This is a genomic window from Alloalcanivorax marinus (genome assembly GCF_016785095.1).
In the GTDB taxonomy this organism is placed as follows: domain Bacteria; phylum Pseudomonadota; class Gammaproteobacteria; order Pseudomonadales; family Alcanivoracaceae; genus Alloalcanivorax; species Alloalcanivorax marinus_A.
Genome location: NZ_JAEKJB010000008.1, coordinates 225983 through 282706 on the forward strand (window position 1 = coordinate 225983; position 56724 = coordinate 282706).

Consider the following 56724-nt stretch of genomic DNA (forward strand, 5'->3'; position numbering starts at 1 on the left):
CGCCGATCAGGTGAACAGAATGGCAACCTGATTGTCATCGCCCGATCACACAGGGACGCGAAGTGTAGCAGAATCACCGGGACAAATAGACCTCCCGGCGATGAGGGATTGACAATGGCGACGACAGGCCCGGTCTATAAACCCGCTACAGGGTGATGTCCAGGTCGTCCTCGGGGCCGCCGACCAATTCCTGGAAACGGTCCATTTCACGCAACGGAACGAACATCTCCTCGGCGCGGGCGTGACGGCGCAACGCATCGGAAATGCTCACCGCCTGCTGAAGGTCGTTGAGGGCGTTGTCGGTTTCCCCCAGCCCGGCCCAGGCGCAGGCGCGCTGATAGAGCGCATGGGCGTTGTCCTCGTCCACCTCCAGCACCCGGTCGCACAGGCTCAGCGCCCAGCGCTGCTCGCCCAGCTCCAGGGCGGCGTCGGCTTTCCAGGCGAGCGCTTCCGGGTCGTCCGGGCGCAGCTCGAGGATGCGGTCGTAAAGCTCGATCTTCTCCTTGTAGCTGCCTTCCTTGGTGGCTTTCAGCCACAGGCTGTGGATCTCGTTGGTGCGCTCGATCTCTTCCTGGTTCTCGGCGATGGTGCGGGACTTCTGGCGCAACTCCTGCTCCAGGTCCGCCAGCCGCGACTCGTATTCCACCGTCAGCCGGGACATTTCCTTCTCGGCGTAGACACGGATGTTGTCCTTCAGGTCGCGGATCGTGGACCAGCCCACCAGGGCCAGGATCGAGGCGGCACCGGCGATCAGATAGAAGAAATAGGTAACCGTATTGGTGGCGTAGCCCATGGCCTTGTCCGCCACCTCCAGCTCGCGGTCGGTGACGATACGGTTCATGTCGTTGCGGTACTCCATCATGTCCTGCCGGATGGAGCGCAATTCACCGAGAATCCAGTTCTCCCGAAACTGGGAAATCACCGGCCCCTTCTCGATCTCGCTCTCCGCTTCAGGACGCGGTTCGGCGGGCTCCTGCTGGGCCGCGGCGCCCACACTCATGGTCAGCCACAATCCCCAGATCACCGCCTTCAGGCATCGCTTGAACAAGACCCTTTCCTCTTTACCAATAGGTTACCGATACGCCGGCGTATGGTGGCATTAAGCCCCGGTCGGCGCCAGCCTGAAAGCCGTGAACGCGAACCACCACGCCTTGACAGGCCTGGCCGTATGCAATGTAGTGAGTTGACCCCCGAATGCCACCATCAAGGAGTTTCATGAGAAAGCAACGACTCATGGGCGCCGTGGCCGCGCTCGGCTTACTGGCGTTCAGCGCCGGCGCCAGCGCGGAAACCTGGCGCATCGGCCTGGAAGAAATCGAAGGCAGCGTTCAGCACCGCTACGCGGAGCAGTTCAAGGAGCTGGTCGAGGAGAAAAGCGGCGGCGACATCACCGTGCAGCTGCTGCCCTATGGCACCTGGGGCTCCACCTATTCCGCCCTCTACGACGCGGTCCAGGGCGGCGCCATCCAGCTCGGCTTCGGCTCCGGCGCCCTCGGCGGCACCGTCCCCGAAAGCCAGCTCCTCAACCTCAACTTCATCATGCCCGCCGACCAGCTGGAAACCGCCAAGGTGCTCAACAGCGACGGCTTTCTGAAAAGCGAGGCCTGGCAGCAGTCGTTCCGCCAGCGCGACCTGGTGCCGCTGGCCGAGCTGCCCGAGGGCTATCAGGTCTGGACCGCCGACCAGGCGATCCAATCCCCCGCGGACATGAAAGGTCTGAAGATCCGGGTAATGGACAACAGCCTGCTGCGCACCACCTATCAGGCCTATGGCGCCTCCCCCACCACCATCGCCTACGGCGAACTGTACAGCGCGCTGCAACAAGGCCAGGCGGACGCCAACATTCAGCCGGTATTCGCCCATGAGGAAATGGGGTTCTACGAAGTGCAGAGCCATATGATCTTCGCCCGCCAGTCCCAGTTCGTGGCCACCCTGATGGGCAACGCCGACTGGTACGACGGTCTCTCCGACGAGCAGCGCGCCATGCTCGACCAGGTCACCACCCGCCTGGTTCAGGCCGGCCACGACATGCAGACCCGGTTCAACCAGGAGCGCCTGGAAACCATCAAGTCGAAGAGCGACATCACCATCATCGAGCTCGACGACGCCCAGCGGGACGCCTTTCGCAAGTTGGCCAAGCCGGTGCGCCAGACCTACATCGACGAGGTCGGCGAGCGCGGCGAGCAGTCCCTGAATATCCTGCTCAAGGCGTTCAAACAGGCCGGCGGCAAATAGTCCCCATTCCCACCACGCCCCCAAAGCCCGGCCCCGCGCCGGGCTTTGGAATTGCTGTAGGAACGACCGGGACGCTACCTCGAAGCGGCACAACGGATTTACCGAAAGGCGCGGCGCCCCGTCCGTCAGGAGCTGCCCAAAGACGGCAGCCAGAGGGAAATCTGCGGGTAGGCAATCAGGATTACCGTGGCCAGCATCAACATCAGGATGAACGGCGGCGTACCGCGAATCACGTCCATATAGGGCCGGCGGAACACCGCGATGGCGGTAAAGATGTCGCAACCGAACGGCGGCGTCGCGGAACCGATCGCCGCCTGCAGGGTAACGATCACCCCCACGTGCACCGGGTCCAGCCCGGCGGACTCCACCAGCGGCTTGAAGATCGGCACCAGGATCAGGATCACCACGATCGGGTCCACGAACATGCAGCCGATAAAGAAAGCCACCGCGATCAGCGCCAGGGCGGCGGTCTTGTTGTCGCCAATGGCCTCGATGGCCGGCCCCAGCAACTGCTCCGGCACGCCGGCGGTGCCCAGGGTATGCGAGAAAGCGGCACCGACCGCCACCAGAATGAACACCACGGCGGTGATCATCCCCGAGGACAACGCCAGACCACCCAGATCGCGAAGGCTCACCTTGCGGTAAATCACCACCTCCAGCAGCAGCGCATAGGCCACCGCCACGGCGGACGCCTCCACGGCGCTGAAAAAGCCCAGGTAGATGCCGCCCACCACCAGTACCGGGAAACCCAGCGGCAGAATCGCCCGGCGTATCGCCTTGAAACGCTCGTCCCAACTGGCCCGGGGCTCCGGCTCAATACCCTTGAGACGGGCCCCCACCCAGCAATAGGCGGCGAACATCAGCAAAACCAGAATGCCAGGCAGGATGCCGGCCAGAAACAGGTCACCAATGGAAGTGCCCATCACCACGCCATAGACGATGAAACCAATGCTCGGGGGAATCAGCAGGGCAATGTCGCTGGCATTGATGATCAACGCCAGCGCGAAGCTGTCGGGATAGCCCTTGGCCAGCAAGCGCGGACGCATCGGCCCCCCCATGGCCACCACGGTCGCCTGGGTGGAACCGGACACCGCGCCGAACACCGCGCAGCCCGCCGCCGTGGTGATCGGCAACCCGCCGCGCCAGTGGCGGCTGAACGCATCCACCAGATCCAGCAGGCGGTTGGCGGTATGCCCCTTGGTGAGAATATCAGCGGCGAAAATGAACATCGGCACCGCCGCCAGCACCCAGCTGCCGACCCCGGTGATCATCCAGGTTACCGCCTGCTCCGGGCCGAAGAAGGTCATGCCGGAGAACATCATGAACAGGGTGCCCACCGCCAGCGGCACCATCATCGGGTAGCCCAGCAACAGCAGCACGAGCATGATCAGGGCAAGAACGATCAGCATGCGGGACCTCCCCCCCGGCGATGATGGCGGTACAGTGGTTCAGGCGCGATCGTCATACTCGCCCCCCGCCTCCACCCCGTGCACTGGCACGTCGGAATAGGTTTCCCGTTCGTTGAACGAGCGCCAGATGCCCGGCGTCAAGGCATTGCGGGCCAGGGTCAGCAGATACTGGATACCGGCCAGGCCGAACCCGGCGGGCAGCGCCAGGTAGACGATCCACATGGGCATGCCCAGGGATGAACTGACCCGGCCACGGTCGTGGATGTCCACCACGTACTGGCCGGATTTCCAGGCGAAATAGAACATCAAGGCGGCGGTGCCGGCACAGATCAGCATCAGCAGGCCCTTGCGAGGGGCACCGTGCAGTTGCTCGTAGAGCGCGGACATGCGGATATGGCGGGCGTGACGGGCAGCGTAACTGACCCCCACGAAGGTCATCACCACGATCAGCATCTCGGTGACTTCGTAGGTGCCGGGAATCCCCTTGTCGAAGATCAACTGGCCCACCACATGGGCGCTCATCAACAGCGCCATGACCAGAACGGTGGCGCCGATCACCAGGCGCTCAAGCACGCCAATGGTCCGGTCGAGCACCGCGAGGACGGCAAGCAATCCTTTAAACGCGAACTTCATCGGCCCAATACAACCACACTGTTTACCTTTCATCAACGCAACGGCGGCATGTCGGCCTGTTGCGGAAGGACACCGCTCACCGCCAATAACTACTTTGACATCTAAATATTATACCTCTAAACTAGCCTACCACTGATCGCAAGGAATATCCCGGCCATGGCCGTTATTCATTCGACAAACGCTGCTTTCACATCAAAATGACCTTGTCTTCACACGGTCACATTGGTTTGTTAACCAGAGAATTAACGACCATGGCCAGACACGACGAAGTGCTGATTGCCCTACGCCAGATTATTCGCGCCACCGACCTCTACTCTCGCAAGCTGAGCAAGGTCGCCGGCCTCACCGCGCCGCAACTGCTGATCCTCCAGGCCATCGCGTCCCAGGGCGAGATGACCATGGGTGATATCGCCACCGAGGTATCGGTCAGCCAGGCCACCGTCACCACCATCCTCGACCGCCTGGAAAAGCGCGGGCTGATCGAGCGCAAGAGGGGTGAACGGGATAAACGGCGGGTTTATGCTTATTTGACCGACGCCGGACGCGACATCATGGAGCGCGCGCCGACGCCGCTGCAGGACGAATTCATGTCGCGCTTCTCGCACCTGGAGGACTGGGAACAATCCCTGATTCTCAGTTCACTGCAGCGGGTCGCGGCAATGATGAACGCCGGCGATATCGACGCCTCCCCGGTGCTGGATCTGGGCGCCATCGATCGCGTACAGCCCACTGCGGGTCGCCGGCGCGCCGACTCTTCCTTCGAAACCGACCAGAAGTGACATCATGCTCGCAGACGACAAAAAAGCGGCTTCATCTTCCGCTGACGACAAAGACGACATCATTCTCCGCAAGCCCGAAAGTCAGGACGGCGCGCGGGTGCACAAGCTGATCGCGGAGTGCAAGCCGCTGGACGAGAACTCGGTGTACTGCAATCTGCTGCAATGCACCCATTTCGCGGATACCTCCGTGGCCGCGGAAATGGACGGTGATCTGGTGGGTTTCATCTCCGGCTACATCCCGCCCAAACAGCAGAACACCCTGTTCGTATGGCAAGTGGCGGTGCACGAGAAGGCACGCGGGAAGGGTCTCGCCAAGCGCATGCTGGACCACCTCATCCATCGCGATGAAACGGAAAACGTGCAGTTCATCGAGACCACCATCACCCCGGACAATGAAGCGTCCTGGGGCATGTTCCGCAGCTTTGCCTATGAACGGCGGATGCCCACCGAGGAGTTCATCCTCTTCGATTCACGCATCCACTTCGCGGGTGAGCACAACGATGAACACCTGCTGCGCATCGGCCCGTTCAATCGGGACGACGCCTGAACCCGGAATTCGACCAGACAGTTAGCGAGGTAGACAGAGCCATGGATACGGAAATTTTCGAGAATATTGAGTCCGAAGTGCAGAGTTACGCACGCAGCTTCCCGGTGGTTTTTCAGAAAGCCCAGGGCAGCTACCTGTACGACGAGGAAGGCATCGCCTACCTGGACTTCCTGGCCGGCGCCGGCACCCTGAACTACGGCCACAACAACCCGGTCCTGAAGAAAGTGCTGCTCGACTACATCGAGAACGACTACATCGTGCACGGCCTGGACATGCACACCGTGGCCAAGCGCCAGTTCCTGGAAGCACTGGACGAATACGTTCTCAAGCCGCGCGAAATGGACCACGTGGTTCAGTTCCCCGGGCCCACCGGCACCAACGCGGTGGAAGCGGCGCTGAAGATCGCCCGTAACATCAAGGGCCGCGAGAATATCATCAGCTTCACCAACGGCTTCCACGGGGTGACACTGGGTGCGCTGTCCGCCACCGGCAACAGCCACCACCGGGGCGCCGCCGGCGTGACCATGGGCGGCGTTAGCGTGATGCCCTACGACGGTTACCTGGGCGATGCCTTCGACACCACCCAGTACCTGGACAAAGTGCTGTGCGACTCCTCCAGCGGCATCGACCACCCGGCCGCCGTGATCGTCGAGACCGTGCAGGGCGAAGGCGGCATCAACGCGGCCAGCTTCGAGTGGCTGCGTAACCTGGAGCACGTGTGCCGCAAGCACGACATGCTGATGATCCTGGACGACATCCAGGCCGGCTGCGGCCGCACCGGGACCTTCTTCAGCTTCGATGACGTGGGCATCAAGCCGGACATCATCACCCTGTCCAAGTCACTGAGTGGCTACGGCCTGCCACTGGCGGTGGTTCTGCTTAAGCCGGAACTGGACCAGTGGAAACCCGGCGAGCACAACGGCACCTTCCGTGGCCATAACCTGGCCTTCGCCACCGCCGCCAAGGCACTGGAGCATTTCTGGAGCGATGACAGCTTCGCCAAGGAAGTGCAGAAGAAGGGCGACATCATCACCGAGCGCTTCCGCGACATCGCCGGCGCTTATGATGATCACTGGTTCTACCTGAACGGTCGGGGCATGATGCAGGGCCTGGTATGCCGCGACGGCGAGCTGGCCGAGGAAATCACCAAGGCGGCGTTCAAGCGCAAGCTGGTGATCGAAACCTCCGGCGCCGACGACCAGGTAATCAAGACCCTGTGCCCGCTGACCGTGTCCGAGGAAGAGCTGCACCACGCCATGGACGTGATCAAGGAAAGCGTGGCCGAGGTCATGAAGGACCGCATCAAACGCGGCGACGCCCACTCCGTATCCAGCCTGGCGGGTTGAACCCCGTCCGAGCCGGCCACCCCGGGTGGCCGGCCCGTTTTCCCTATTTACCCTTTCAGCGTTTCAGAATGTTCAGGAGGTAGTCGATGATCGTTCGCACCTTGGCGGAAGCCGAAAAAACCGAGCGCCGCGTGGTGGCCGAGAATGGCAACTGGCAATCCGTGCGGTTGTCCCTGAAGGAAGACGGCATGGGCCACTCCTTCAACATCACCACCATCTTCAAGGGCACCAAGACCCACATCAAATACGCCAACCATTGGGAATCGGTGTACGTGATGTCCGGCAAGGGCAAGATCGAGATGGTCGATACCGGCGACGTGTACGAGCTGACCCCGGGCACCATCTACCTGCTCGACCAGCACGACGAGCACTACCTGTACGGTGGCGAGGACGAGGACATGGTGGTGGCCTGTGCCTTCACACCGCCGTTGAGCGGCAAGGAAGTACACGACGAAAACGGCGTCTATCCCGCTGACCTGGACTGATCGCCAGCGTTCGTCACGCCCCCGAAAGCGGAGCTCAAGGCTCCGCTTTTTTGTGTTCGGCACACGGTCGGTTTTCTGCGACCAAGGTCTAATTCAGGGGCGGCGGGCGTTCCTGGATAGTAACCGCACCAACGCGGCGGTCGGGGAACCCGCCGCGCACCGGGTGACAACCTTGCCTTGCTCCGACAATATGGCTCCGGAGAGTTTCCACGGTGCCCTCCCTGGTGGGGGGCCCTCTCTTTTTTTGCCCATCGGATCACTTTGCCGAAGGCCGGCGGCGGCAGGCCCGCTTCCGCCGTGTATACTGCCGGGACAACGAGTCACAGGCCCCAATAATGAAAATACTGATCGCCGACGACCATCCCCTTTTTCGTGCCGCGCTGCGCCAGGCCGTGGACGTGAGCTTCGAACACGCCGACATTTTCGAGGCGGATTCCCTGGCCTCCCTGGAACGCCTGGGCGAGGATCAGGTGCCCTTCGACCTGATCCTGCTGGACCTTCACATGCCCGGCACCCATGGCTTTTCCGGCCTGATCTATCTGCGTGAGCTGTACAACAAGGTGCCGCTGGTGGTGATCTCCGCCAACGAGGCCCTGGACGTGATCCAGCGCTCCATCCAGTTCGGCGCCGACGGGTTCATTCCCAAGTCCGCGTCCGTGGACGACATGACCCGGGCACTTTCCAGAATCATCGACGGCGAGCTCTGGGTACCGGACTATGCCCGTCGCCCCCTTCCTCCCGAGCCCGGCGATTTCGCCGGCATGCGCGAACGCATCACCAGCCTCACGCCGCAGCAGTTCCGGGTCATGGGCATGCTCATGGAAGGCATGCAGAACAAGGTCATCGCCTACGAGCTGGAGGTTTCCGAAGCCACCGTGAAAGCACACATGACGGCGATCTTCCGCAAGCTCGGCGTGCGCAACCGTACCCAGGCGGTGCTGGCACTCAAGGACCTCGCCATCGAACCGCCGGGCCTGGAATAACGCCGTTACGGTTACAGCCCGCGCAGGACATTGAGAATGGTCTCCTCGCTGACCGGCTTCTGTAGGAAACCAACGCCCTTTTCCCGCGCCCGGGCCTGAACCTCGGCGCGCCGATCCGCGGTGATCAGCATCGCCGGTACCACGTCCTCCCAATAACCATCCAGGGCTTCGATGACCTGGAAACCGGTCTCGCCACCATCCAGTTGGTAATCCACCAGCAGCAGGTCCGGTTCCGGTTGGCCATGGGCTTTGCGCAGGGCCTCCTCCCGGGAGCCGGCGGTGACCGGCTCGCAGCCCAAAGCGCGCAGCAAGGCTTCCAGGCTGGCCAGCAAGGCGGGATCATTGTCCACGCAGAACACGCGGGTGCCGGCCAGATCATGGCGATCTTCCAGTGCCGGGGCCGGGATCGGGGTGGTCTCTTCCACCGCCGCCGCCCCGGCCAGCGGCACGTACACCGAGAACACCGTGCCCTTGCCGGGCCAGGACTGCACCGTGATGCGGTGGCCCAGCAATCGGCAGATGCGGTCCGCAATCGCCAGCCCCAGCCCCAGCCCCTTGACCTGCCGGCGCCCCTGCTGGGGCAGCCGCATGAACTCGTGGAACACCTTGGTCTGCTGGTCCTCGGGGATACCCGGGCCGGTATCCCAGATCTCGATACGCAGGGTGTCGCCACGCCGCCGGCAGCCGAACAACACCCTGCCCCGTTCGGTATAGCGGACGGCGTTGGACAGCAGATTCTGCAGCACCCGGCGCAGCAGTGCCTCGTCGGTGCGCACGTAGAGATCGCTGTACACGGTGCGCAGGGAAAGCCCTTCGGCCCTGGCCAGCACGCTGAATTCCTGGCCAAGCTGCTGCATCAGGGGTCGCACCGCCACGGTAGCGGGGTTGGCCTGCATGGTGCCGGTGTCCAGGCGGCTGATTTCCAACAACGCCGAAATAATCTGCTCGGCGGCGCGCAAGGAACTGTCGATGTGCCCCAGCACCTGACGTTCGTAACCGAACTCACCATCGCGTTGCCCAAGCCGCTGGGACAACGACGAGGCGAACAACTGGGCAGCGTTGAGCGGCTGCATCAGATCATGGCCGGCGGCGGCCAGGAAACGGGTCTTGCCCTCGTTGGCCTGCTCGAGCTGGCTGTTCACCTCGGACAGTCGCCGGGTACGCTCGGAGACCATCTGCTCCAGGTTCTCGTTGATCTGACGCAGAGCGATCTCATCGCGCTTACGCTCGGTGATATCCATGTAGGTGCTGACAAAGCCACCACCTTCCATGGGATTGCCACGCACCTCCACGATCACGCCATTGGGCAGCTCCCGCTCGAAGCTGTGGGCACTGCCCTCGCGCAATAGCTGTACCCGCTTGCGCACATCCTGTTCCAGGTCCCGGCCATCGTAAAAGCCGCGTTCCGCGTTGTGACGGTAAACTTCCTCAATAGGCCGGCCCAGGCGAATAAACCCTTCCGGGTAGCCGAACAGATTCACGTAGGCCTGGTTCCAGGCGACGATGTTCAGGTCCCGGTCCACCACGCAAATACCCTGACTGATGGTCTCGATGGTGGTGCGCAACAACTGGTGGTTGAACTGAATCAGCTGCGACGCCTCATCCATGATGCGCACCATGTCATCGCGGCGCACGCTCTGCTTGCTGAGCAGAGAACCCATCACGATGCGCGCGGTGGAGGCACCCATGGCACCGGCCAGCAGCCGCTCCACGTAACGTACCAGGTGCAGAGGGGCCGGCAGGGACGGGTCCTCGGAAATCTGTCGGCGATGCAGGTAATCGAAGAACAGCGGCCGGGCACGGGGGTGCCCCAGCCCGCGCTCGCACACCTGCAGCAGCTCGCCGGTGGTGATCAACGGATGGCCCATGCCTTCCCGCCACCAGTCCGTGGGCGTGTCCACGAAGCGGGTGGCCTGAGTCTCGTCCAGTGGCGAATGCCGGGCGCGCCGGGAGAACGCCACATAGGCCACCAGGTTCAGGCTCAGGCTCCAGAACACGCCATGGGTAAGCGGTGCCAGGCCCTCGATACCGAACAGCGCATAGGGGCGCAGCAACCCGAGGCCGAACAGGCCATGGCTATTCAGGTAATCCACCCACTCCATGGGCAGCAGCAAAGGCAGCAACAGGCAATAGGCCCACACCAGAAAACCGACGATCAGCCCGACGAAGGCGCCACTCTGGTGGCCACGGTGCCAGTAGAGGCCGCCGATCAACGCCGGCGCCAGTTGCGCCACGGCGGCAAAGGACAGCAAACCAATGCGAGCCAGGCCCTCGAAACGGTCGATCATGATATGGAACACGAACGCCAGGGCCAGCAGCACCACGATGCTCAGCCGCCGCAGCAGGCGCACCTGGTTGCTCAGGTCGGACAATTCCTCATCGCCCTGGATGCGGTACTGCACCCAGGCCGGCATCAGCACCTCATTGGTGAGCATGATCGCCAGCGCCATGGTGGACATGATCACCATGCCGGTGGCGGCGGCGATACCACCGATAAACGCCAGCAGCATCATGGCGTTGTTGCCGGCCGCCATGGGCAACGACAGCATGTACATGTCCGCGGACCCGGAGTGAGGCTGGGTCAGCAGCCCGGCGGCCACGATCGGCAGCACGAACACGGCGAACAGCGCCAGGTACAACGGCATCAGCCAGCGCGCCTTGCGCAGGTGCTGGATGTCATTATTTTCCACCACCCCGGCATGAAACTGGCGCGGCAGGCACAGGATCGCCAGCATCGACAGCAACAGGGCGGTGACGAAGTTCTGCGAGAACAGCGCCGGCTCGAAGGTGGCGCGCAAATCCGGCGCCGCCATCACCCGCCGCCACAGGTCCGCCGGCCCCTCGAACACCACGAACAGGCAGAACAGCCCCATGATCACGAACGCCACCAGCTTGATGAAGGACTCGAAGCTGACCGCCAGCATCAGGCCGGACTGGTGTTCCGTCGCGTCGATATGGCGGGTGCCGAACAGCAGGGTGAATACCGCCATCAAGGCCGAAACCGCCAGGGCGATATCCAACGGTGGCGTGGCGCTGACTCCCACCACATGCTCGAAGGACAGGGTCACCGCCTTGAGCTGCAGGGCGATGTAAGGCAACACGCCGACGATGGCCACCACCGTGACCAGCACCGCCAGTTGCCGGGATTTACCATAGCGCGCCGCCAGGAAGTCGGCGATCGAGGTAATGTGGTGCTGCTTACCCACCGATACCAGCTTATAGATCAGCTCACCACCAAGCAGCATGGTAAGGATCGGGCCCAGATAGATGGGCAGGTAAGTCCAGCCACTGTGGGCCGCCTCGCCCACGGCGCCATAAAACGTCCAGGAGGTGCAGTACACTCCCAGCCCCAGGCTGTAGGTCCAGGCGTTGTTCACCACCGGCAGCCCGCGCCGCTCCGCCCGGTCGCCCCACCAGGCGATGATGAACAGCACCATCACGTACAACAGGGCCATCAGCCCCAGTTGCCATAGACTCAACAAGGCATCACCACTGAAACAAAACCTGGCAGAACCGTACCACCACCGCCAGCATCAGCACCATCAGCCCGGCACGCTGGATCTTGAATTCCACCACCGACAGAGCCATGCCCCTGGCCCAGAAACGCAGCACGCCGGACCAGTCACCGGTACGCCGGATGTAGCGGCCGTAGGCCAGCGCCACCAACAGCAGGCCGCCGAGCAACAAGGCGCCTTGCAGATATTGCATTGTTATTCTCCCCGGCGGACCGTCGCGGACCGCTACTTGAGTTTCAGGTACATCAGCGCCGCCGTGGTGGCGTCGCCGCGAGCGGTATGACGGCCGATCACCGGCACGCCCAGCTTACCGGCCACTTTCTCGAAACGCAGATCCGGCAGCGCCTCCGGGCTGCGATAGCGCTCACGCTTGCGATAAAGATCAGACAACTCCACCACTGGATTGGGCAGAGCGAACCCCAACCGGGGACGCAGGTAGCGATTGAGTACCGCCAGATCGAAATCCAGGCACCAGCCCACCAGGGGCCGGTTGCCGACGAACGCCAGCAACTGCTCCAGGGCCTCGTCCACCTCAAGGCCTCCGGCCAGATCCACTCCGCGCAAACGGTGAATACAAATCGACTCGCCATCCAGACTGGGCGGCGGCGCCATATGAAGGTCCAGGGCGGCGCCGGCGCACACCCGGCCACCCCGGATCGGCACCGCCGCCACCGACACCAGCTCCGCGCGGCGCGGGTCCAGGCCGGTGGTCTCGCAATCCAGCGCCATCAGCTCACTGCCATCCGGCGTCTCGAACAAATGACCGTGGGGGCCGTTACCATGCCGGCGCTTCTGTACCAGCCTTTTCAGCATCGCCACCTCAATATTCCAGATGGAAACGCCGGGACAGGCGTTTCTTGAATTCATTGACCACCTGCAGCGAATCCCGCAGCAGGTCCCGCTCCAGAGCGGTGAGCCGCTCCACCTGCAGTTGGTTGCCGGGCAAATCACCGGCCTCCCCCTCCAGGCGCATCAGTTGCTGTTTGAGGCGCAGCTCGGAAAACAGCGCCATGGCCTCGCCCAACTCCTCGGCGAAGGCCGCCTCCATCTGTCCGGCGTCGACCAGCCGTTCCAGCCGCGCCAGGGTGCCGGTCTCCTCGATCCGTTGCTCAAGGGTCATGGAGCGTACCCCGTGAACCACCGGAAACAGCCCGCCCTTCTTGATATCGATGCCCTGGTCCGGTTTCTTAAGCGCGCCGAACCAGTTCAGAGGCGTGGAGAATTTGAGCGATGGCCGCGCGAATCGCGACAGCAGGATCTGGTCGCCACTGCAGCGCTGGAACAAAGCCTCGCGCAGCCCAGCCACCAGTTCCGTCCGGCCCGCCACCGGATGGGCGTCGATCAGAATCGCCAGGTTCATCATCGCCGCGTCATCTCCCTGCCCGGCCCAGCGGGAAATCTGCTCGCGCCAGCGCGATACCGAACCCACCCAGTCCGGGTTGGACACCATGATATTGCCCGGGCAACGCGGATACCCCAGCGACAGCAGCGTCTCGGTGAAACGGCGCATGTATTCATCACGCTCCGGCCAGTCGGCGGCATCATCCAGAATCAATGCATTGTCCTGGTCGGTCTTGAGAATCTGTTCGCCGCGCCCCTCGCTGCCCAACACCAGCAGGCAGCCGTGTTCCTGGTCTGCCTCGGGCACCACGAACTGGAACGCCTTGCTGATGATGCGGCCATTGAGAGCGGCCAGAAGATCCATGGCGAAGCGCATTTTCACGCCCTGGGCCATCAAGGCCCGCACCAGTTCCGGCAACCGGGCGCTGGCCAGGGAGAGCGCCTCCAGGCTGTCCGCGCGCTCCACCTCCAGGCCCACCACGTAGGAGCGGCTGGAGAAAAAGCTGAGCACATCGGTAAGCTCCACCACGCCCACCGGTTTGCGGCCCTCCATCACCACCACCCGCTCCACGCGACTGCGCGTCATGCTTACCAGGGCAGCGAACAGGTACTCCTCCGGCGGCGCCTTGATCAACTCGAAGGTGGCCAGTGACAACGCCGGCGAGGCGGGGGTCAGCCCCTCGTTGACCAAGCCGCGCAGCAGGTCGGTCTTGGTGATCACGCCCACATGGCCGTCGCGCTCCACCAGCAGGCTGTCCACCTGGCGCTCATTAAGCGCCGCCACCGCCTGCTGGACGGTGCCTCCGCTGGGCAGGATCAGCGGCTCACGCATGCACTGGTTGACCCGCGCCAGCATGAAGCCGGCCATGGTGACGCCGCCTTCCCGGCGCTCGGCCAGCAGCCGGTTCTTGCTCGCCAGCCGCTGCCGGAAGTAATCCGCGAACGCCGGCTGTTCCTCGCAGAGGGTCCTGAACAGCTCGGCGGGGATCAGATAACAGAGGGTTTCTTCCTCGGTGACGAAACGGTAACGGCTGCGGCCATTGAGCACGCTCATGGCGCCGAACAGATCCCCGGCGGTATATACCCCAAGGCGACCCGCGTCCGCCGGCAGGGTCGGGTCCAGTTCCAGCACCGCGCCCTTGTGCACCAGATATACGGAGGGCGCCGGGTGGCGTGCCTCCAGCAAAACCTCGCCGGCCTCGAAGTAAGCCATTTCCATGGCCGCCTTAAGGCGCCCGCGCTGCCCTTCGTCCAGCAATGAGAACGGCGGTTGCTCGAAATCCACATCAATCATGGCGATTCACCCCGCCCGCGCGGGGGCCTCCATAACGGCAATCGGGGCGACGCCAGGCGCCGCCCCGATTTTCACTTTACTCCGTTTTGGGTCATCGCGCGTCAGTGGGCGTGGGCCTGGCCGGCGCCCCGCGGTACACGGATATCCTCGACGATGTGCTGGATTTCCTCCGGCGGCGCCGCGGTCACGCGGGACACCAGGAAAGCCACCAGGAAGTTGAGGATCATGCCCACGGTGCCAATGCCTTCCGGCGACACCCCGAACAGCCAGTGCTCGGCGCTGTTCAGCTCCGGCGACACGAACTTGAAGTACACGATGTAGGAGAAGGTGAAGATCAGGCCCACCGCCATGCCGGCGATCGCCCCTTCCTTGTTCATGCGACGGTAGAAGATGCCCATCAGAATCACCGGGAAGAAGCTGGCCGCGGCGAGCCCGAAGGCGAACGCCACCACCTGGGCCACGAACCCGGGTGGATTGATCCCGAAGTAGCCGGCGATACAGATCGCCACGATGGCGGCCAGCCGGGCGGCCATCAACTCCTGCTTCTCGGTGATATCCGGCTTCAGGGTCTTCTTGAGCAAATCATGGGATACCGCCGATGAGATCACCAACAACAAGCCGGCCGCCGTGGACAGCGCCGCCGCCACGCCACCGGCCGCCACCAGCGCGATCACCCAGGCCGGAAGATTGCCGATTTCCGGGTTGGCCAGCACGATGATGTCGCGGTCGATATAGACCTCGGATTTATTATCAGTGGGGGCATTGGTGACCACCCGCTGGCCGAAATCACCGGCCGTCTGATTGCGATCACCGGCGAAGTTGGGCTTGCCCTGGAAGGGGTCGCCGGCGGCCATCTGCACGCGGCCGTCGCCGTTCTTGTCGAGCCAGCCGATCAGCCCGGAGTTCTCCCAGTTGTAGAACCACTCCGGCAGTTGCTCGTATTCGGCGTTGTTGACGGTCTCGATCAGGTTGGTGCGCGCGAACGCGCCCACCGCCGGCGCGGTGGTGTACAGCAGGGCGATGAAGAACAGTGCCCAGCCAGCGCTGATACGAGCGTCACGTACCGTGGGCACGGTGAAGAAACGCACGATCACATGGGGCAGGCCGGCGGTGCCACACATCAGCGCCGCGGTGATGAAGAACACATCAATGGTGCTCTTGCTACCGTCGGTGTAGGCGCCGAAGCCAAGATCCTGGACGATCTGATCAAGCCGTTCGAGCAGATACACGCCGGTGTCATTCCCGGCGGCATCAAGCACCGTGGCACCAAACCCGGTTTGCGGCAGGACATGACCGGTCATCAGGATGGAAAGGAACACCGCCGGTACCAGGAAGGCGAAAATCAATACACAGTACTGCGCCACCTGGGTATAGGTAATGCCCTTCATGCCACCCAGCACCGCGTAGAAAAACACGATCGCCATGCCGATGATCACGCCCAGGTTCACATCCACTTCCAGGAAGCGGGCGAACACGATACCGACACCGCGCATCTGCCCGGCCACGTAGGTGAACGACACGAAAATAACGCAGACCACCGCCACCGTGCGGGCGACGTTGGAGTAATAACGGTCACCGATGAAATCCGGCACCGTGAACTTGCCGAACTTACGCAGGTAAGGGGCCAACAACATCGCCAGCAGCACATAGCCACCGGTCCAGCCCATCAGATACACCGAGGCATCGTAGCCGGCATAGGCGATGATGCCCGCCATGGAAATGAACGAGGCCGCCGACATCCAGTCCGCCGCGGTAGCGGCACCGTTGGCGATCGGCGACACGCCACCGCCGGCGACATAAAAGTCCTTCGTGGACGCGGCCCGCGACCAGATCGCGATGCCGATATAGAGCGCGAACGACGCGCCCACGAAGATATAGGTGAGCAGTTGAACATCCATTTTTCCGGTCCTCTTGTTATTACTCTTCGTGGACGTCGAATTTGCGATCCAGTTTGTTCATCGAGCGCGCATACATGATGATCAGCGCCAGGAACACATAGATCGAGCCTTGTTGTGCGAACCAGAAACCCAGCTTGAAACCGAAAAACTGAATGTTGTTGAGCACATCGGCGAGCAGAATGCCGCAGCCATAGGACACGACGAACCACACGACCAGATAACTCAGGATCAACTTCACGTTGGCGGCCCAGTAGGCGCGGGCGTTTTCTTCTCTCATTGGTTTACCCCTCTGCGTACTGACGGTAAAACTCTTGCTGCCAGGAAGACTAAACAAAGGGGTGGGTCGCCACAGTATGACTTTAGTCGAAGGCCCGGCTGACGCGGGCTCCAGCCCGGCGGAGGTTCGACGAAGGTCGAAGGCGGCAACGGCAGGAGCGGCTTCAGGCCGTGCGGTGAAGGGTCGCCACCAGGGGGCGAATGCGGGTTTCCCGCTTAACGCTCTGCAACAGCGCCGCCGCCTCCGGCCAGCGGCGGCGAGAATAACTGAGCCATTGTTTCACGCGGCCGCACAGCTGCGGCTCGGTGCCGGTATCGAAAATCGACTCGCCGAAATCCCCCAGCACCGCCAGCACCTCGGGCCAGCTCGCCGGGGCACCGCCGCGCACTGCTCGCACCAGCAAAGGATCGGCCACCGCGCCCCGGCCCAGCATCAGGTCCGGGCAACCACTTTCGCGCTGGCAGCGACGCGCATCCTCGACATTCCAGATTTCACCGTTGGCGATCACCGGCAGGGACACCGCCTCGCGGATCGCGCCGATGCGATCCCAATAAGCCGGCGGTCGGTATCCCTGACGCTTGGTGCGTCCGTGCACGGTGAGCCAGGCGGCGCCGGCGTCCTCCACGGCCCGCGCATTATCCAGGGCACGGGCATCATCGGCGTTGCCAAGACGCATCTTCACCGATACCGGAACGGGCTCCGGCACCGCCCGCCGCACCGCCGCCGTCACCGCGTGCACCAGCTCCGGCTCATCCAGCAGTACCGCGCCGCCGCGATGGCGGTTCACGGTCTTCGCCGGGCAACCGAAGTTCAGGTCAATGGCCGGCGCTCCCAGTTCCACGGCGCGCGTCGCATTGTCGGCCATACAGGCCGGGTCGGACCCCAACAGCTGCAGATGCACCGGCGTACCGGCCCGGGTACGCGCGCCATCGCGCAATTCCGGGCACCAGCGATAAAAGACCCGTGGCGGCAACAGCATGCCGCTGACGCGCACGAATTCGCTGACGCACCAGTCGTAATGGCCAACATCGGTGAGCGCCCGGCGTACCCAATAGTCCGCCAGGCCCTCCATGGGGGCGAGGATCAGTTTCATGGGCGCGGAGTATAACAGCGTGGCGGTGCCGGCGAGGGACCCCGCCCGTATCGCAAGCGAAACGCCATAGATTAAAGGAGATCAGAGGAAGAAGCCGCTTGCGACCACCGGGCGGGCATTTCACTATAGGAGCCGGCGCTCCCCGGCGGAAGGCCATGGTTAGACCCTTTTGGAATGAGGATTGTCCCCATGAGTACCCATGAAGGAGGCTGCTTGTGCGGCCAGGTGCGCTACCGCATCCAGGGCCCGTTTCATCAATTCCATCTGTGCCATTGCTCGCGCTGCCGCCGTTTCAGCGGCACCGCCCATGCCGCCAATCTGATGGCGCCGGCCAGCCACCTGGAGTGGCTCGCCGGCGAGGATTCGGTGCGCCGCTACGATCTGCCGGGAACCCGATTCTCCCGGGCCTTCTGCCAGCTATGTGGCGGCATGGTGCCCCACACCCGCGACGATCTGGCCATCGTCCCCGCCGGCGGCCTGGACCGGGACCCCGGCCAGGACCCGGACGACCACATCTTCTGGGACGATCGGGCCGGCTGGTATGAGCCGGGGCTTGGAGCTAAGAAGTACTCACAAACCCCCAACACCTGAAAACCAGGCCACCCCGGGTCGGGCGCTGGCCCGGATTGACCCCTCCGCGGCGCTACAGTAGTGTTGCGCCGCGTTCAGAGAGAGAGACTCATGGCCAACAAAGCCCCGCAATTGGAAGAAGCCCTGGACAGCCTGGAAGCCCTGGTGGAGCGGATGGAATCCGGTGAACTCACCCTGGAGGAATCCCTGCAAGCCTTCGAACAGGGCGTCAAGCTCACCCGGGAATGCCAGCAGGCCCTGACCCAGGCCGAGCAGAAGGTACGGATCCTGCTTGATCAGGACCCGGAAGGGGAACCCGCCCCGTTCGAAAACCGCGATGACGCCTGACTTGAACCATTTCGACGACTTTGCCGAGGACAGCCGCGCCCGGCTTGAAAACGCCCTGCGCCACCTCCTGCCCGACCCCGCCAACAGCGCCAGCCCGCGCCTCGCAGAGGCAATGCGCTACGCCGCCCTGGCCGGCGGCAAGCGAATCCGTCCGATGCTGGTGTACGCCGCCTGCCGCCTGGCCGGCGGCGACACGGACCAGGCCGACGTGGCGGCGGTGGCGGTGGAATCGATCCACGCCTATTCCCTGGTCCACGACGACCTGCCAGCCATGGACGACGACGACCTGCGCCGGGGCCAGCCCACCTGCCACCGGGCCTTCGACGAGGCCACCGCGATCCTGGCCGGCGACACCCTGCTCACCCTGGCCTTCGAGCTGCTCAGCGACGCCGGTGATTACTCCGACGCCGCCCGGGTCGCCATGTCACGGGTGCTGTGCCGCGCCGCCGGCGGCGCCGGCATGGCCGCCGGCCAGATGCTGGACATGGCCGCCCACGGCCAGCTGCAGGACGTGAGCGCCCTGGAGCGCATGCATTACCTGAAGACCGGTCGCCTGATCACCGCCAGTCTGCTGCTTGGCTACCACGCCGCGGAACGGCCGGACCCGGCTTTGGAAAGCGCGTTGGTCGCCTTTGGTGACGCCATCGGGCTGGCGTTCCAGATTCAGGACGACATTCTCGATGTCACCGCCGACACCGACCAGTTGGGCAAACCCAGCAAGTCGGATGAAAAACACGGTAAAAGCACTTTCCCGGCGCTGCTCGGCCTGGAGGCCAGCCGCCAGCGCGCCCAGACTCTGTGCGATCAGGCCCGGCGGGCGCTGGAGGGCTACGGCGAAGCCGCCCGCCCATTGCAACAATTGGCGCACTACATCGTGCAACGCACCCACTGACCCCGGCGCCCGGCAAAGGGGTCGGTCGGCACCCCTGACGGGGACCCGCTCCGACCGTTATAATCGATGCCTTCGCCGCCGACTGAATCAGGCTCGATATCCATGCCAAAAACGTTCACCGACATTCCGCTGACCCGCCCGCGCACGCCCCTTCTGGACGATGTCCTGGCGCCGGCGGACCTGCGCCGCCTTCCCGAGGCGGAGCTGGAACGGCTGGCCGACGAGCTGCGCGCCTACCTGCTCTACGCGGTGGGCCGCAGTGGCGGCCACTTCGGCGCCGGCCTGGGCGTGGTGGAACTGACGGTGGCGCTGCACTATCTGTTCGACACCCCCCACGACCGGCTGGTGTGGGACGTGGGCCACCAGTGCTACCCGCACAAGATCCTCACTGGCCGTCGCGACGACCTGCTCAAGGTGCGCCAGCAGGATGGCCCGTCCGGTTTCCCCAACCGCGCTGAATCCGAGTACGACACCTTTGGCGTGGGCCATTCCTCCACCTCCATCAGCGCCGCCCTGGGCATGGCCCTGGGCGCCGAGAACGCCGGCGAGAAACGCCGCACGGTGGCGGTGATCGGCGACGGCGCGATGACCGCCGGCCAGGCCTTCGAGGCGCTCAGCCACGCCGCCCACACCCGCGCCAACCTGCTGGTGGTGCTCAACGACAACACCATGTCCATCGGCCACAACGTGGGCGGGCTGGCCAACTACTTCGCCCGCATCTGGGCCTCCAAGACCTACATCGCCCTGCGCGAGGGCGGCAAGAAGGTGCTCTCGGCCATGCCGGCGGCCTGGGACTTCGTGCGCCGCACCGAGGAGAGCATGAAGAACATGGTGAGCCCGGACATGCTGTTCGAGGCCATCGGCTTCAATTACATCGGCCCCATCGACGGCCATGATCTCGATGAACTGACCGCCACCCTGGCCACCATGCGTGACCTGGAAGGTCCGCAGTTGCTGCATGTGTACACCACCAAGGGCAAGGGTTTCGGCCCCGCCGAGGCGGACCCGGTGGGCTACCACGCGATCAACAAGATCGAGCCCAAGCCCAAGGTGACGCCGGCCAAGCCGGCGGCCCCGGCCGCGGGCCCCAAGTACCAGCAGGTGTTCGGCGACTGGCTGTGCGATCTGGCCGAGCGCGACCAGCGCCTGATCGGCATCACCCCGGCCATGTGCGAGGGTTCGGGCATGGTCGATTTCGCGCGCCGCTTTCCGGACCGCTACCATGACGTGGCGATTTGCGAGCAGCACGCGGTGACCCTGGCCGGCGGCATGGCCTGCGAGGGCCGTAAGCCGGTGGTGGCGATCTATTCCACCTTCCTGCAGCGCGCCTACGATCAGTTGATCCACGACGTGGCGCTGCAGAACCTGGACGTGACCTTCGGCCTGGACCGGGCCGGCCTGGTGGGCGAGGACGGCGCCACCCACGGCGGCGTGTTCGATCTCGCCTACCTGCGCACCGTGCCCAACATGATCGTGGCGGCGCCTTCCGACGAGAACGAGTGCCGGCAACTGCTTTACACCGCCTGGCTGCACCAGGGTCCGGCGGCGGTGCGTTACCCCCGTGGCACCGGCCCTGGCGCCACCATCCAGCGAGAAATGACGCCACTGCCCATTGGCAAGAGCCGCACCCTGCGCCAGGGCAAGGGCCCGGTCGCCCTGCTTGCCTTCGGCGCCCTGGTGCCGGCGGCTCTGAAGGCGGCGGAAAAGCTGGACGCCACCGTTATCGATATGCGCTGGGTGAAACCCCTGGACCGGGAGGCGGTGCTGGACGCCGCCGGCCAGCACGGCCTGCTGGTCACCCTGGAAGATCACCAGCGCATGGGCGGCGCCGGCTCGGCGGTGAACGAGCTGGTGCTGGAAGAAGGCCTGGCGGTACCGGTGCTTAACCTGGGGCTGCCGGACCACTTCATCCACCACGGCAAGCGCGAGGATCTGTTGGCGCAGCACGGCCTGGACGCCGACGGCATCGAGGCCAGCGTACGCGAGCGTCTCAAGCGCCTGGACACCGCCCTGCCCCACCGGGCCTGAACCCGGCCCTGTCTGTAGGAGCGGCCGGGCGGCGTTCCGCTTCAGTCGCGATCAACCGGTGCGGCCATCGTGGCTAAAGCCGCTCCTACGGCGGAAAGCACCACCAGAGCCAGGGCGCCGGCCACCAGGTCGTCCAGCACGATCCCCAGGCCACCGTTCAGGTGCAGGTCCGCCCAGCCCACCGGCCCCGGCTTGAGCACATCGAAAAATCGGAACACGGCGAACCCCGCCAGCCCCCAGACCGGGCGCCGGGGCACCACCGCCAGGGCCAGCAACAATCCACCCAGTTCATCCCAGACCACCGAGCCCGCGTCATGGATGCCCAGCGCCTGGGAGGCCAGCCCGCAAAGCGGCACACCGGCCGCCGCCACCACCAGCACCACCAACAGATAGCGAGACCGAGGCAGCCGCGCCAGCGGCCACCAGAGCAGCAGAAACAGCAACGAGGCCAGCGTGCCCGGCGCCCAGGGGGAAAGACCGGCGCCCAGGCCCTGGGCCAGCAGGACGAGAAAGGATTCCGGATGCATAGGGCGTTTCCTTGGTTGGATTCCGTGCGGCTGTTGCAGGAGCGACTGGGCGGCAATCCGCTTTAGCCGCGATGGCCGCCGTAACGCTCCTCTCCTCTGTAGGAGCGGCTTTAGCCGCGATCAACCGGTGCGGCCATCGCGGCTAAAGCCGCTCCTACACAACAATGCCGCGGCGTTCCTACGGGAAATGGCGCCAGCCGGGGGCGTCGGCGGGGCGCTCGGCGCCGTCCGCGTCGCGCAGGCGCACCGGGCCGGGGCCGGTGACGCGGCCGATAGCATGGGTGCCCTCCGGCAAGGGCTCGTCGGCGGGCCAGGTGAACAGCAGACGGTAATCGTCGCCGCCGGACAACTGCAGCGCCAGGCGGTCGGCCAAATCCAGGGCGGCCAGCTCGTCGTTCACCGGCAGGGCCGCGGTGTCGATCACCGCGCCCAGGCCGCCGCTGGCCTTGAGCATATGACCCAGATCCTGGAGCAGGCCGTCGGAGATGTCGATGCAGGCCCCGGCCCGACCGGCCAGCCGCTGTCCCAAGGTGAGATCCAGATCCGGGGCGGCGAAATGGCGAGCGCTGGCGCTGTCCCGTTGGCCGGCTTGCCAGTGGCGCAGCCCCAGGCCTCCGAGGCCGGGCACGCCGCCCACCGCCAGAAGCTGGCCAGGCAGCGCGCCGTCGCGGCGCAACACCCGGTCGGCGCGCACCGCGCCGGTGGCCTGGATCGCCACGCTCAGCGGGCCGCGGGTCATGTCGCCACCGACCAGGTCGATGCCGGCCCGGTCCGCCAGGGCGAACATCCCCCGGCTGAACTCCGCCAGCCAGGCTTCGTCCACCTCGGGCAGGGTCAACGACAACAGGAACCAGAGCGGGCGGGCACCCATGGCGTACAGGTCGGAAAGATTCACCGCCAGGCAGCGGTGGCCGGTCTCGAAGGGGGGCAGGTCGTCGGGAAAATGGCGGCCGGCGATGCTGGTATCCAGGGTCATCACCAGCTGTTCGCCGGCGGGCGGAGCCAGCAGGGCGGCGTCGTCGCCGGGCCCCAGCAGCACGCCCTCGCCGCCCGGGCCGGGGCGGCGAAAGTATCGTTCGATCAGGGAGAATTCATCCATGGCCCGCCTCCCGGTCGGTTCAGGCGTCGCCGCCCTCTTGGCCGTCGTTGTCCGCCTGGCCATCGTTGCCCGGCTCGCGGCGACGGTGGGCGGTTTCCGCCGAGCGCAGCCGCCGCGCCAGCTTGTCGAGCACGCCATTGACGTATTTGAAGGAGTCCTCGGCACCGAACACCTTGGCCAGTTCGATGCCCTCGTTGATCACCACCCGGTAGGGTACGTCCAGACGCTCCTTGAGCTCGAAGGCACCGATCCGAAGCAACGCTTTCTCCACCTGGGACAACTCCTCCACCCGGCGGTCCAGGAAGGGCCGCAACGCCTCATCCAGCTCGCCGACCCGAGCCGGCACGCCGTGCAGCAGATCATGGAAATAGGTTCGATCCACCTTTTCCATGTCGTTGCTGGCCAGGAACTGCGCCTCGATGTCGCTCAGCGCGCTGCCGGCCAGTTGCCACTGGTAGAGCGCCTGCAGAGCGTAACGGCGAGCCTTGCGGCGCGCGCTGGGGGAAGACGGAACGGTCATCAAAGCGCCTTGAGCAGGGAAACCATTTCCAGAGCGGACAGGGCCGCCTCGGCGCCTTTGTTGCCGGCTTTGGTGCCGCTGCGCTCGATGGCTTGCTCGATGCTGTCCACGGTCAGTACACCGAACGCCACCGGCACGCCGGATTCGTTCTGCACCGCTGCCAGGCCCTTGGCCGCTTCACCGGCCACGTACTCGAAGTGAGCGGTGCCGCCACGGATCACCGCGCCCAGCGCCACCACCGCGTCATAGTCGCGTTTGGCGAGCAGGTTCTTGACCGCCACCGGCAGTTCCCAGGCGCCGGGTACGCGGATGATCTCGATGTCGTCGCGGCTCACGCCATGACGAACCAGGGCGTCCACCGCGCCGGCGAGCAGGGCTTCCACCACGAAGCTGTTGAAACGGGTCACCACCAGGGCGTAGCGGCCACCCACGTTGTTCAGAGTGCCTTCGAAGGTCTTGATGTCGTGCATGTTTCCGTCCTTCTGGCCGATCGCTATTGGCAGGGGCCAATGTTTACGGCGTTTTTAGAGGGAAGCCGGACGCTCGACGCTGGACGCCTGACGCTTTCCGGGAAGCAGCGTCTCGCGTCCGGCGTCAAGCGTCCAGCGTTTTAGCCGTCCGCTTCCACGTATTCGACGATCTCCAGACCGAAGCCGGAGAGCGCGTTGAAGCGCATCGGCGAGCTGAGCAGGCGCATCTTGCGCACGCCCAGCGCCTTGAGAATCTGTGAGCCGGTGCCAATGTTGCGATAGGCCCGGGACTCGCCCTTGGGTTGCGGGGTGGCGCCTTCAAAGAAGGCGCGCAGCCGGTTGAGGCTGGGCTCGGAATCCTCGTCCTGCCCGAGGATGATCACCACCCCGGCTTCCGCTTCCGACAGCGCTTCCAGCACCCGGTGCATGTTCCAGCCGGTGCGGCCATCCAGTTTGGCGCTCATCAGGTCGCGCAGCGGGTCCACCTGGTGCACGCGCACCACCACTTCCTTGTCCTCGTGGATCTCGCCCTTCACCAGGGCCACGTGCAGGTGGCCATCCACGGTATCGTTGAAGGCCACCAGCCGGAACTGGCCGTACCAGGTATCCAGCGGGTGCTCGGAAACCTGCTCGATGGTTTGCTCGTTGAGGGCCCGGTACTGAATCAGGTCGGCGATGGTGCCGATCTTGATGCCGTGCTCCTTGGCGAAGGTTTCCAGGTCCGGGCGACGGGCCATGGAGCCGTCCTGGTTCATCACCTCGCAAATCACCCCGGCGGGCTCGCAGCCGGCCATGGAAGCCAGGTCGCAGGCCGCCTCGGTATGACCGGCGCGGCGCAGCACGCCACCGGGTTCGGCCATCAGCGGAAAGATGTGGCCGGGCTGCACGATGTCGGAGGCCTTGGCGTCCGGCGCCACCGCGGCCTGCACGGTGCGCGCCCGGTCGGCGGCGGAAATGCCGGTGGAAACCCCTTCGCGGGCCTCGATGGAGACCGTGAACTTGGTGCCGAAGCCGCTGCCGTTGGCACTGACCATGAGCGGCAGGTCGAGCTGTTCGCAGCGTTCCTTGGACATCGGCATGCAGATCAGGCCACAGGCGTAACGGGCCATGAAATTGATGGCGTCCGGGGTGACGTGCTCGGCGGCCATCACCAGGTCGCCTTCGTTTTCCCGATCCTCGTCATCCATCAGGATCACCATCTTGCCCTGACGAATGTCCTCGATCAGTTCCTCGATACTGTTCAACTGCATAAGTCCGCCTTATTTCAGAAACCCGTGCTCGGCCAGAAAGGCCGTGGAAATGCCCTGGGAGCCGGGTTGGGCGGCGCGCTCGCCGAGCAGCAGCCGCTCCAGGTAGCGCGCAATGATATCAACTTCCAGGTTCACTGGCGTCCCCACCGCCCAATCCTGGATGGTGGTGACCTCCTGCGTGTGGGGAATGATGTTCAGGGAGAACACCGCGCCGTCCACGCTGTTCACCGTCAGGCTGATACCGTCCACGGTGATCGAGCCCTTCTGGGCGATGTAGCGGGCCAGCTCCGCCGGCGCCTCGATGTCGATGCGCACCGAGCGCGCGTCCGGGGTCATCGCCTTGACCGTGCCCAGCCCGTCCACGTGGCCGCTGACCAGGTGGCCGCCCATGCGCGTGGAGGGCGTCATCGCCTTCTCCAGGTTCACCCGGCTGCCGACCTTGATTTGCTTCAGGGAGGTCAGCGACAGGGTCTCGCCGGACACATCGGCGCTGAAGGCGTCGCCGCCGTCCAGGGCGGTGACCGTCAGGCAAACGCCGTTGACGGCGATCGAATCGCCCAGTTTGACGTCGCCGAAATCCAGTTCGGCGCTCTGGATGCGCAGCGTCACGTCCCCGTTGGCGGGGGTCAGCGCCGCCACCCGTCCCTGGGCTTCAATGATGCCTGTAAACATGACTGTACCTCTGTGCCGGATGCGGACGCCGGTGAAGACCGGCCGAACGTGCGGGAGAACCGCCGGGCGCGCGGAAATATGCAGGAGGAGCGCAATCATAAACGCCCCGGGGGATTCAGTCCAAACCCGGGGCGAGGAAGGCGACGGCGAGAGAAGGGAGGGGAAGGGTTACCAGGTAAGACGGCCGCTGATCAGCGCCCCCTGGCTGTGGTGCTCGCCACCCAGACGGCCTTGATAACCGGCCCACAGGGACAGAGCCGGATTCACCGCCAGCCCCACGCCCAGATGCGGGGCCAGCTGCAGGCGGTCACGTTCGGCTCCGGCCACCCGGAAGGCACCCCCGGCCCCGACGAAGGCGGCATCCTGCTCGGCACGGGCGTCACCGAAGCCACGCTCCAGGGCCAGCCCGGCGTGCAGACTCAGGCGCCGGCGCCCGAGCTGGAAGTAACGGGCGCCGTCGACCCCCACGGCGGCTTCCCCCACGCCCAGGGTGGTGTCGTCCACGGCCAGCCCCAGCGCTCCGGCTCCGGTTTCAGTGAAGGCGTCCCGCTCCAGCCGGGTCCAGGCCAGGCGACCATAGGGCCGCAACACAAGGTCGCCCTGGATCAGATCGACGCCGGCTTCCAGATCCACACGCAGGCTGCGCAGGTCGCTGTCGGACTCGGCGAGTACCCCGGCACCGATGGTGCGAGTGTGATCCACCCGGGCGCGGCCGTAGTTGAGGTCGCCCCGCGCGTAGAGCCCATCGTTCCCCTGCCAGCGTCCGTAAAGGCCGGCGAACCATGCCTTCAGGTCACCATCTGCGTCCCGGTTATCATAGTGAAACTCGCCCTGCCCGCGCCCGACGGCGGCGCCCAGCAGCCAGGCACCCCGGCGCCCGTCCAGGCCCACGGCCAGTTGCTCGCCCCGGAAAGTGTAGGCGGCATTGCCGGTGGGGAAATCACTGTCCTCCTGGTAACGGGAGGAACGCGCCTGCACCCAGACGCCGCCGTGCTCGTCACCACCGTCGGCGGCCGCGCGGTTCGGCGTCAGCCCGGTGGGGGTTACGGCGCGCTCGCCGCCACTACCGGGTGCCGCCAGCGCCTGCAACCCCCGTTGCAGGCGCTCGTTCAGCGTGGCCCGCGAGCCGCCGTCCAGGGCACCGCCACGCTGACGCAGGGCATCCGCGAACTGACGCTGCAACGCCACCGCCACCGTGGGGCCGGCCAGCAGGCTGTCACCACCAAGCGCCGCGAACGCCGCCGCTACCCGGGCTCCGCTGAGCTGCAGCAAATACTGTTGCGCGGCCTCGCCGGTGGGCAGGGTTTCCGCGTAGGCCGCCAGCGCCCGCTGGTTGTCGGTCTCCGCCAGGCTGGCAAAGCGCACGTTGTTGCGCGCCAGCAGCAGGCTCACATCATGGCTGTCGTACACCAGGGACGGATCAAGAAAGGCGAAGTCCGAGGAGACGTCGTCGAACTGGCCGACAATACCCCCATCGGCGTGGAGAAAGGTGTACTGGCTGAGTGGTCGATAGCCGCCATCGGCGCCGACATGGACCACCGAACCGGCCAGGCTGGCCTGGCCGGTCACCTCGACGCGGTCACCATCCCCACCGGACGGGTCCACTTCCACCGCCAGGGTGGCGCCGCTGTTCAGGGTCAGGTCGCCGTCCACGGCCAGGGTACCGATGGAGTTACCCGCCGCCAGGGTACCGCCGGCTTCCACCTCGGTGGCGCCGACCCGGCCGCTACCGCCCAGGGTGGCGCCGTCGGCCACGGTCATGGCACTGCTTCGCCAATCACCGTTTACCGCCAGGCCACCCTGGCCGATCCGCGTGGCGCCGGTGAAAGCGGTGCCGTCCCCGCCGAGCGTCAACCAGCCGGTGCCGGTTTTGCGGAACGCACCAGTGCCCGCGAACCCGTTGCTCAGCATGGCATCGTCGGCCTGGCCACCGTACAGCTCACCGGCATTATCGGTGACCCGATCCGCCCCTTGCCGCACCAACCCGTCGCCACCGGCGCCACCATGCCCGCCGTGATCAAACGGCCGGGCCAGCACCCGGTCGAGCCCCAGGGCCGCCAGCGGCGTGTTGGTCACGTCGTTCATCTCGATGTTGTAGAGATACGCCGTCTGTGTGATCGACAGGTAATCGCTGCCGCCACGGTTCGTGGCATAGGCGCTGATACGACCGCCGGCGAAGGCACCGTTTATCTTGTTGGCGATGTCCGGCAAAGTATCGGTGGCGCTGATCGTGATGGTTTTCGTTACACCACCAATAGTGATACTGAAGCTGTCACCGGCGGCGATACCTCTCTGGCCGGCCAGCGATGCCGCTCCGTCCAAGCCGAAGACGGCGGTGTCCGCGGCATCGTAATAGCCATCCAGTGCATGTCCCTGACCACCCGCGCCCCCTTCATACTCGGTGCCGGCGCCGATGGACAGCGACGCATCGGCGTTGATCATCGCGCCGCCGCCCTCGCCCCCAGCGCCGCCGCGCACGCCATCTGAACCGCTGCCACCGGCGCCCGGCGTACCGGACACCGCCGACGCCATCGCCGGCAACAGCACCATGGAAAAACACAACCCGATGTATTTTTTTTGAATAAAAGCAGCCCCCCAAGGGCCGGAAGGAGAACAGGACATCGCACCCTCGATTCGGTATTTTTATCAACGATGGTGCAGAAAAATAGCAAGGCGCCGGTCGCCTCACCACGGCGTCGTTTTATGAATTTCGTGAAAGTTATCATTCAAAAAAGACAACAGGGATGATCTAAAAGGGGGGCCCGGAGTGAGCGGAAAAAACAACCAGACGGACACTGTCCATGAGCTGGAAATGGGTGGAGGGGAGCGCTTCGAGCTGCCTGGCGTGCGGGGAAGAATGGAACGGCTGGAACTGGCCAGCGGCCTGGTGTTGTACCGGGTTGATTATCGGGCAGGAGAGGATTGCGCACTGCAATTGGATCGCCCCACCTTTCAGCAGCCCTGGATCGGTAGCATTTTCCATATTCAGGGCCAGTCCGGCATGGCGCTCCCCGACGGCAGCCAACACAAGGTGACGCCCGAGCGCGCCCTGCTGGTGCGCACCGACATTAGCGGCACCTGCTTTCACCTGAGTCGGGGCGAACAGGTCCGACACATTGGCGTGGCCTGTACCCTGGATGTACTGCGCGAGCACCTGGGCGGCGAGCTGCCGGCCACCCTGGCGCCGTTTCTCGGCGACTATGGTGACAAGGTGGCGGTGCGCGCCCTGCATCCTAGCGGTCGCCTTCGGCAGCTCGCCACCAGCTTGTTCGCGGTGCACGCCCAGGGCCTGTGTCGCGGCATGAAGATGGAGGGCGCGGCTTTGTTGTTCCTGTCCGAAATTCTGGAAAATTATTGCGACAGCACGACGTCGGAGGAACTGCCCGCCTGGGAGGAGCAGGCCTTCCGGGAAATCCGCGAATCCATTCTCGACGACCCGGGCGCCCCGTTGTCGATTCCCACCCTGGCTGACCGCGCCGGCCTGTCCGAAAGCCGTCTCAATCAGTTATTTCAGCATCGGGAACGACGCTCCTGCGCGGAGTTCATTCGCGGTGAACGCCTGGACCTGGCCCAGAGACTGCTGGAAACCGGCGAAGCACCGGTCAAGGTGGTGGCGGCGCGGGTGGGCTACGGGCACGTCAGCAATTTCTCGCGCGCCTACCGCGCCCGCTTCGGCGAACCGCCGGCCCGCACCCTGCGCCGGGCCCTGACACGCTGAGCCCGACACCGGTTCGACGGGAACAGGAAAAACATGCACTATTTGCCTGCCTCGAACCCGACACTCCCATCAACCGTGTCCCCCCGGCCGGCGCCCGCGCGACGCCGGCCCCGATCATTGGAGGAAACAGGGGTAATGAAGAAGCAAGACAAAGGGCCCATCAACCCATTGCCGCTGGACTCGGAAACCATGCCGCTATGGAGCCGGGCCGGCTTTCTGATCCGACGCCTCAATCAGATTCACTATGCGCTGTTCCTCAGCGAATGCGAGGAGTTCGATCTGACACCGGTTCAGTACGGCATTCTCACCGAGCTGCGGGAACACCCGGACATCGACCAGATCTCCCTCGCCCAGGAAGTGGGCATCGACCGCAGCAACGCGGCGGACATTCTGCGCCGCCTGGAAAAGCGCGGACTGGTGAGCCGCCACCCCAGCAAGCGCGACCGTCGCATGAAGCTGAGCCGGCTCACCCCGGACGGCGAGCGGGTCACCAAGGAGATGTACGACAGCATGCGCCAGGCACAGGAAAAGCTGCTTGCGCCGCTGCCCCCTGAAGATCAGAACGCCTTCATCATGATGCTGATGCGGCTGGTCAGCGCCAATAACCACCTTGGGCGTGCCGTTTTTCATCCCACCTGACCCCCCTCCCGATGAACCCTTGGCATCCGGGATTACCGCCATTTGGGAAGCACACTGACTATATTATTTTGGCGACACGGACCGGATGCGATATTTTTTCACATTAAAAACAAAGGCTTAGGAAACACCTCTTCGGCGAGACCCTCCTTGAAATTAGGAAGTATACTGATATATATTCCAGTGACTTCCATGCCCCCCGGCCCCGCCAGGAGCCGGGGGGCGCCCTTTTTTTGTTCGGGGAGGCACCATGACCCGCACTTTTCAGTACGGCGGCCAGATTCACGCTAACGGCATCCGCCAGCATTTCCTGCGTTATGGCGGCCAGGGCCCGGCCTTGCTGCTGATCCCGGGTATCACCAGCCCGGCGATCACCTGGGAGTTCGTCGCCGAGCGCCTGGGCCGGCACTTCGACACCTGGGTGCTCGACGTACGCGGCCGCGGCCTTTCGGAAAGCGGCGACCATCTGGACTATGGCCTGGATGCCTGCGCCGACGACATTCTTGCGCTGATCGACGCCCTGGCGTTGGCCGATGTCACCCTGGTCGGCCACTCGATGGGCGCTCGCCATGGCATCCGTGCCGCCCGCCGTGGTGGCAATGCCAGCGGTATCCGCCGTCTGATGCTGGTGGACCCGCCGGTTTCCGGCCCCGGGCGCCGCGAATATCCCAGTGCCTGGCCCTGGTACGAGGACTCCATCCTTGAATGCCAGCGCGGTATCGACGGCGAGCGCATGCGCCACTACTGCCCCACCTGGAGCGACGAACAAGTGCGGCTACGCGCCGAATGGCTGCACACCTGCGACCCGCGCGCGGTGCGCGAAAGCTTCGACGGTTTCCACCAGGACGACGTGCACGCCGACTTGCCGGCGCTGAGCAATCTGGACCTTGGCCTGATGGTGGCCGGTCGCGGCGGCGTGATTCAGCCCGAGGACGAAGAAGAGCTGCGCCAACTGGCGCCGGGTCTGCGCATCGCCCGCGCCGGCAATGCCGGCCACATGATCCCCTGGGACGATTTCGAGGGCTTTTTCCAGGCGCTCTCCGAATTGCTCGGCCAGCCCCTCTAACCGACGCCCGCTACAGGACTCCGCCATGACCACCTATCGCATCGGACAGATCGTCCCCAGTTCCAACACCACCATGGAAACGGAAATCCCGGCCATGCTGCACGCCCGGGAAAGCCGTTTCCCGGAACGCTTCACCTTCCACTCCAGCCGCATGCGCATGCACAAGGTAACGCCGGAGGAGTTGAAGGCCATGAACAGCCAGGGCGTGCGTTGCGCCGCGGAACTGGCGGACGCCCGCGTGGACGTGATGAGTACCGCCTGCCTGGTGGCGATCATGGCCCAGGGTCTGGGCTACCACCGCCAGACCGAGGCGGAACTGCGCCAGGCCGCCCGGGACAACCACTGCGACGCGCCGGTGATGACCTCCGCCGGCGCCCTGGTGGAAGGCCTGGAGATTCTCGGCGCCAGGAAAGTGGCACTGCTGGCGCCCTACATGAAGCCGCTCACCGAGAAGGTGGTGGCCTACATCGAGCATGAAGGCGTGCAAGTGAGCGACTGGCGCTGCTTCGAGATACCCGACAACCTGGAAGTGGGTCGTCGCGATCCGTTGAAGCTGATCGAGGACGTCGCCGAACTGAAGACCGCCGGCGTCGACGCGGTGGTGCTGTCGGCCTGCGTGCAAATGCCCTCGCTGCCGGCGATCCAGACCGTGGAAGACGCGCTGGGCATCCCGGTGGTGTCCACCGCCGTGTGCACCGTGCGCGGCATGCTCGACCGGCTCGGCCTGGAACCGGTGGTGCCCGGCGCTGGTGCCCTGCTCAGCGGCCGCTATCCGACGCCGGAGGTCAAGGCATCATGAGTTCCCCCAGTGACAACTACGCCGGCGTCTGGGACACGCGCATCGGCTTCGGCGAGCGCGCCGCTCTGCTCAGTATTGATTTCATGAAGGCCTACACCACCGAAGGCGCCGATCTTCATGCCCCCGGCGTGGTGGCTGCCCTGCCCCACGCCGCCCAGGCCCTGGCCGCCGCCCGCCGGGCTGGCATTCCGGTGATCCACACCAACATCCGTTACCAGCCAGGGCAATTCCTTGACGGTGGCGTCTGGGTGAAAAAAGCGCCGGTGATGAAGGCCATGGTGGACGGCAATCCGCTGGCGGAATTCTGTGACGAAGTGGCACCGCGCGATAACGAGCTGGTGATCACCAAACAGTATGCCAGCGCTTTCTTCGGCACCTCCCTGGCCGCCACCCTCACCGCCCTCGGCATCGATACCCTGGTGTTGATCGGCTGCTCAACCAGCGGCTGTATCCGCGCCTCGGCGGTGGACGGCCTTCAGCACGGCTTCCGCGTCATGGTCATCCGCCAGGCAGTGGGCGACCGCCACCCGCAACCCCACGAGGCCAACCTGTTCGACATCAACGGTAAGTACGGCGACGTGATCGACGGCGCCGACTTCCTCGCACACCTGCAAGAAAAAGGGTTTCTCCATGACCACGATTAGAAAAATCGCTCTGGAAGAGCACTTCATGGCACCGGGTTTTCAGGAATACACCGCCATGTTTTTCGACAAGATCGATACCGCCAACCAGGGCGACCTGGCCGCGCGCCTGGACGATTTCGACCGTCTGCGCCTGGAAGAGATGGATCGCCACGGTATCGAAACCGTGGTGCTTTCCCAGTCCGGGCCCAGCGTTCAGGCGGAAGCCGATACCGCCCGGGCAATCCGCCGCGCCCGCGAAAACAACGATTACCTGGCTGAACGCATTGCGCCCCATGGGGACCGCTACGCGGGCTTCGCCACCCTGGCCATGCAGGACCCGAAGGCCGCCGCCGACGAACTGGAACACGCGGTGCGCGAACTCGGTTTCAAGGGCTCACTGATCAACGGCCATACCAACGGCGCCTACTACGACGACCCGGCCTACGATGTGTTCTGGGAACGCATGCAGGATCTGGACGTGCCAATGTACCTGCACCCGATCAACCCCTGGAAGGAAGTGGATTCCATGCGTGGCCACCCGGAACTGGCCGGCGCGGTCTGGGGCTGGGGCGTGGAAACCGGTACCCATGCCCTGCGCCTGCTGTTCGGCGGCGTGTTCGATCGCTTCCCGGACCTGAAGATCATCCTGGGGCATATGGGCGAAGGTCTGCCGTTCATGCGCTGGCGTTTCGACAGTCGCTTCCCGGTGTACGCCCAGGGCGTGTCCCTGGAATTGCCACCTTCACGGTACTTCGGTCGCAATATCGTGATCACCACCTCCGGCGTGTGCTCGGCCCCCACCCTGATGGCCGCCATCGGCGAGATGGGCGAGGACGCGGTTCTGTTCTCCGTGGATTACCCTTATGAATCCACCGAACTGGCGGCCCGCTTCATCGAGGAAGCACCGATGAGTGACGCGGTGCGAGAGAAAGTATGCCGAGGCAACGCCAAACGCCTTCTTAAACTCTGAATAGCGACCCAAAAACGCATCACGAATATAAAAATAAGGCGCAGCGACCCGCCATTTGAACCGAAGCGGTGCAAACGCACCAGCCAAGTGCTCTAGTATACAAAAAAAGTCGAGGACCGCTGCCAAAAGTCCATCAAACCAAGGACTTGCGGCATCGTTGTCTGGCACGGGGCTTGCTAATCACCCCTTAGCCCCAGGCAACCAATCAGCATACTGACTATTAACAACGCAGCAATAGGTATCGAACGATGAAAGCATACGCAGCCTTACGCCACGGTCTTCTCATTCTCGGCACACTGCTCCTCACTCTGCCCGGCCTCGGCCAGGCAGCCCGCGTCGGCCATGTGGAGGCCTCCGGCCAACCCCTGGACCAGGTCCTCAAACTCAGCGCCGAGCAAATCGCGGAACAAACCGACGGACGGGTGACCTTTTCCGTGTTCCCGTCCTCGCAACTGGGTAATGCCCGCGCCATGACCGAAGCGGTGCAGTTGGGCATGCAGGATGCAGTGGTGGTACCCGCCGCCTTCATCGGCGGCTTCAACCCGCTTGTGTCGATCCTCGATATCCCCTATCTACTGCCCACCAACGACGACCAGGCCAACCAGCTCCGCAAAAGCAAGTTCGGCAAAGCCTTGCTCGATTCCTTCAAGGATCGTGGCTTCGTGGCCGTGGCCCTGTGGCCCGGCGGCTTCAAGCATTTCACCTCCAACAAGAAACTGGAGGGCATCGACGACTTCCAGGGCCAGAAATTCCGCATCATGGATTCCCGCGTATTGCGCGCCCAGTTCGAAGCAGTGGGCGCCCAGGCCATGCCGATCCCGTTCGGTGATGTTTATACCTCCCTGCAAACCGGCGTGGTCGACGGCCAGGAGAACCCGCTGGATTCCATCGCCCGGATGAAATTCCACGAAGTACAGAAATACCTGCTGCTGTCCGCCCATGGCGTGGTGGAAAACGTGGTGTTGTTCAGCCCCACTTTCTGGTCTGGCCTGTCCGACGACGACAAGAACACCGTGCGCCAGGTATTCACCGATAACGCTCTGGAACTGGCCCGCGTGAAAGGTGAGAACCAGAAGCATGCTCTGGAAGAAATCAAAGCCTCCGGCCTTACCATCAATGAGCTGGATGCCGCCGAACAGCAGGCCCTGCGCGACAAAATGTACCCCGCCGCCCGGGATGCCTTTCTCGACCAGGCCGGTGACAAAGGGCAGGAGCTGATCGACCTGTACGAAGGCGTGTACGACGACATCACTCAATAACGGCGCTCCGGAGCGGCTCATGTGGATCAAGTTCTGGGCCGGGCTGGCCTTCGCGGAACGGACCCTGATGGTCTGTCTGATGCTGGCCCTGCCCTGCCTCTACGGCCTCAACGTGATTCTCTACAATCTGGCCCCCGGCCTGGCGCGGCATTTCGACGGTATCGAGGAGCTGTCCCGCTTTCTGCTTGTCTGGCTGGTTTGCGTGAGCCTGGGATACACCATGGACAAGGGACGCCATGTGTCCATGAACCTGCTGCAACGGTTCATCGGCCCGGCCTTGCTGTTGTGGATTCAGCGCGTTCTCGATCTGGTGGGCGCGCTGTTCTGCGCCTACGTGGCGGTGCTCGGCTGGCAGTTTCTGCAGCGCATCGTCGCCACCGGCCAGGTCAGCAACATGCTGGATATTTCCATGGGCTGGTTGTACGCGGCGCTACCGTTGGGCATGGCTTTGCTGACACTGCGTTATCTGCGCTACGTGCTGTTTCCCACCCATCGGCCGGCGCCGGACGACCACGCCGAATGAGCCCCGACGGCAAGGATTGTTCATGAAACCGTTTCTCGTAACCTGCGTCGCCGTGGCGCTGTTCATCGCCGGCGCGGAAATTTTCCTGGTGCTGGGTGTATCCGGCCTGGTCGGTAAGCATCTGTTCCTGGAAAACCTGCCCGACATCGTGATGATCCAGAAGATGATCGGCGGTATAAACCAGTCCACCCTGCTGGCCATCCCGCTGTTCATCTTCGCCGCCGAACTAATGGCGCGGGGCAGCATCGCCGCCCGTCTCACCGGCATGGTGGAGGCATTCATCGGCCATCGCCGGGGCGGGCTCGGCCATACCACCACCGGGGCCTGCTTCGCGTTTGGCGCGGTGAGCGGCTCGGCACCGGCCACCGTGGCCGGGCTCGGCAAGATCCTGTTCCCACGCCTGATCGAGACCGGCAGCAGCCGCTCCTTCGCGGTAGGCCTGATCGTCGCCACCGCCGAGGTTTCCCTGCTGGTGCCACCCAGCATCACCCTGATCATCTATGGCTGGCTCACCGGCACCTCGATCATCGATCTGTTCGCCGCCGGTCTGGCCGTGGGCTGCCTGCTGGCATTCTGCTTTTCCGTTTACGTGCACATCCGCAGCCTGCGCGATGCCCCCAAGCTGCAGGAAAAAGCGGACCGTGAGACCCGCCGCAAGGCGGTAAGCGCGGCACTGCTGCCCCTGGGCATGCCGGTGATCATTCTCGGCGGCATTTACAGCGGCGCGTTCACCACCACCGAAGCGGCCGCCGTGGCGGCGCTCTACGCGCTGCTGGTGGAGACCCTGATCACCAGGGCACTGAGCTGGAAGGGCGTGGCCAAGGTGGCGGAATCCTCGGCACTGGTCACAACCACCCTGTTCATCATCCTGGCGGTCGGCAGCTTCGCCAGCTACCTGGTCACCGTGGCCGGCGTACCCGCCGCCATCGGCGGCTTCATCGCCGACGCCAACATCACCGCGCTGCAGTTCCTGCTGGTGGTGAACGTGGTATTCCTGATCGCCGGTATGTTCATGGACCCGGTATCCATGCAGATCGTGCTGGTGCCGGTGCTGGCGCCGGTGGCCATGGCCTTGGGCGTGGACCCGGTGCAATTCGGCATCATCGTGGTACTGAACGTGGCCATCGGCACCATCACGCCCCCGTTCGGGCTGGATCTGTTCGTTGCCTCCAGCGCCCTGCGCGTACCGGTAACGGAGATCATCGCCGGTATCTGGCCGTTCCTGCTGGTCAATCTGGTGGTCCTGGCCCTGGTCACCCTGTTCCCGCCCCTGTCCACCTTCCTGCCTCAGCTATTGCACTGACCGGAAGGGGGCGGTGGTGTACCCTCACGAACAAATAGGAAGTATACTGATTAAATATCGAGGACGATCATCATGGCCTGGACATTGATAGAAAACGCCGGGGACCTGTCCCCCGACGGCGGCGTCATGGCCGTCACCATCGACAAGGTGGCGGTAGCGCTGTACCGGTTCGGCGAGGATTACCTGGCCACCGGCAACATCTGCACACACCAGTTCGCTCTGCTCAGCGACGGCTTCGTGGAAGACGGTTGCGTGGAATGCCCGCTGCACCAGGCGGTGTTCGATGTACGTACCGGCAAAGCTCTGTCCGGGCCAGTGAACAAGGATCTCGACACCTACGCGGTGAAGGTGGAAGACGGCCAGGTGTTCGTGGATGTCAGCCGCCCGGCGGAGATTGCCGAGGCGCCCGCCGACAACCGCATCGCCATGGCCGAGGAGCGCGATGACCGCTGCTTCGTCATTGTCGGCGGCGGCCAGGCCGCGGCCAGCGCCGCCCGCGCCCTGCGCGACGCCGGCTTTACCGGCACCGTGAAGCTGTTTGCCCGCGAGCAGGCGCTGCCCTACGAGCGCCCGCCGCTGTCCAAGGCGATCCTGCTCGGTGAAGCCCCGCTGCATGGGCCGACCCTGCTGGACGGGCCGGCGGCGGAGCAGTTGAACGTGGAGCTGCACCTGGGCGTAACCGTGGCCGCCATCGACGCGGAACGGAAAACGCTGACCGCCAGCAACGGCGAAACTCACGCCTACGATCAACTGTTACTCGCCACCGGCGCCTCGCCGCGCCCGTTGCCGATTCCCGGCGCGGACCTGTCGGCGGTGCACAGCCTGCGCACCCTGGAAGACGCCATCGCCTTCAAGCGCGCCCTGCAACCCGGCCGCCATATCGCCATTATCGGCAGCGGCTTTATCGGCCTGGAAGTGGCCTCGGCGGCCCGCCAACGGGGCTGCGAAGTGACCCTCGTTGAAGCCGCGCCGCGCATCTGCAGCCGCGCGCTGCATCCGCTGGCGGCACTGCGCGTGCACAAGCTGGCCGAACAAAACGGCGTACGCATTCTCACCGATGTGCAAACCACCGCCTTCGAAGCGTCCGACGGCGGCGTGGCTCTGAAACTGAACAACGGCGACACCCTGCAAGCGGACAACGTGCTGGTCGGCATCGGCGTGATTCCGGAAACCGCCCTGGCGGAGAGCCTGGGCCTGGAAATCGATAACGGCATCGTGGTGGATCGCTACGGCCACACCAGCCTGGACAGCGTGTTCGCCGCCGGCGATGTCGCCGTCACCCGCCGCGAGGACGGCACCCTGCTGCGGCTGGAATCCTGGCAGAACGCCCAGGAACAGGCTGCCGCCGCCGCCCGCACCATGGCCGGCCAGGACACCGCCCACGACGTCGTGCCCTGGTTCTGGAGCGACCAGTTCGCGCACAACATCCAGATGCTGGGCCTGCCCACGGCGGACGACCAGATGGTCGCCAAACCCGGCTCGAACGGTGCCGAAACCCTGTACTTTCACAATGGCGAGCGCCTCACCGGGGTGATCGCCTTCAACGACCCCGGCGCCATCCGCCGGGGTCGTGAATGGCTGCGCCGGGGCCTGTCCGTGGATGCCCTGAACCGCCTTTTGGAAAACACCGCCGGCGCCGCCGGTGATGCCCGACTGCCCGCCCCACTCCGGAGAGGAACGATGAGCGATCTGTCCAACTACTATGTCTGGCCCCGGGAAGGTCTGACCCGCGTGCCGGACTGGGTATATACCGACCCCTACATTTTCGAACTGGAAGTGGAGCGCATTTTCCACGGCTCGACCTGGAACTATGTGGCCCTGGAAGTGGAAATCCCCAACGCTGGTGATTTCAAACAGAGCAACGTGGGCCCGACGCCGGTGGTGGTCAGCCGCGACGAAGACGGCGACATCAATGTGTTCGTCAACCGCTGTTCCCACCGGGCCGCCCAGTTCTGCCGTGACCTGCGCGGCAACGCGGAAGAGTTCGTGTGCCCCTACCATCAATGGTCCTATGACCTGAAGGGCAACCTGGCCGGGGTACCCTTCCGGCGGGGCGTGGACGGCAAAGGCGGCATGCCCAAGGACTTCAAGACCTGCGACCATGGCCCCACCAAACTGAAGGTGACCACCCGCCACGGCGTGGTGTTCGCGTCCTTCGACCACGACATGAAGCCGCTGGAAGACTACCTGGGCCCGGACATGCTGCGCGAGTTCGACGCCACCTTCGACGGCCGCGAGCTGAAGCTGCTGGGCTACTACCGCAACTCCCTGCCGGGCAACTGGAAGCTCTACCACGAGAACCTTAAGGACCCCTACCACGCCACCCTGCTGCACACCTTCCTGGTCAGCTTCGGTCTGCTGGTGGCCGGCAACAAGTCGCAAATGATCTGCGATGAAACCGGCCTGCACGGCGCCATGGCCTCGGCGAAAAGCGATGGCAGCAACGTCAGCGAGGAAAACCGCAAGGAAATGCGCGCCTATCGTCCGGAGTTCCAGTTGGAGCGCGAGGACATGCTCGACTTCATCCCCGAGTTCAACTCGGACTGGAGCGTGACCATGCTCACCGTCTGGCCGAACCTGATCGTGCAGCGGGAAATGAACACCCTGGGCGTGCGTCAGATCGTGCCCAGCGGCCCCGATGAATTCGTCATGAACTGGACCATGTTCGGCTTCGCCGACGACGACGAGGAAATGACCCGCCATCGTCTGCGGCAAGGCAACCTGATGGGCCCCGCCGGTTTCCTCGGTCTGGAAGACAACGAAGCGATCAAGTTCGTCCAGGACGGCATGAAGCGGACCCAACCGGGTGAGCACCTGGTGGCGCTGGACCCGGACACCCCCGCCGGCACCGCCGATACGCTGATTTCCGAATCCGCCATCCGCGCCATGTACCAAAGCTGGCGCAAGGCCCTGGACATCGAATAAGGGAGATTATTATGGAAGCCATCAAAAAAACCCAAGCCGCTCCCGGGCTCGACCAGGCGCAACTGGTCCACGCCATTGAGCGCTTCAACACTGACTACTGCCGCGCCCTGGACGACGGCCGCCTGCACGACTGGGTGGAATTTTTCACCGAGGATGCCTACTACGTGGTGTCCGCCCGGGAGAATCACAGCGCCCGGTTGCCGGTGGGGCTGGTTTACTGCGAAGGCAAGGGCATGCTCAAGGACCGCGCCCTGGCGATCCTGGAAACCTCCATGTACGCGCCCCGTTATTTACGGCACTTCGTCACCAACACCTACGCCGAGCCCCAGGACGACGGCACCATCGTCGCCGGCGCCAACTACATGCTCACCCAGGTTTTGATGGACCAGCCCACCGCTACCCTGCACCAGGTGGGCTGCTACCTGGACCGCTTCGTGTTCGAAAACGGCGAGCTCAAACTCCAGGAACGGCGTGCCATCTACGACAACCTGCTCTTGGATAACGCACTGGTCCACCCCGTGTAACCCTCTTGGCGCGCCCGTGTGGCGCGCCTTTTTTAATTCCGCCCACCCGCCACGGAGAAGGTTATGTCAAACCTTACAGGCACCGGCAAGGCCGGACCGGCGGCGTTCGCTTGCCTGCTGCTGGTGGGCACCTTCCTAGGTCTTTCCCTGATTCTCGCCAAATTGGCGGACCAGGCCGGCGCACCCCGGCTCACCTTTCTGATGGTGGGGATCGGCGGCGCCGGGCTTATCCTCACCGCGCTCTCCGCACTGGCCCGCCAGCCCATGCCCATCAACCGCCGCACCCTGGAATACGGCCTGGTCTCCGGCTTTCTGCTGGCGGCCCCCACGGCGCTGGGTTTTCTCGCGGTGCGCCATGTGGGCGCCGGCTACCTGTCCATGAGCTTTGCCTTCCCGGTGCTGTTCACCTGGATCATCGCCACGCTGATGCGCCTTGAGCGGGTGAGACTGCTGCGCTTCACCGGCGTGGCCCTGGGCCTGGCCGGCGGCCTCCTGCTGGCCGCCGCCAAGGCGGGCAGCGCCAGTGCTTCACCGGGCTGGGCCCTGCTAGTACTGGCCATGCCGATGATGCTCGCCGCCGGTAATGTGTACCGCTCTCTGCGCTGGCCGGCGAATACCTCGCCGCTGTTTCTGGCCGGGTTGATGGAGATCGGTGCTGCCTTGATGCTGGTGCCCTGCGTGCTGCTGCTCGAACCGGAGCAAAGCGCGGAGCTGCTGGCCAACCGCGACACCGTGCGCCTGCTGTGGGTGGAGGTGGGGGTATTCTCGGTGTTGTATTCGTTCTACTTCGTGCTGCAGAAAATGGCCGGCCCGGTTTACCTGAGCCAGATTGGCACCGTGGCCGCCGTGGTCGGCAGCCTGATCGCCATCCTTGCCCTGGGCGAAGCACCGCCGCCGTTCCTCGGTTTGGCCGTGCTGCTGGTGGCCGCCGGCACCCTTCTGTTCCACAAAGGCGCCCACGCCTGACCCGGCCCATCGGCGTCAAATCCCGCAAAATTCCTCTAAAACTGTAAAACGGCGTCGAGCCACGCCGCCGTCAATGGTACAAACCGGCTATCGAAGACAAAGAGATGGCCATGCGCGAAGAGAAAGACGTCTGGTACGGCACCCCCTCCCAGGTGGTCAACCTGGGCACCTTCATTGTGTGCGGGCTGTTGTTTTTCCTGGTGATCCCGCTGTTTATCGCCCTGTGGCGCTGGCTGGAGGTGAAGTACACCAAGTACGAACTCACCACCCAGCGGCTGCGCACGCGCCACGGCGTGCTCAACCGCAAGACCAACGAGCTGGAGCTGTACCGGGTCCGCGATTACCAGCTTGAAGAACCTTTCTTTCTGCGTCTGTTTTCCCTCGGCAACGTGATCCTGCGCACCTCCGATCGCACCAGCCCGGTGGTCACCATCCGGGCCATCGAAAACGGCGAGGAGCTGCGCGAGAAACTTCGCCAGTACGTGGAAGAGTGCCGCACCCATAAAGGCGTGCGCGAATTCGACGTGGAATAAGGACCACCATGACTCCCTTCGACATTATTCTGCTGATCGTCGGCCTGGCGCTGCTGATCCTGGGCGCCGTATCCGGCATCGCCCTGTTCGCCCGCGCCATCAAACTCTCCGACAAATTCGGCGACGAAACCAATATCGGCACTCTATGGGGCCTGTTCTTCCTCGGCCTCGCCGCCGGTCTGTTGATGATCTGGATCGCCCTCCCCTAGGGTGAACGGACCATCCCATCGGAGTCGTCCCCCGGCCGCTTATTGATTTATAAATGCTTCTCCGGTTTTAAAAAGCCTCACAGGGTAGAATGAAGCCTTTCAGAGCCCGTCTATCGGCGGGCTCTTCGTAGCATCATGCGGGGCACGCGGCCAACCATGAACATTACCCCTTTTCAGGCGCTGGCCTGCCCGTTGGATGGCGAGCCACTGCGGCAATGTGACCGCACCTGGCGTTGCGCCGCCGGCCACAGTTTCGATATCGCCCGCCAGGGCTACGTCCACCTACTTCCGGTGCAGCGCAAGCGGTCACGCGACCCGGGCGACAGCACGGAAATGGTGGCGGCCCGTCAGCGCTTTCTCGCCGCGGGTCATTACCTCCCGATTGCCGAAGCGGTGAGCCGCGCGGCGCTGGAAGGGCTATCGGCGGATACGATGGCTCACTGTCTCGATGCCGGTTGCGGCGAGGGCCACTACCTGCGTGAACTGGCCCGTTTCGCCGATGGAAAGCCGCCCCTGGCACTAATCGGGGTGGATATTTCCAAACCGGCGGTGCTGGCCGCCGCGAAACAGGATAAACACGCCCGCTGGGTCGTGGGCAGCAACGCCAGGTTGCCCGTGCTACCGGCCACGCTCGACCGGCTGCTGTGCCTGTTCGGCTTTCCTATGTACGACGAGTTCGCGCGCGCGCTGAAACCCGGCGGCGTGCTGTTGCAGGTCGATGCCGGGCCCGATCATTTGCGTGAGCTGCGCGAGATCATCTATCCGGCACTAAAGCCGGAGCGCGCGGGCAGCCCGGAAACGCCACCGGGCTTTACCCTGCTGGGGACCGAGACGATTCGCTATCCGCTCAAGCTGGCCGGCGCGCAACCCATCGCCGACCTGTTGGCGATGACACCGCATCTCTACCGCGCCAGCGCCGAAGGCCGGGCGCGAGCGGCGGCTCTTGAAACGCTCAACGTCACCGTGGATGTACGCCTGATGCGATTCGAGTGTGACGCACGCGCATCCTCGTAAGGCGGAAAATGCGGATCAATCAGGGCACCGGGCTCCATGAAATCAGTGGCACCGGAAGCGCGGCCCCTAGGCGGCGGCGGAATCCCCGCTTGCCGATTGCAAACGGGCCACCAGGCTCTCCACCTCCGCCAGGGCATCGCGAATGGAGCGCCGCAACCGTTCGCCGCCCTCCTCCTGATATTCGATGGCCACCTCATGGACCTGCTCAATGCCCATGAACGTCATCGCCGTGCGCACGCTGTCTTCCAGAAAATTCATGTGCGCCATGGGGCCGCCGGCGCTCTGCCCGTGGCCACCCCGGGACGCCAGAATCACCGCGTGACGAGGGCGATCCGCAAGCAGCGGCACGAAGGGCTCCTCGGTGTTCTCCGCATCGAAACTCACGGTGCGCTCCAGGCGCACGATCTGGTCGATCCAGGCCTTGAAGGCCGCCGGATAACTGAAGTTATAGAGCGGCACGCCCAACACCAGCACATCCGCGGCGATCACCTCGTCCACCAGGGTATCGCTCTCCGCCAGGGCCGCCGCCATGCGCGCGGAACGGCGCTCCGTGGGCGTGAAAGCGGCCTCGATCCAGTCCACCGTCAACAACGACGGCGGCCGGGCGCCGAGATCCCGGCGCGTCACCGGGTCGTCGGGCCGGGCCGCCTTCCAGTGCTCGATAAAATGATGGCTCAGGCGGCGGCTCAGGGAGCCGTGCTCATGGGTCCCGGCCCGGCCGGGGCGCGGGCTGGCGTCAAGATGCAGTAAGCGGGTCATCGGTTCTCTCCTTGGTTCGGGCCTCGGTTCGGGTTCGTTCCTGGGTGAAACTGCCTCACCCATGCTTGACACCCGCACCATGAAACCCGAGGCTCAGGTCAGCGACAAACGACCTTTTCTTGCCGGAACGGCAAAATGAAATTCATCCATCAGGCCCGCCATGACCGCCCGTAAACTGCCCTCGCTTTCCGCGCTGCGCGCCTTCGAGGCGGCGGCCCGCCACCGCAGCGCCAAACAAGCCGCCCAGGAACTGTCGGTGACGCCCACCGCCATCAGCCACCAGCTCCGCCAGCTGGAGGAACAGCTCGGCCTGGCACTGTTCATCCGCAAGCCCCGCCAATTGGAACTGACGGTGCAAGGCCGCGAGCTGCTCGCCACCGCCAGCGACGCCTTCGATGCCCTGGCGGACACCGTGGCGCGCCTGCGCCCGGCGCCGCAACAACATACCGTCACCCTCTCCACCATCCCGGCGGTGGCGGCGCGCTGGCTGCTGCCCCGGGTCTGCGAACTGCGCGACGCCTACCCGGATCTGAACCTGAACCTGCAGATCTCTCATCATCTGGTGCCCCTGGACGGCGTCGCCGCGGACCTGGCGATCCGCTACGGCGCCGGCCACTGGCCCGGCCTTCAAGCGGAGAAGCTGTTCGACAACACCTTCGTGCCCGCCTGCAGCCCGGCCCTGGGTCTGCGCACCCACGAAGACCTGCGCCACGCCACCCTGATCCACTACGAACCGCCCAACCACAAAGGTGCCCTGCTCAGCTGGCCCGCCTGGCAAAAGCTCGCCCGGGTGCCCGACCTGGACATCAGCAAGGGACTGGTTTTTTCCGACGAAACCCACACCATCGCCGCCGCCCTGGGCGGCCAGGGCATCGCCCTGATGAGCCGTACCCTGATCGCCGAGGAACTGGCCGACGGCCGGCTGGTGGAACCCTTCGGCCCGGAACTGCCCGGCGAGCCCTTCCACCTGGTCTATCCGCCGGAACGCCTCAAGGAACCGGCCATCCAGGCGGTGCGGGATTGGGTTCTGGGTTTGCAGGCGGGGCTCGGAGAGGATCGCGGCTGAAGCCGCTCCTACAGCGATCATTTCCCCGGCCAGAACGAACCGAGGCGCCGAGGATGGAGAGGTCCTTCGCGGAAACCGATAAAAGCAAAAGCCGCCTTGTGGGCGGCTTTTGGAGGGGCCGGCCAACGCCGGGGTGGCGGCGCGGCCGGTAGCGCGGTGAGCGCGCGTTGGGACGTGATTATTTGGGGCGGTTGTCGAAGACGTGTTTGGCTTTGCCTTCGGAGCGGGCCAGGGTGCCGGGGGCGGCCAGGTCCACTTTGGTGCTGATGCCGATGTGGGTTTTCACCCGGTGCTGCAGCTCCTTGACCACTTCCACGGTGAGGGTTTCGGCCTGGGGCGCGGCTTCCGGTTTCAGTTCCACGCGCACGGTGACGTGGTCCAGGTTGCCTTCCTTTTCCACGTGGATTTCGTAGTGCGGGGCCAGGGCCTCGATCTTGAGAATCTGCTCTTCCACCTGGGTGGGGAACACATTGACGCCACGGATGATCAGCATGTCGTCGCTGCGGCCGGTGATCTTGTCGATGCGGCGCATGGGGCGGGCCTGGCCGGGCAGCAGCCGGGTCAGGTCGCGGGTGCGGTAGCGGATGATCGGCAGGGCTTCCTTGCTGAGCGAGGTGAACACCAGCTCGCCGTATTCGCCGTCGGGCAGCACTTCGCCGGTTTCCGGGTTGATGATCTCCGGATAGAAGTGGTCTTCCCAGATGGTCGGGCCGTCCTTGGTTTCGATGCATTCCATGCCGACGCCGGGACCCATCACTTCGGAGAGGCCGTAGATGTCCAGGGCGTGGATGCCGAGACGCGCTTCCAGCTCCTCGCGCATGGTCTGGGTCCAGGGCTCGGCGCCGAAGATGCCCACCCGGAGGCTGGAGGCTTTCGGGTCCAGGCCCTGGCGCTCCATCTCGTCGGCGATGTTAAGCATGTAGGAGGGGGTGACCATGATGATGTCCGGCTTGAAGTCGTTGATCAGCTGGACTTGTTTCTCGGTCTGTCCGCCGGACATGGGGATCACGGTGCAACCCAGACGCTCGGCGCCGTAGTGGGCACCCAGGCCGCCGGTGAACAGGCCGTAGCCGTAGGCCACGTGCACCTTGTCACCGGCATGGCCGCCGCCGGCGCGGATCGAGCGCGCCATCACGTCGGACCAGACGTCGATGTCGTTCTGAGTGTAGGCCACCACGGTGGGTTTGCCGGTGGTGCCGCTGGAGGCGTGCACGCGCACCACTTCGCGCATGGGCACCGCCACCATGCCGAACGGGTAGTTGTCGCGCAGGTCATTCTTCACCGTGAACGGAAAGTGCCGCAGGTCGTCCAGGCTACGCAGGTCGTAGGGATGCACGCCGGCATCATCGAAGCTCTTCCGGTAGAAGGGCACGTTGTTGTAGGCGTGGGTAAGACTCCAGCGCATGCGGTCGAGCTGCAGCTCGCGGAGCTGGGCAACGTCGCTCATCTCCACCGAGTCGAAACGGTTCTCAAGGTTGAATGGCATATCCATCTCCGCCTCTCTTTATTCTCTAATGAATGGGCGCGCCGCGCCCGGCTGCGTTGCTTCAGATTCTTTCGATGATCACCGCGATGCCCTGGCCAACGCCGATGCACATGGTGCACAGGGCGTAGCGGCCCTGGCGGCGCTCCAGCTCGTGGAGGGCGGTGGTGATCAGGCGCGCGCCGCTCATGCCCAGGGGATGGCCCAGGGCAATGGCGCCGCCATTGGGGTTCACATGCTCGGCGTCGTCCGGCAGGCCCAGCTCACGGAGCACCGCCAGGGACTGGGACGCGAACGCCTCGTTCAGCTCGATGACATCCATATCGGCCAGCTTCAGGCCGGTGGTGGCCAGCACTTTTTGCGTGGCCGGCGCCGGGCCGATGCCCATGATGCGCGGTTCCACCCCGGCGGTGGCCATGCCCAGCACCCGGGCGCGGGGCTTCAGGTTCCAGCGTTGCGCGGCGGCCTCGCTGCCCATCAGCAGGGCGCAGGCGCCGTCGTTGACGCCGGAGGCGTTGCCGGCGGTGACGCTGCCGCCTTCGCGGCGGAACGGCGTCGGCAGTTTGGCCAGCGCCTCCAGGGTGGTCTGCGGACGCGGGTGTTCGTCGTCGCGGACGATCAGCGGGTCCTGCTTACGGCGCGGCACGCTCACCGGCACGATCTCGTCGGCGAAGGTGCCGTCGGCCATCGCCCGGCCGGCCTTCTGCTGGCTGCGTACAGCAAAGGCGTCCTGGTCCTCGCGGCTGATCTTGAACTGCTCGGCCACGTTCTCGGCGGTTTCCGGCATGGAGTCGATGCCGTACTGGTCCTTCATCAGTTTATTGACGAAGCGCCAGCCGATGGTGGTATCGAAGATGTCCGCCTGGCGGGAAAACGCCTGCTCCGCCTTGCCCATCACGAACGGCGCCCGGGACATGGACTCCACGCCGCCGGCGATCATCAGCTGCCCTTCGCCACAACGCAGGGCGCGGGCGGCGCTGCCCACCGCGTCCATGCCGGAGCCGCACAGGCGGTTCAGGGTAACGCCGGGCACGTCCACCGGCAGGCCCGCCAGCAACGCACTCATGCGCGCCACGTTGCGGTTGTCCTCGCCGGCCTGGTTGGCGCAGCCGTAGAACACATCGTCCACGGCGCTCCAGTCCACGTCCGCGTGACGCTCCATCAGCGCCTTCATGGGAATCGCGCCCAGGTCATCGGCGCGCACGGCGGCCAGGGCGCCGCCGTAGCGGCCCACCGGGGTACGGATGGCGTCGAAAATCAGTGCGTCGCTCATGCGTCGCTCTCCTGTTCATGAATCACCGGGCCACGGATTTTGTAGGACTTGCCACGGAACAAAGCCACCAGCTCGCCGTCGCCGTTGGTGACGCGCACGTCGTAGACGCCGGTGCGGCCCTTGCGGGTCTGTTCCCTGGCGTCGGCGGTGAGGGTGTCGCCCAGCTTGCCCGGTGCCACGTATTCAATGGAGCAGCCGGAGGCCACGGTGGCTTCGTTATAGGAATTACAGGCGAAGGCGAAGGCGGAATCCGCCAGGGTGAAAATATAGCCACCGTGGCAGGAGTCGTGCCCCTGGATCATGGTCTCGGTGATCGGCATGGTGAGTACGGCGTGGCCCGGCGCCACACTCTGTACTTGCATGTTCAGGGCCTGGCTGGCGCGGTCACGGGCGTACATGGCGTCGGCGCATTGCCGTGCCAGGGCGCCGGCATCCACCGTGGCGGAGGACTCGGGCATGGTACTGCTCTCCCTGGGGACCCCGGCGCCAGAACCGCCAAGGCCCCTCTGCGTATGTATTTATTGACTTATTGGCCCGAGAATTTCGGGCTGCGTTTTTCCATGAAGGCGGCGACGCCTTCCCGGTAATCGGCGGTGCGGCCGGCCTGGCGCTGCAGGTCGCGCTCCAGGTCGAGCTGGGTGTCCAGATCGTTGGTGCCGCTTTCGTTAAGCGCCTGCTTGATCAACGCCAGCCCACGGGTGGGCTGGGTCGCCAGATGGGCGGCCAGGCCGGCGGCCTCGTCGCGCAGGGCCTCGTCGTCCACCACTTGCCAGATCAGGCCCCAGGCCTCGGCCTGCTCGGCGCTGAGCTTATCGCCCAACATGGCCAGACCCTTGGCCCGGGCCAGCCCCACCTGCCGGGGCAGCTGCCAGGTGCCGCCGGAATCCGGCACCAGGCCGATCTTGGCGAACGCCTGGGTAAAGCTGGCGGAGCGTGCCGCCAGCACCAGGTCGCAGGCCAGGGCGATGTTGGCGCCGGCACCGGCGGCCACGCCGTTGACCGCGCACACTACCGGTACCGGCAGGGCGGTAAGGGTGCGGATCAACGGGTTGTAGTACGTCTCGATGGAATAACCCAGATCCGGCATCTCGGCGCCCGGCGCTCCGTCCTTAGGAGAAACAGCGCGGTCGGACAGATCCTGGCCGGCGCAGAAGCCACGGCCGTTGCCGGTGAGCAGCAGCGCCCGACAATCGCCGGCTTCCACCGCCGCCTGCACCTCGGTAAGCGCCTGACGCACTTCCTGATGCATGGCTTCGTTGAAGCTGTTGAGCCGATCCGGACGGTTCAGGACCAGGGTGGCCACGCCGTCGCGGAGCGAGAATTCAATGGTGTCGTAGGCCATGGTACGCCTCTGTGCTGGCAGTGACTGGCTGACGAAAAAGCGGCCGCCCACGGCGAGCCGCGACCTGGTAACGAGCATAGCCCAAACATGACACCAGTCAATACATAGTTATCCAATTCATGTATCGCATTTAGATTAACTAGAAAACATCTACGCCACTTCTCAACCTAATTTTCCTTTTTTATCAGCCGGTTAGCGAAACCCTTAACGGGCACTCTCTAGTGTTACAAAACTGCCTGTTTGCTCGCCCTTTAGAGGTCATGTAGCTTAATCGGCCACCCCGTCACGGCCTTCGGGCCCGTTTTCCTGGAGATTTCCCCATGCCCTGTTACCAGCTTGAAGGCATCACCCCCGTGATTCACCCGGACGCCTATGTGGACCCCACCGCCGTGTTGATCGGCGACGTGATCGTGGGCCCGGACTGCTACGTGGGCCCCTGCGCCAGCCTGCGCGGCGACTTCGGCCGCTTGATACTGGAGCGCGGCGCCAACCTGCAGGATACCTGCGTGATGCACGGCTTCCCCGGCACCGACACCATCGTCGAACAAGACGGCCACATCGGCCACGGAGCGGTGCTGCACGGCTGCCGCATCGGGCGCAATGCCATGGTGGGCATGAACGCGGTGATCCTGGATTACGCGGAGATCGGCGAATCTTCCATCGTCGCCGCCGGCGCCCTGGTCAAGGGCCGCTTCAGCTGCCCGCCGCGCTCCATGGTGATCGGCGCCCCGGCGGTGGTGAAGCGCGAGCTCAGCGAGGAAGAAGTGCGCTGGAAATACGAAGGGACCCTGGAATACCAGGAGCTGGCGCGCCGCTACCAGCGAGCCATGAAGCCCTGCGATCCACTCACCGAAATGGAAGCGGACCGCCCGCGCATGCAAACCAACAAGATCGCGCCGAAGGGCGAGAAGGCGGCGGGGTAAAAGCTGCAACATGTTCGCGTAGGAGCGACTTCAGTCGCGATGCCGTCCAGGCCGAACGCCAGGGCGGATCGCGGCTGAAGCCGCTCCTACATTGTGCCGGCGGGATTGCGCCGATGAGGTGGTGCCGGCGGGGTGGTGCCGGCGGGGTGGTGCCGGCGGGGTGGTGCCGGCGAGCGTGTCAGTCGAGGCCGCCGAAGCGCTGGTAGAAGCCGTCCCCGGCCTCCGGCAGCGGGCCCTGGGCGGTTTCGGCGTGCTGGCTGATCCAGGTTTCCGCGCCCTGGCCGGTGAGCCGGTAGAGGTTGCGGGCCAGTTGCCGGGCGGCGCGGCCTTCCCAATCGGCGGGCAACAGCTCGTCGGGTAACAGCGGATCGCGCAGCAGTAGTTTCCTGTATTCGTGGATCAGCAGGGTGCGCGCCAGGAAGCACTCCTTGGGAGACAGGTTCTTCTCCTTGCGCATCTGGTTCCACAGCGGACGGAACTGATTCAGAAACTCGCCATACCCCTCGGCCAGCTGATCCAGATTCCAGGCCTCGCGCACCAGGCGGCGCAGGGGCCGGGTGGCGAATTGATCCACGGTGTCGGTCTGGAACAGAATGACGTCATCCAAAGCGCCCAGCTCCTGGAGGGAGGCGTTCAGCTCGGCCCGATCCACGCCCGGGTGCGCCAACACCGTGGGCGCGAAGGCGCCGAAGCCCATCCATTCCAGCTCCTGGCGCACATCACGACGGCGGTCAGCGTCCAGCTGGTTGAGCACCACCAGGGTCCAGGCACCGTCCCAGGCCGGCTGGCCTCCGGAGTAAACGCGCTTGAAGGCTTTTTCGAAGCGGCGCCGCCCGGCGCCGGTGAGGCCGTAGTAGCTGCGCCGGCCCACCTTCTCGGCGATCAGCCAGCCTTCGCGGGTGAGGCGGAACACGGAGGTGCGCACCAAGCGCTGATTGACGCCCATGGGCGCGAGCAGCTCGATCAGGCTGCCCAGCCAGACGGTGCCGCCCCGGGGCACGATGGCATCCCCGAACACGGTGATGATCAGTGAGCCGGTGCGCAGCGGGCGGCGCTGTTGAAAGCGTTTGATCAGCGTTTCCAGATGATCGGACTGCAGGTCCAAAACCCTACCCCCATTGCCGGAACGGTCCCTCGAAAAGATTCGACATACTACCAAACGGCCCATCTGTATGACACAAACAACACACGAATTCCACGCTAAATCGGGGACTTGGCGGCATAGGTCCACTTTTATGACACATTAAACGCCGTATTGACTTGCATGCCGTATCGCTTTATACCTGTGCCTATCGACGGGCCCGATGGGACAACAGAGGCCCGCATAAGAACAACTGGCATACGCTCAAAAGGTGCGATAATGAAAAGAACGCTGAAACAGCTGGCCGCTGGCGCGGTCACCGCCCTCGGTCTGACCCTGGCCACCGTGCCCGCCCAGGCCGCGGACACCATCCGAATCGGCTCCTTCCTTTCTGTTACCGGACCGGCCTCCTTCCTCGGCGATCCGGAATTGAAAACCCTGGAGTTGTACATCGACAAGATCAACGAACGCGGCGGCGTGCTCGGCAAACAGCTGGAGCTGATCCACTATGACGACGCCGGTGACGCCTCCAAGGCACGCACCTTCGCCAACCGCCTGCTGCGCCAGGACCGCGTCGACCTGATCGTCGGCGGCTCCACCACCGGCGCCACCATGGCGGCGGTGCCGCTGATCCAACAGGCCGGCGTGCCGTTCATCTCCCTGGCCGGCGCCGAGACCATCACCACCCCGGTGAAGAAATGGGTGTTCAAGACCCCGCAGTCCGACCGTCAGGCAGCGCGCCGGATTCTGATGGACATGGAGGAACGCGGCCTCACCAAGATCGGCCTGATCTCCGGCACTGGCGGCTTCGGCGCCTCCGGTCGCAACGTGACCAAGGAAGAGGCCGGCAACTTCGGCATCGAGATCGTTGCCGACGAGACCTACAACCCGAAGGACACCGATACCACCGCCCAGCTCACCCGCATCCGCAACACCGACGGCGTGCAGGCGATTCTCAACTTCGACTTTGGTCAGGGCCCGGCGATCGTGACCCGCAACTACGCGCAACTGGGCATTGATCTGCCGTTCTACCAGTCCCACGGCGTGGCCTCCGACAGCTTCCTGGAACTGGCCGGCGACGCCGCCGAAGGCCTGCGCCTGCCCGCTTCCGCGCTGCTGGTGGCGGACAAGCTGCCGGAATCCGATCCCCAGTACGAAGTGCTGAACCGCTACAAGAGCGACTACGAAAGCCGCTATGACGAGTCGGTTTCCACCTTTGGCGCCTACGCCTACGACGGCCTGCAACTGGCCATCCAGGCGATCAACAAGGCCGGCGGCACCGACAAGGCCAAGGTGCGCGACGCGCTGGAAAGCATCGACGGCGCCGTGGGCGTCACCGGCACCTACCGGATGAGCGCCGAGGACCACATGGGCCTCGACGCAGAATCCTTCCGCATCCTTCAGGTGGAGGATGGCGACTGGGCGTTGACGGAATAATCCCAAGGCCGAATCGCGACTGACGCCGCTCCTACCGGGCCGTGCCTGCCTGGCACGATGTAGGAGTGACTTCAGTCGCGATCCTCCGCCCCAGCCCCGTCCCCCGCCGCCCTCCTCCCACGACCATCCCGGGCAGAATCATGTTCAGCGAATTTTTCCAGTTCACCTTCTCGGGGATCACCCTGGGCGCCATCTATGCGTTGGTGGCCCTGGGTTTCACCCTGATCTACAACGCCAGCCACGTGATCAACTTCGCCCAGGGCGAATTCCTGATGATCGGCGGCATGGGCACCGTGGTCCTGATGGACGCCGGCGTGCCGATCTACTTCGCCATCCCCCTGGCCATCGCCATGGCCGGGGTGGCCGGCATCCTGCTGCACCGCCTGGCCATCGCGCCGGCCAAGAACGCCGACGTAGTGACGCTGATCATCATCACCATCGGCGCCTCCATCTTCCTGCGCGGGCTGGCGCAGGTGTTCTGGGGCAAGGAATACCATGCCCTGCCGAATTTCAGCGCCACCGAATCGATCAGCCTGGGCGGCGCCACCCTGCTCACCCAGAGTTTGTGGATTCTCGGCATCGCCGCGGTACTGGTCACCGCCCTGGGGCTGTTCTTCACCCGCACCGCCCTGGGCAAGGCACTGTTGGCCACCTCCATGAACAAGGACGCGGCCAGCCTGATGGGCATCAAGACCAGCGCCATCCTGATGATGGCGTTCGGCATCTCGGCGGTGATCGGCGCCGCCGCCGGCGTGATCGTGGCGCCCATCACCCTGACCTCCTATGACATCGGCATCATGCTCGGCCTGAAAGGCTTCATCGCCGCCGCCATCGGTGGCCTGGGCAGCAGTACCGGCGCCATTCTCGGTGGCCTGCTGCTGGGCCTGGCCGAAGCCTACACCGCCGGCTACATCTCGTCGGATTACAAGGACGCGGTGCCGTTCGTGATCATTCTGGCCATCCTGTTCTTCCTGCCCAACGGCCTGCTGGGCAGCCGCGCCGTGGAGCGAGTGTAATGAGCGAAGCGATTCCGCACCGTCCATCCCGGGTCCGGGCGCCCGCCAAATGGCCGGGCCTGCTGGCCCTGGCCGTGGTGTTGCTGGCGCTGCCGCTGTTCGCCGGCAACGACTACCACTACGACCTGATGATCAAGATCGCCCTGACCGCCGCCGTGGCGGTGGGCCTGAATCTGCTGGTGGGCTACGCCGGCCAGATCAGTCTGGGCCACGCGGCGTTCTACGCCGCCGGCGCCTACGGCAGCGCCCTGCTGGTGCAGAACCACGGGATCACGCCGGTGCCGGCCATGCTGCTGGCCGCCGCCGGGGTCGCGGTGCTGGCCTGGCTGGTGGGCAAACCGATCCTGCACCTCAAGGGCCATTACTTGTCCATGGCGACCCTGGGCCTGGGCGTGATCGCCGCCATCGTGCTCAACAACGAGGACCAGCTCACCGGCGGGCCGGACGGCCTGCCGGTGGCGCCACTGAGCGTATTCGGCCATGAGCTGAGCGTGTTCGGCAGCTATGATCTGTTCGGCCTCACCATCACCGGCACCCAGGTGTGGTACGGCATCGCCGCCGGCTTCCTGTTTCTGTCGGTGCTGTTCGCGTTGAACCTGATCGACTCGCCCCTGGGCCGCGCCCTGCGCGCCCTGCACGGCTCGGAGATCGCCGCCCAGGTGGCCGGCGTCGACACCGGCAAATTCAAGCTGCGGGTGTTCGTGATCTCCGCCGTCTACGCCAGCCTGGCGGGCAGCCTGTACGGCTACTATGGCGGCTTCATCACTCCCAACATCGCCTCGTTCACCCACTCCATCGAGCTGATCACCATCGTCGTGCTGGGCGGCATGGCGTCCACCTACGGGGTAATCCTGGGCGCCGCCATCCTGCTGCTGATTCCGCAGTTCCTGACCGGTTTCCAGGAGCTGGAGATGGTGCTGTTCGGCGCCATTCTGATGGCGGTAATGATCTTCATGCCGCGCGGCCTGGTACCGACCCTGGCGCGCCGCTTCCAGAAGGAGGCCCCATGACCGCATTGCTTTCCGTGGACCAGCTGGGCAAGGAATTCGGCGGCGTGCACGCCGTGGAGGACCTGAGCTTCCAGGTGGAAAAAGGCCGCATCCATTCCATCATCGGCCCCAACGGCGCCGGCAAGACCACCCTGTTCAATCTGATCACCGGGCTCTACCAGCCCAGCAGTGGCAGCGTGCATCTGAACGGCCGCAGTCTGGCCGGCCACCAGCCCCACGAACTGGCGCCGCTGGGCATGTGCCGCACCTTTCAGAACCTGCAGATCTGCATGAATATGACGGCCCTGGAAAACGTCATGCTGGGCCGCCACCGGCACCTCAAACAGGGCACCTTCACTTCCCTGTTCAAGCTGCCTGCCCTGCGCCGGGCGGATCAGCAGTGTCGCGAGGAATGCGCTGAGCTGATGGAGTTCGTCGGCTGCGGCCAGTATGTCCAGCACCACGCCTCGGCGATGCCCTACGGCGCCCTCAAGCGTCTGGAAATCGCCCGCGCCCTGGCGTCCTCACCGGACATCCTGCTGCTCGACGAACCCGCCGCCGGACTCAACCGCAACGAAACCGACGCCCTGCGCGACGTGATCCGCCGGATCGCCGACCGGGGTATCACGGTGGTGTTGGTGGAACACGATATGAAACTGGTGATGAGCATTTCCGACCAGGTACTGGTGCTCTGCTACGGTCGCAAGCTGGCCGAGGGCACCCCGGAGGAGATCCGCGCCAACCCGGACGTGATCGACGCCTACCTGGGCAACCGCAATCCCCGCGAGGAGGCCACCGCATGAACGCCACCCTCTCCACGCCCGCCGCGCCCCGGAGTGAACAACGGTCGCGTGCCTTCGACGACGGCGCCACCCCCGGTGAACGCGCCGACGGCGGCGCCGGCCCCATCGCCGAGGGCGACACGCCCCTGCTGGACCTGAAGGGTATCCGCACCGGCTACGGTCGCATCGAGGCCCTGCACGGCCTGGACGTGGCCATCCACCCCGGCGAGACCGTGGCCCTGGTGGGCGCCAACGGCGCCGGCAAGTCCACCCTGCTGAGGGTGATCTCCGGCCTGCAACCGCTCACCGCCGGCACCGTCACCTTCGACGGCGAGGATCTGAACCGGCGCAAGGCCGCCGACCGGGTTCACCGCGGCATCGTTCAGGTGCCGGAAGGACGCCAGGTGTTCGCTGGCCTGTCCGTGGAGGACAACCTGATGCTGGGCGCCTTCAGCCGCCGCCGCGACAAGGGCGTGGCCGACGACCTGGAAGCCATGTACCGGCGCTTCCCGATCCTCAAGGAAAAGCGCCGCCTGCACGCCGGCAATCTGTCCGGCGGCCAGCAGCAGATGCTGGCCATGGGCCGGGCACTGATGGCGAAACCGCGCCTGCTGCTACTGGACGAACCGAGCATGGGCCTGGCGCCGCTGATCATCGAGGAGATCTTCGCCATCATCACGGAACTGAAACGCGAAGGCATCACCATCTTCGTGGTCGAGCAGAACGCTTCGGAAGCCCTGGCCATCGCCGATCGCGGCTATGTGCTGGAAACCGGCGACATCGTCGCCACCGGCAGCGGCGAGGCGCTGCTCAACGACGAGAGTGTGAAGGCCGCCTACCTGGGCGGCTGACCCGGCGGGCATTGAGCCCGCCCCGATTATCGAGCAGGCGCCGCGCGGGCCACCGCCGCGGCGCTTTTTTTTGCTTCGCGGTCAGGCCGGGGGCGGGCTACAAGGCAGGATGCAGCGGGCTACCTCATCGAGCACCGGGTCGCGCCGATCGGCCTTGCGGGTCAGCAGGGAGAAGCGCACCACCGGCGCCGTGTCCGGCAGCCTGTGCACGTCCACCCCCTTCAGCCGCCGCGGATCCTCGCCGGGCAGGATCATCACCGCGGCGCCGAAGCCCGCCGCCACCATGGCGGAGATCGCCTGGGGAGACTGCAGTTCCAGGGTCGGCGCCGCCGCCTGGAAATAATCACCGGCGATCTTCCGGGACAGCCGGCCAAGCACCGTGTCCCGGTCATAACCGACCCAGTCCAGTTCCCGGAGCCGCGCCCTGTTGCCGCCGTAGCGCA

56 protein-coding genes (1 of these 56 running past the window's edge) are annotated in these 56724 nt (G+C 64.8%); 32 read left to right on the forward strand and 24 right to left on the reverse strand.

Annotated features, from left to right (window positions below):
* Nucleotides 1–145: 145 nt before the first annotated feature.
* Nucleotides 146–1048 carry a tetratricopeptide repeat protein gene (locus JF515_RS08055; RefSeq protein WP_238400936.1) on the reverse strand — a complete coding sequence of 301 codons (903 nt, stop codon included), beginning with the start codon at nt 1046–1048 and terminating at the stop codon, nt 146–148.
* 167 nt (nt 1049–1215) lie between these two features.
* Between JF515_RS08055 and dctP the strand changes: the two genes are divergently transcribed.
* Nucleotides 1216–2235, forward strand: a complete 1020-nt coding sequence (dctP, locus tag JF515_RS08060) for a TRAP transporter substrate-binding protein DctP (RefSeq protein ID WP_203102919.1) — start codon at nt 1216–1218, stop codon at nt 2233–2235.
* Between the two features lie 125 nt (nt 2236–2360).
* Here the strand turns inward: dctP and JF515_RS08065 are convergent, their stop codons facing one another.
* A complete protein-coding gene (locus tag JF515_RS08065; RefSeq protein ID WP_203102921.1) occupies nt 2361–3644 on the reverse strand; it encodes a TRAP transporter large permease in 1284 nt (427 codons plus the stop codon).
* Nucleotides 3645–3683: 39 nt separating this feature from the next.
* Nucleotides 3684–4277 (reverse strand): TRAP transporter small permease, encoded by a 594-nt coding sequence (locus JF515_RS08070; RefSeq protein ID WP_203102923.1) that lies wholly within the window; start codon nt 4275–4277, stop codon nt 3684–3686.
* Between the two features lie 251 nt (nt 4278–4528).
* Between JF515_RS08070 and JF515_RS08075 the strand changes: the two genes are divergently transcribed.
* The 5 genes from JF515_RS08075 to JF515_RS08095 all read left to right on the forward strand — a co-directional run bounded on the left by JF515_RS08075 (nt 4529) and on the right by JF515_RS08095 (nt 8417).
* Complete coding sequence (locus tag JF515_RS08075) at nt 4529–5056, forward strand: MarR family winged helix-turn-helix transcriptional regulator (RefSeq protein ID WP_203102925.1); 528 nt, start codon at nt 4529–4531, stop codon at nt 5054–5056.
* 4 nt (nt 5057–5060) lie between these two features.
* On the forward strand, nt 5061–5603 hold the full coding sequence (ectA, locus tag JF515_RS08080) for a diaminobutyrate acetyltransferase (protein WP_203102927.1): 543 nt from the start codon (nt 5061–5063) through the stop codon (nt 5601–5603).
* Between the two features lie 41 nt (nt 5604–5644).
* Nucleotides 5645–6949, forward strand: a complete 1305-nt coding sequence (gene ectB, locus JF515_RS08085) for a diaminobutyrate--2-oxoglutarate transaminase (RefSeq protein WP_203102929.1) — start codon at nt 5645–5647, stop codon at nt 6947–6949.
* An 86-nt stretch (nt 6950–7035) separates the two neighbouring features.
* Nucleotides 7036–7434, forward strand: a complete 399-nt coding sequence (locus tag JF515_RS08090) for an ectoine synthase (RefSeq protein WP_203102931.1) — start codon at nt 7036–7038, stop codon at nt 7432–7434.
* A gap of 332 nt (nt 7435–7766) precedes the next feature.
* Nucleotides 7767–8417 carry a response regulator gene (locus tag JF515_RS08095; RefSeq protein WP_203104493.1) on the forward strand — a complete coding sequence of 217 codons (651 nt, stop codon included), beginning with the start codon at nt 7767–7769 and terminating at the stop codon, nt 8415–8417.
* Nucleotides 8418–8428: 11 nt separating this feature from the next.
* Here the strand turns inward: JF515_RS08095 and JF515_RS08100 are convergent, their stop codons facing one another.
* The 7 genes from JF515_RS08100 to JF515_RS08130 form a co-directional block, all read right to left on the reverse strand.
* Nucleotides 8429–11896: a hybrid sensor histidine kinase/response regulator gene (locus JF515_RS08100; RefSeq protein ID WP_238400938.1), complete on the reverse strand. Its 3468-nt coding sequence runs from the start codon at nt 11894–11896 to the stop codon at nt 8429–8431.
* Between the two features lie 7 nt (nt 11897–11903).
* Nucleotides 11904–12125, reverse strand: a complete 222-nt coding sequence (locus tag JF515_RS08105; protein WP_203102935.1) for a hypothetical protein — start codon at nt 12123–12125, stop codon at nt 11904–11906.
* Nucleotides 12126–12157: 32 nt separating this feature from the next.
* Nucleotides 12158–12745: a 3'-5' exonuclease gene (locus JF515_RS08110; protein ID WP_203104495.1), complete on the reverse strand. Its 588-nt coding sequence runs from the start codon at nt 12743–12745 to the stop codon at nt 12158–12160.
* A gap of 7 nt (nt 12746–12752) precedes the next feature.
* The gene (locus tag JF515_RS08115; RefSeq protein ID WP_203102937.1) at nt 12753–14567 is read right to left on the reverse strand and encodes a DUF294 nucleotidyltransferase-like domain-containing protein; all 1815 of its coding nucleotides are present in this window, start codon (nt 14565–14567) and stop codon (nt 12753–12755) included.
* 101 nt (nt 14568–14668) lie between these two features.
* Complete coding sequence (locus tag JF515_RS08120) at nt 14669–16465, reverse strand: sodium:solute symporter family protein (protein ID WP_203102939.1); 1797 nt, start codon at nt 16463–16465, stop codon at nt 14669–14671.
* Between the two features lie 19 nt (nt 16466–16484).
* Nucleotides 16485–16742, reverse strand: a complete 258-nt coding sequence (locus JF515_RS08125) for a DUF4212 domain-containing protein (protein WP_203102941.1) — start codon at nt 16740–16742, stop codon at nt 16485–16487.
* Nucleotides 16743–16905: 163 nt separating this feature from the next.
* Nucleotides 16906–17835 carry a tRNA dihydrouridine synthase gene (locus tag JF515_RS08130; RefSeq protein ID WP_238400939.1) on the reverse strand — a complete coding sequence of 310 codons (930 nt, stop codon included), beginning with the start codon at nt 17833–17835 and terminating at the stop codon, nt 16906–16908.
* 189 nt (nt 17836–18024) lie between these two features.
* Between JF515_RS08130 and JF515_RS08135 the strand changes: the two genes are divergently transcribed.
* The 4 genes from JF515_RS08135 to dxs all read left to right on the forward strand — a co-directional run bounded on the left by JF515_RS08135 (nt 18025) and on the right by dxs (nt 21673).
* A complete protein-coding gene (locus tag JF515_RS08135) occupies nt 18025–18426 on the forward strand; it encodes a GFA family protein (protein WP_203102943.1) in 402 nt (133 codons plus the stop codon).
* 90 nt (nt 18427–18516) lie between these two features.
* Nucleotides 18517–18753 (forward strand): exodeoxyribonuclease VII small subunit, encoded by a 237-nt coding sequence (locus JF515_RS08140; protein WP_203102945.1) that lies wholly within the window; start codon nt 18517–18519, stop codon nt 18751–18753.
* Entirely contained in the window at nt 18743–19645 is a 903-nt protein-coding gene (locus JF515_RS08145) for a polyprenyl synthetase family protein (RefSeq protein ID WP_203102947.1), read from the forward strand. Before JF515_RS08140 ends, JF515_RS08145 begins: the two co-directional genes overlap by 11 nt.
* 102 nt (nt 19646–19747) lie before the next feature.
* Nucleotides 19748–21673 carry a 1-deoxy-D-xylulose-5-phosphate synthase gene (gene dxs / locus JF515_RS08150; RefSeq protein ID WP_203102948.1) on the forward strand — a complete coding sequence of 642 codons (1926 nt, stop codon included), beginning with the start codon at nt 19748–19750 and terminating at the stop codon, nt 21671–21673.
* Nucleotides 21674–21714: 41 nt separating this feature from the next.
* On the opposite strand, the gene JF515_RS08155 is transcribed toward dxs, so the two are convergent.
* The 7 genes from JF515_RS08155 to JF515_RS08185 form a co-directional block, all read right to left on the reverse strand.
* The gene (locus tag JF515_RS08155; protein ID WP_203102950.1) at nt 21715–22200 is read right to left on the reverse strand and encodes a phosphatidylglycerophosphatase A family protein; all 486 of its coding nucleotides are present in this window, start codon (nt 22198–22200) and stop codon (nt 21715–21717) included.
* A gap of 178 nt (nt 22201–22378) precedes the next feature.
* Complete coding sequence (gene thiL / locus JF515_RS08160) at nt 22379–23299, reverse strand: thiamine-phosphate kinase (RefSeq protein ID WP_203102952.1); 921 nt, start codon at nt 23297–23299, stop codon at nt 22379–22381.
* A 19-nt stretch (nt 23300–23318) separates the two neighbouring features.
* The gene (gene nusB / locus JF515_RS08165; RefSeq protein WP_203102953.1) at nt 23319–23819 is read right to left on the reverse strand and encodes a transcription antitermination factor NusB; all 501 of its coding nucleotides are present in this window, start codon (nt 23817–23819) and stop codon (nt 23319–23321) included.
* Nucleotides 23819–24289, reverse strand: a complete 471-nt coding sequence (gene ribH / locus JF515_RS08170; protein WP_203102955.1) for a 6,7-dimethyl-8-ribityllumazine synthase — start codon at nt 24287–24289, stop codon at nt 23819–23821. Before ribH ends, nusB begins: the two co-directional genes overlap by 1 nt.
* 140 nt (nt 24290–24429) lie before the next feature.
* Complete coding sequence (gene ribBA, locus JF515_RS08175) at nt 24430–25539, reverse strand: bifunctional 3,4-dihydroxy-2-butanone-4-phosphate synthase/GTP cyclohydrolase II (RefSeq protein WP_203102957.1); 1110 nt, start codon at nt 25537–25539, stop codon at nt 24430–24432.
* 9 nt (nt 25540–25548) lie between these two features.
* Complete coding sequence (locus JF515_RS08180; RefSeq protein ID WP_203102959.1) at nt 25549–26211, reverse strand: riboflavin synthase; 663 nt, start codon at nt 26209–26211, stop codon at nt 25549–25551.
* Between the two features lie 168 nt (nt 26212–26379).
* The gene (locus JF515_RS08185) at nt 26380–28761 is read right to left on the reverse strand and encodes an autotransporter outer membrane beta-barrel domain-containing protein (protein WP_203102967.1); all 2382 of its coding nucleotides are present in this window, start codon (nt 28759–28761) and stop codon (nt 26380–26382) included.
* A 217-nt stretch (nt 28762–28978) separates the two neighbouring features.
* Between JF515_RS08185 and JF515_RS08190 the strand changes: the two genes are divergently transcribed.
* From JF515_RS08190 to JF515_RS08260, 15 genes are all read left to right on the forward strand, one after another.
* Complete coding sequence (locus JF515_RS08190; protein WP_338015187.1) at nt 28979–29929, forward strand: AraC family transcriptional regulator; 951 nt, start codon at nt 28979–28981, stop codon at nt 29927–29929.
* A 135-nt stretch (nt 29930–30064) separates the two neighbouring features.
* On the forward strand, nt 30065–30568 hold the full coding sequence (locus JF515_RS08195) for a MarR family winged helix-turn-helix transcriptional regulator (RefSeq protein WP_203102969.1): 504 nt from the start codon (nt 30065–30067) through the stop codon (nt 30566–30568).
* A 247-nt stretch (nt 30569–30815) separates the two neighbouring features.
* Nucleotides 30816–31631 carry an alpha/beta fold hydrolase gene (locus tag JF515_RS08200; protein ID WP_203102971.1) on the forward strand — a complete coding sequence of 272 codons (816 nt, stop codon included), beginning with the start codon at nt 30816–30818 and terminating at the stop codon, nt 31629–31631.
* Between the two features lie 25 nt (nt 31632–31656).
* Nucleotides 31657–32430 carry a maleate cis-trans isomerase family protein gene (locus tag JF515_RS08205; protein ID WP_274380672.1) on the forward strand — a complete coding sequence of 258 codons (774 nt, stop codon included), beginning with the start codon at nt 31657–31659 and terminating at the stop codon, nt 32428–32430.
* A complete protein-coding gene (locus tag JF515_RS08210; RefSeq protein ID WP_203102973.1) occupies nt 32427–33074 on the forward strand; it encodes an isochorismatase family protein in 648 nt (215 codons plus the stop codon). The genes JF515_RS08205 and JF515_RS08210 overlap by 4 nt, the downstream gene beginning before the upstream one ends.
* Nucleotides 33061–34023: an amidohydrolase family protein gene (locus tag JF515_RS08215; protein ID WP_203102975.1), complete on the forward strand. Its 963-nt coding sequence runs from the start codon at nt 33061–33063 to the stop codon at nt 34021–34023. Before JF515_RS08210 ends, JF515_RS08215 begins: the two co-directional genes overlap by 14 nt.
* Nucleotides 34024–34271: 248 nt before the next feature.
* On the forward strand, nt 34272–35282 hold the full coding sequence (locus JF515_RS08220; protein WP_203102977.1) for a TRAP transporter substrate-binding protein: 1011 nt from the start codon (nt 34272–34274) through the stop codon (nt 35280–35282).
* A gap of 19 nt (nt 35283–35301) precedes the next feature.
* On the forward strand, nt 35302–35805 hold the full coding sequence (locus tag JF515_RS08225) for a TRAP transporter small permease (protein ID WP_203102979.1): 504 nt from the start codon (nt 35302–35304) through the stop codon (nt 35803–35805).
* A gap of 22 nt (nt 35806–35827) precedes the next feature.
* Nucleotides 35828–37108 (forward strand): TRAP transporter large permease, encoded by a 1281-nt coding sequence (locus tag JF515_RS08230; protein WP_203102981.1) that lies wholly within the window; start codon nt 35828–35830, stop codon nt 37106–37108.
* Nucleotides 37109–37180: 72 nt separating this feature from the next.
* On the forward strand, nt 37181–40033 hold the full coding sequence (locus JF515_RS08235) for an FAD-dependent oxidoreductase (RefSeq protein WP_203102983.1): 2853 nt from the start codon (nt 37181–37183) through the stop codon (nt 40031–40033).
* An 11-nt stretch (nt 40034–40044) separates the two neighbouring features.
* Complete coding sequence (locus JF515_RS08240) at nt 40045–40557, forward strand: aromatic-ring-hydroxylating dioxygenase subunit beta (RefSeq protein ID WP_203102985.1); 513 nt, start codon at nt 40045–40047, stop codon at nt 40555–40557.
* Nucleotides 40558–40620: 63 nt separating this feature from the next.
* Nucleotides 40621–41523 (forward strand): DMT family transporter, encoded by a 903-nt coding sequence (locus tag JF515_RS08245; protein WP_203102987.1) that lies wholly within the window; start codon nt 40621–40623, stop codon nt 41521–41523.
* Nucleotides 41524–41633: 110 nt separating this feature from the next.
* Nucleotides 41634–42056 carry a PH domain-containing protein gene (locus JF515_RS08250; RefSeq protein WP_203102989.1) on the forward strand — a complete coding sequence of 141 codons (423 nt, stop codon included), beginning with the start codon at nt 41634–41636 and terminating at the stop codon, nt 42054–42056.
* 8 nt (nt 42057–42064) lie between these two features.
* Entirely contained in the window at nt 42065–42265 is a 201-nt protein-coding gene (locus JF515_RS08255; protein WP_161386046.1) for a hypothetical protein, read from the forward strand.
* A gap of 156 nt (nt 42266–42421) precedes the next feature.
* Nucleotides 42422–43279 carry a putative RNA methyltransferase gene (locus JF515_RS08260; protein WP_203102991.1) on the forward strand — a complete coding sequence of 286 codons (858 nt, stop codon included), beginning with the start codon at nt 42422–42424 and terminating at the stop codon, nt 43277–43279.
* Between the two features lie 66 nt (nt 43280–43345).
* Here JF515_RS08260 and JF515_RS08265 read toward each other — a convergent pair whose 3' ends face one another.
* Nucleotides 43346–44038 carry an FMN-dependent NADH-azoreductase gene (locus JF515_RS08265; RefSeq protein ID WP_203103001.1) on the reverse strand — a complete coding sequence of 231 codons (693 nt, stop codon included), beginning with the start codon at nt 44036–44038 and terminating at the stop codon, nt 43346–43348.
* Nucleotides 44039–44198: 160 nt separating this feature from the next.
* On the opposite strand from JF515_RS08265, the gene JF515_RS08270 reads away from it, so the two are divergent.
* The gene (locus JF515_RS08270) at nt 44199–45104 is read left to right on the forward strand and encodes a LysR substrate-binding domain-containing protein (protein WP_203103003.1); all 906 of its coding nucleotides are present in this window, start codon (nt 44199–44201) and stop codon (nt 45102–45104) included.
* A 178-nt stretch (nt 45105–45282) separates the two neighbouring features.
* Here the strand turns inward: JF515_RS08270 and paaK are convergent, their stop codons facing one another.
* The 4 genes from paaK to paaG form a co-directional block, all read right to left on the reverse strand.
* Nucleotides 45283–46590: a phenylacetate--CoA ligase PaaK gene (gene paaK, locus JF515_RS08275; RefSeq protein WP_203103008.1), complete on the reverse strand. Its 1308-nt coding sequence runs from the start codon at nt 46588–46590 to the stop codon at nt 45283–45285.
* Between the two features lie 61 nt (nt 46591–46651).
* Nucleotides 46652–47860 carry a 3-oxoadipyl-CoA thiolase gene (gene pcaF, locus JF515_RS08280; RefSeq protein WP_203103009.1) on the reverse strand — a complete coding sequence of 403 codons (1209 nt, stop codon included), beginning with the start codon at nt 47858–47860 and terminating at the stop codon, nt 46652–46654.
* Nucleotides 47857–48318, reverse strand: a complete 462-nt coding sequence (gene paaI / locus JF515_RS08285) for a hydroxyphenylacetyl-CoA thioesterase PaaI (RefSeq protein WP_203103010.1) — start codon at nt 48316–48318, stop codon at nt 47857–47859. Before paaI ends, pcaF begins: the two co-directional genes overlap by 4 nt.
* A gap of 68 nt (nt 48319–48386) precedes the next feature.
* Nucleotides 48387–49202 carry a 2-(1,2-epoxy-1,2-dihydrophenyl)acetyl-CoA isomerase PaaG gene (paaG, locus tag JF515_RS08290; RefSeq protein ID WP_203103011.1) on the reverse strand — a complete coding sequence of 272 codons (816 nt, stop codon included), beginning with the start codon at nt 49200–49202 and terminating at the stop codon, nt 48387–48389.
* 320 nt (nt 49203–49522) lie between these two features.
* Here paaG and JF515_RS08295 point away from each other — a divergent pair, with 320 nt between their 5' ends.
* Nucleotides 49523–50125, forward strand: coding sequence for a phenylacetic acid degradation protein PaaY (locus JF515_RS08295; RefSeq protein ID WP_203103013.1), 603 nt, complete (start codon nt 49523–49525; stop codon nt 50123–50125).
* Nucleotides 50126–50303: 178 nt separating this feature from the next.
* Here the strand turns inward: JF515_RS08295 and paaX are convergent, their stop codons facing one another.
* Nucleotides 50304–51230 carry a phenylacetic acid degradation operon negative regulatory protein PaaX gene (gene paaX, locus JF515_RS08300; RefSeq protein ID WP_238400940.1) on the reverse strand — a complete coding sequence of 309 codons (927 nt, stop codon included), beginning with the start codon at nt 51228–51230 and terminating at the stop codon, nt 50304–50306.
* Between the two features lie 255 nt (nt 51231–51485).
* Between paaX and JF515_RS08305 the strand changes: the two genes are divergently transcribed.
* The 5 genes from JF515_RS08305 to JF515_RS08325 all read left to right on the forward strand — a co-directional run bounded on the left by JF515_RS08305 (nt 51486) and on the right by JF515_RS08325 (nt 56281).
* Nucleotides 51486–52643: an ABC transporter substrate-binding protein gene (locus JF515_RS08305; RefSeq protein ID WP_203103024.1), complete on the forward strand. Its 1158-nt coding sequence runs from the start codon at nt 51486–51488 to the stop codon at nt 52641–52643.
* A gap of 140 nt (nt 52644–52783) precedes the next feature.
* Nucleotides 52784–53659: a branched-chain amino acid ABC transporter permease gene (locus tag JF515_RS08310; RefSeq protein WP_161384917.1), complete on the forward strand. Its 876-nt coding sequence runs from the start codon at nt 52784–52786 to the stop codon at nt 53657–53659.
* The gene (locus tag JF515_RS08315; RefSeq protein ID WP_203103026.1) at nt 53659–54669 is read left to right on the forward strand and encodes a branched-chain amino acid ABC transporter permease; all 1011 of its coding nucleotides are present in this window, start codon (nt 53659–53661) and stop codon (nt 54667–54669) included. Before JF515_RS08310 ends, JF515_RS08315 begins: the two co-directional genes overlap by 1 nt.
* On the forward strand, nt 54666–55451 hold the full coding sequence (locus JF515_RS08320; protein WP_203103028.1) for an ABC transporter ATP-binding protein: 786 nt from the start codon (nt 54666–54668) through the stop codon (nt 55449–55451). The genes JF515_RS08315 and JF515_RS08320 overlap by 4 nt, the downstream gene beginning before the upstream one ends.
* Complete coding sequence (locus JF515_RS08325) at nt 55448–56281, forward strand: ABC transporter ATP-binding protein (RefSeq protein WP_238400941.1); 834 nt, start codon at nt 55448–55450, stop codon at nt 56279–56281. Before JF515_RS08320 ends, JF515_RS08325 begins: the two co-directional genes overlap by 4 nt.
* A gap of 81 nt (nt 56282–56362) precedes the next feature.
* On the opposite strand, the gene JF515_RS08330 is transcribed toward JF515_RS08325, so the two are convergent.
* On the reverse strand, nt 56363–56724 hold the final stretch of the coding sequence (locus JF515_RS08330; protein ID WP_203103030.1) for a LysR family transcriptional regulator. 514 nt of this gene lie beyond the right edge of the window; only the last 362 of its 876 coding nucleotides appear in the window; the start codon falls outside the window, past its right edge; its stop codon occupies nt 56363–56365.

Coding starts and splice junctions, on each gene's coding strand:
- JF515_RS08200 (WP_203102971.1), top strand. CDS start 30,816: ATGACCCGCACTTTTCAGTACGGCGGCCAGATTCACGCTAACGGCATC.
- dxs (WP_203102948.1), top strand. CDS start 19,748: ATGCCAAAAACGTTCACCGACATTCCGCTGACCCGCCCGCGCACGCCC.
- JF515_RS08305 (WP_203103024.1), top strand. CDS start 51,486: ATGAAAAGAACGCTGAAACAGCTGGCCGCTGGCGCGGTCACCGCCCTC.
- ribBA (WP_203102957.1), bottom strand. CDS start 25,539: ATGCAGTTGAACAGTATCGAGGAACTGATCGAGGACATTCGTCAGGGC.
- JF515_RS08230 (WP_203102981.1), top strand. CDS start 35,828: ATGAAACCGTTTCTCGTAACCTGCGTCGCCGTGGCGCTGTTCATCGCC.
- JF515_RS08110 (WP_203104495.1), bottom strand. CDS start 12,745: ATGCTGAAAAGGCTGGTACAGAAGCGCCGGCATGGTAACGGCCCCCAC.
- JF515_RS08115 (WP_203102937.1), bottom strand. CDS start 14,567: ATGATTGATGTGGATTTCGAGCAACCGCCGTTCTCATTGCTGGACGAA.
- JF515_RS08225 (WP_203102979.1), top strand. CDS start 35,302: ATGTGGATCAAGTTCTGGGCCGGGCTGGCCTTCGCGGAACGGACCCTG.
- JF515_RS08210 (WP_203102973.1), top strand. CDS start 32,427: ATGAGTTCCCCCAGTGACAACTACGCCGGCGTCTGGGACACGCGCATC.
- JF515_RS08265 (WP_203103001.1), bottom strand. CDS start 44,038: ATGACCCGCTTACTGCATCTTGACGCCAGCCCGCGCCCCGGCCGGGCC.
- paaI (WP_203103010.1), bottom strand. CDS start 48,318: ATGCCCGAGTCCTCCGCCACGGTGGATGCCGGCGCCCTGGCACGGCAA.
- JF515_RS08075 (WP_203102925.1), top strand. CDS start 4,529: ATGGCCAGACACGACGAAGTGCTGATTGCCCTACGCCAGATTATTCGC.
- JF515_RS08215 (WP_203102975.1), top strand. CDS start 33,061: ATGACCACGATTAGAAAAATCGCTCTGGAAGAGCACTTCATGGCACCG.
- paaK (WP_203103008.1), bottom strand. CDS start 46,590: ATGCCATTCAACCTTGAGAACCGTTTCGACTCGGTGGAGATGAGCGAC.
- JF515_RS08145 (WP_203102947.1), top strand. CDS start 18,743: ATGACGCCTGACTTGAACCATTTCGACGACTTTGCCGAGGACAGCCGC.
- JF515_RS08255 (WP_161386046.1), top strand. CDS start 42,065: ATGACTCCCTTCGACATTATTCTGCTGATCGTCGGCCTGGCGCTGCTG.
- JF515_RS08120 (WP_203102939.1), bottom strand. CDS start 16,465: ATGGATGTTCAACTGCTCACCTATATCTTCGTGGGCGCGTCGTTCGCG.
- JF515_RS08070 (WP_203102923.1), bottom strand. CDS start 4,277: ATGAAGTTCGCGTTTAAAGGATTGCTTGCCGTCCTCGCGGTGCTCGAC.
- dctP (WP_203102919.1), top strand. CDS start 1,216: ATGAGAAAGCAACGACTCATGGGCGCCGTGGCCGCGCTCGGCTTACTG.
- JF515_RS08130 (WP_238400939.1), bottom strand. CDS start 17,835: ATGAAACTGATCCTCGCCCCCATGGAGGGCCTGGCGGACTATTGGGTA.
- JF515_RS08310 (WP_161384917.1), top strand. CDS start 52,784: ATGTTCAGCGAATTTTTCCAGTTCACCTTCTCGGGGATCACCCTGGGC.
- JF515_RS08325 (WP_238400941.1), top strand. CDS start 55,448: ATGAACGCCACCCTCTCCACGCCCGCCGCGCCCCGGAGTGAACAACGG.
- JF515_RS08245 (WP_203102987.1), top strand. CDS start 40,621: ATGTCAAACCTTACAGGCACCGGCAAGGCCGGACCGGCGGCGTTCGCT.
- JF515_RS08315 (WP_203103026.1), top strand. CDS start 53,659: ATGAGCGAAGCGATTCCGCACCGTCCATCCCGGGTCCGGGCGCCCGCC.
- JF515_RS08195 (WP_203102969.1), top strand. CDS start 30,065: ATGAAGAAGCAAGACAAAGGGCCCATCAACCCATTGCCGCTGGACTCG.
- JF515_RS08185 (WP_203102967.1), bottom strand. CDS start 28,761: ATGGTGCTGTTGCCGGCGATGGCGTCGGCGGTGTCCGGTACGCCGGGC.
- paaG (WP_203103011.1), bottom strand. CDS start 49,202: ATGGCCTACGACACCATTGAATTCTCGCTCCGCGACGGCGTGGCCACC.
- thiL (WP_203102952.1), bottom strand. CDS start 23,299: ATGGATGAATTCTCCCTGATCGAACGATACTTTCGCCGCCCCGGCCCG.
- JF515_RS08155 (WP_203102950.1), bottom strand. CDS start 22,200: ATGCATCCGGAATCCTTTCTCGTCCTGCTGGCCCAGGGCCTGGGCGCC.
- JF515_RS08205 (WP_274380672.1), top strand. CDS start 31,657: ATGACCACCTATCGCATCGGACAGATCGTCCCCAGTTCCAACACCACC.
- JF515_RS08065 (WP_203102921.1), bottom strand. CDS start 3,644: ATGCTGATCGTTCTTGCCCTGATCATGCTCGTGCTGCTGTTGCTGGGC.
- nusB (WP_203102953.1), bottom strand. CDS start 23,819: ATGACCGTTCCGTCTTCCCCCAGCGCGCGCCGCAAGGCTCGCCGTTAC.
- JF515_RS08135 (WP_203102943.1), top strand. CDS start 18,025: ATGAGTACCCATGAAGGAGGCTGCTTGTGCGGCCAGGTGCGCTACCGC.
- JF515_RS08295 (WP_203103013.1), top strand. CDS start 49,523: ATGCCCTGTTACCAGCTTGAAGGCATCACCCCCGTGATTCACCCGGAC.
- JF515_RS08125 (WP_203102941.1), bottom strand. CDS start 16,742: ATGAGAGAAGAAAACGCCCGCGCCTACTGGGCCGCCAACGTGAAGTTG.
- JF515_RS08090 (WP_203102931.1), top strand. CDS start 7,036: ATGATCGTTCGCACCTTGGCGGAAGCCGAAAAAACCGAGCGCCGCGTG.
- ribH (WP_203102955.1), bottom strand. CDS start 24,289: ATGCACGACATCAAGACCTTCGAAGGCACTCTGAACAACGTGGGTGGC.
- ectA (WP_203102927.1), top strand. CDS start 5,061: ATGCTCGCAGACGACAAAAAAGCGGCTTCATCTTCCGCTGACGACAAA.
- JF515_RS08240 (WP_203102985.1), top strand. CDS start 40,045: ATGGAAGCCATCAAAAAAACCCAAGCCGCTCCCGGGCTCGACCAGGCG.
- JF515_RS08235 (WP_203102983.1), top strand. CDS start 37,181: ATGGCCTGGACATTGATAGAAAACGCCGGGGACCTGTCCCCCGACGGC.
- JF515_RS08320 (WP_203103028.1), top strand. CDS start 54,666: ATGACCGCATTGCTTTCCGTGGACCAGCTGGGCAAGGAATTCGGCGGC.
- JF515_RS08260 (WP_203102991.1), top strand. CDS start 42,422: ATGAACATTACCCCTTTTCAGGCGCTGGCCTGCCCGTTGGATGGCGAG.
- JF515_RS08250 (WP_203102989.1), top strand. CDS start 41,634: ATGCGCGAAGAGAAAGACGTCTGGTACGGCACCCCCTCCCAGGTGGTC.
- ectB (WP_203102929.1), top strand. CDS start 5,645: ATGGATACGGAAATTTTCGAGAATATTGAGTCCGAAGTGCAGAGTTAC.
- JF515_RS08270 (WP_203103003.1), top strand. CDS start 44,199: ATGACCGCCCGTAAACTGCCCTCGCTTTCCGCGCTGCGCGCCTTCGAG.
- JF515_RS08140 (WP_203102945.1), top strand. CDS start 18,517: ATGGCCAACAAAGCCCCGCAATTGGAAGAAGCCCTGGACAGCCTGGAA.
- JF515_RS08105 (WP_203102935.1), bottom strand. CDS start 12,125: ATGCAATATCTGCAAGGCGCCTTGTTGCTCGGCGGCCTGCTGTTGGTG.
- JF515_RS08220 (WP_203102977.1), top strand. CDS start 34,272: ATGAAAGCATACGCAGCCTTACGCCACGGTCTTCTCATTCTCGGCACA.
- JF515_RS08180 (WP_203102959.1), bottom strand. CDS start 26,211: ATGTTTACAGGCATCATTGAAGCCCAGGGACGGGTGGCGGCGCTGACC.
- pcaF (WP_203103009.1), bottom strand. CDS start 47,860: ATGAGCGACGCACTGATTTTCGACGCCATCCGTACCCCGGTGGGCCGC.